The sequence below is a fragment of the Streptomyces pacificus genome, from assembly GCF_011766325.1.
In the GTDB taxonomy this organism is placed as follows: Bacteria; Actinomycetota; Actinomycetes; order Streptomycetales; family Streptomycetaceae; genus Streptomyces; species Streptomyces pacificus.
This window is the reverse complement of record NZ_BLLG01000011.1, coordinates 113777-171079: the sequence shown is the minus strand read 5'-3', so window position 1 is coordinate 171079 and position 57303 is coordinate 113777. Positions and strand designations below refer to the sequence as shown.

Genomic DNA, 57303 nt, shown 5'->3' with positions numbered 1-57303 from the left:
GTCAACTCGTCCTGCAGGGACATGAACTGCCCTCACTTCCGCGGTCGCGGTGGCATGCGGGTGTCTGGGGCTTGTCCCCCAGAGGGCTGTGTGCGCCTGCGAGTCTCGCGCCTCGCGTCCCCGCTTGTGAAGGGCGCGTGCACCGATTCGCGGTATGCGCCACCCGTTAGGGGCTCTCGGCTGGGCCGTGTGGGTGGGGTTTTCGGACCGCTCCGCCGTGTCGGCTCCGCAGCCCGTCCTCCGTCCCCTTCAGTGGAGGCGCAATAGGTGTGATCATCACCAGAATCCACCGGATACCCGGCCAATCGGGCGAAGGGGTCTAAGTCATGTCCGATGTCATGTCCGATGTCATGTCCGATGTCGACGCCCCGCGCGGGAGGACCCGCTCCCGTACCCCCCGCCCGGGAGCCCCAGGTGCCCGGTCCGGCGGCATCCTGCCGGGCCGTACCCGCACCCTGCGCTCGGTGGCACTGCTCACCAGCGGTGTGCTGGCCCTGCCGGTGCTGGCCGGCTGCACGTCGGGGGAGGGCCGCTCCGGCGGCGTGGCGGCCCCCTCGGACATCGGCCCCGCCGGGCGCGACCGGGTGGAGAAGGGCGGCACCCTGCGATGGGCCGTCGACTCCGTACCGGCGACGCTCAACGCGTTCCAGGCCGACGCGGACAGCGCAACCGGCCGGGTCACCGGCGCCGTCCTCCCGTCCCTCTTCACGCTGGACCAGCGGGGCCGTCCGCAGCTCAACCCCGACTACCTGGAATCGGCCGAGCTCGTCGACCGCGAGCCCAAGCAGGTGGTCCTCTACAAGCTGAACCAGGAGGCGGTCTGGACGGACGGGAGGGAGATCGGCGCGCCGGACTTCGTCGCCCAGTGGCGGGCGCTCAACGGCAAGGACACGGCGTACTGGACCGCGCGCAACGCCGGCTACGAGCGGATCGAGAAGATCGAGCGGGGCAGGAGCGACCTGGAGGTCCGGGTCACCTTCGCGAGACCGTACGCCGACTGGCGATCGCTGTTCTCCCCGCTCTACCCCAAGGAGACGATGGGCACCCCGGCGGCCTTCAACGACGGGGCCCGCTCGGAGCTCCCGGTGACCGCGGGGCCCTTCTCCCTGCAGAAGGTCGACGGCGAGGGCGGCACCGTCACCCTCGCCCGCAACCCGCGCTGGTGGGGTGACCCGGCCAAGCTCGACTCGATCGTGCTGCGGGCCGTACCGCGCGACCGGCGCGCGGCGGCACTCGCCGCGGGCGAGGTCGATCTGGCCGAGGTCGACCGTGGCGTCGCGGACCGTATCGCGGCGGCACACGACGCCCCGGACGCCCCGGACGCCCCGGACGGCGGGGACGGCGGCAGCGGTCCGGGCCCGGTACCCACGAGGGCCGGGGAATCCGCCGGGGGCTCACCGCAGGAACGTTCCACCGGAGGGCCTGCGGAGACCACGGCCGGCGGCGGGTCGCTCGCGCGGGGGCGCGGGGGCGCCGGGCTCACGAGGCTCAGCGGCGAGCAGACCGGGTTGCGCGGATTCGTGGTACGCAAGTCGCTGGAGCCCGCCTACACCCAGCTCGCCCTCAACGGGGAGTCAGGGCCGCTCGCGGACGAGCGGGTACGGCGTGCCGTGGCGCGTGCGCTGGACCGCCGGGCGCTCGCCGAGACCGTGCTGAAGCCGCTGGGACTGCCCGCAAAGCCGGTCGGCAGCCATCTGGCGCTCGCCGGGCAGCCCGGCTACGCGGACAGCAGCGGTGCCCTCGGCGGGCAGGACACCGAGGAGGCGCAGGCGCTGCTCGCCGATGCGGGCTGGACTCCGGAGGGCGCCCGGGTGGCGGGTTCCGGCACCGAGGCGGGCCCGGCGCAGAGCCCCGCCGCCGGCAGCCCGGCGGCGCAGGGTCCGGCGGCGCAGGGTCCGGCGGCGCAGGGTCCGGGGGCGCAGAGCCCGGCGGCGGCGCAGAGCCCGGCCGTGCCCGGCCCGGCGGTGGGCAGCCCGGTGGCGGGGAGTCCGGCGGCTGCCGGTCCGCCCTCCGGGGCCTCCGCAGTCCCCGGGAGCCCGGGAACCCCGGCCGTCCCCGCACCCCCCGCGGCCTCCGGCAGCGGCGGTGACGACAAGCCGCCCGCCCGCGGTCCCCTGGCCCTCCCCGCCGGCAGTGACGGGGACAAGGCGATGCCCGAGGCGTACGGGAGGGAGGGCGGCGTCGCGGGCGCCTACGCGCCGGTCGGCACCCGGGCCCCGGGCCGGAACCCGGTCGCGGGACCGCTCGGCAAGGACGGTCAGCCGCTCAGCCTGCGTTTCGTCCTCCCCTCGGGCCCGGGATCCGAACCGCTGCGCACGGTCGCGGACCGCATCCGCGCGATGCTGGACCGGATCGGGGTCAGTACGGAGGTGAAGAAGGTCGCGGACGAGTCCTTCTTCAAGGACCACATCGCATCGGGGCACTACGACCTCGCCCTCTGGTCCTGGCCGGCCACGGCCTACCCGGCGACCGACGCCCGCCCGATCTACGCCAAGCCCCAGCCGGCGACGGACGGGTCGCTGCTGGTGGAGCAGAACTACACCCGGGTCGGTACGGACCGCATCGACCAGCTCTTCGACGAAGCCGCCTCCGAACTGGACGAGAGGAAGGCGCGCGATCTGATGAAGCAGGTCGACTCCCGGATCTGGGCCGCGGCCGCCTCCATTCCCCTCTACCAGCGTCCCGAGCTGGTGGCCGCGAAGCACGACCTGGCCAACGCGGGCGCGTTCGGCTTCTCGGCACCGCGCTACCAGGACATCGGCTTCGTGAGGACGGAGGCGGCACCCGGGGCGGAACGGGACTGAGCGAGCGGCTCCTCGCCGGGCGGCCGGGAGCCGGCCGGCCTGCGGGTGCGGGCGCACACCCACCAGCGGTGCGGGCGCACGCCCACCCGCGACCGCTGCCGTCCGCCAAGCGTCCGCGGCGGGAGCGGACGGCCGCGCTCCGCCGTCCGGTCCGGGCCGTTCGGGGCCGTTCGGGCCCGGCGGTGGTGGGCTGCCCCGGGTTCCCGGTGCCGCAGGGGGCCGCCGGGCCCGAACGGCCCCCTGCGGTGGTGGGCGCGGGTGCCCTGTTCCGCGTGCGGGGAGCCGGGAGCGCCCGTCGCGGGACCCTCCGCTCCGGTGGTCCGGACCTCGGATGCCGCTCAGGTCCGTTGCGTCCCGCAGGCCCCGGCGGACAGGGTCGTACCGGGTCGTGCCGGTTCGGATCGGCCGGGGAAGCCCTGTGCGCGGCGGCCCCGTACCATGGACACAGCCGTGGCGCGTCCGCCCGGCGGGCGTAAGAGGAACCGACGCCGCATCCCACGACCCGAGAGAAGCGCAAGCCACCCATGCCCACGCGCCACGACATCCGCAACGTCGCCATCGTCGCCCACGTCGACCACGGCAAGACGACCATAGTCGACGCCATGCTGAAGCAGGCCGGAGCCTTCGCCGCGCACCAGCTCGACTCCGTCGACGACCGGGTCATGGACTCGAACGACCTGGAGCGTGAGAAGGGCATCACGATCCTCGCCAAGAACACGGCGGTGAAGTACCACCCCAAGGACGGCGGGGCCCCCATCACCATCAACATCATCGACACCCCCGGCCACGCCGACTTCGGCGGCGAGGTCGAGCGGGGACTGTCGATGGTCGACGGCGTGGTGCTGCTGGTGGACGCCTCCGAGGGCCCGCTCCCGCAGACCCGCTTCGTGCTCCGCAAGGCGCTCCAGCGGCGGATGCCGGTCATCCTGTGCATCAACAAGACCGACCGCCCGGACTCCCGGATCGACGAGGTCGTCAACGAGACCTACGACCTCTTCCTCGACCTGGACGCCGACGAGGACCAGATCGAGTTCCCGATCGTCTACGCCTGCGGCCGCGACGGCGTCGCGTCGCTGACCAAGCCGGAGGACGGCACCGTCCCCGCCGACAGCGACAGCCTGGAGCCGTTCTTCTCCACCATCCTGGCGCACATCCCGGCCCCGACGTACGACGACGGTGCTCCCCTCCAGGCCCACGTCACCAACCTCGACGCCGACAACTTCCTGGGCCGTATCGCGCTGCTGCGCGTCGAGCAGGGCGAGCTCCGCAAGGGCCAGACGGTGGCGTGGATCAAGCGCGACGGCTCGGTCGCCGGCGTCCGCATCTCCGAGCTGATGATGACCGAGGCGCTCACCCGCAAGCCGGCCGAGGTCGCGGGCCCCGGTGACATCTGCGCCGTCGCCGGCATCCCCGACATCATGATCGGCGAGACCCTGGCCGACCCGGAGAACCCGGTCGCGCTGCCGCTGATCACGGTCGACGAGCCGGCCATCTCCATGACCATCGGCACCAACACCTCCCCGCTCGTGGGCCGGGGCGCCACCGGCAAGGGCGCTGACAACAAGGGCGGGGTCAAGGACCGCAAGGTCACCGCCCGCCAGGTCAAGGACCGCCTCGACCGCGAGCTCATCGGCAACGTCTCGCTGCGCGTCCTCGACACCGAGCGCCCCGACGCCTGGGAGGTCCAGGGCCGTGGCGAGCTGGCCCTGGCGATCCTGGTCGAGACGATGCGCCGGGAGGGCTTCGAGCTGACGATCGGCAAGCCCCAGGTGGTCACCAAGGAGGTCGACGGCAGGCTGCACGAGCCGGTCGAGCGCATGACCATCGACGTGCCCGAGGAGCATATGGGTGCCGTCACCCAGCTCATGGGCGTGCGCAAGGGCCGTATGGACAACATGTCCAACCACGGCTCCGGCTGGGTCCGCATGGAGTTCGTCGTGCCGTCCCGCGGCCTGATCGGCTTCCGTACCGAGTTCCTGACCAACACCCGCGGCACCGGGATCGCCCACTCGATCCACGAGGGCCACGAGCCGTGGTTCGGCAACCTGCAGACCCGCAACAACGGCTCGCTGGTCGCGGACCGGTCCGGTGCCGTCACCGCCTTCGCCATGACCAACCTCCAGGAGCGCGGCGTGCTCTTCGTCGAGCCGGGCACCGAGGTCTACGAGGGCATGATCGTCGGCGAGAACTCCCGTTCCGACGACATGGACGTGAACATCACCAAGGAGAAGAAGCTCACGAACATGCGCTCCTCCACGGCCGATGTCGCGGAGTCCATCGTCCCGCCGCGCAAGCTGTCGCTCGAGCAGTCGCTGGAGTTCTGCCGCGACGACGAGTGCGTCGAGGTGACCCCGGAGGCCGTGCGCATCCGCAAGGTCAACCTGGACGCCCGCGAGCGCGCCCGCGCCGCCTCGCGGGCCAAGCACGGCTGATCCGCGCCCCGTCTCCTCGGCGGAGGCCCGGCCCCCCCGGCACGGTGGGCGCCGGGTCTCCGGTCAAGCGGGTTTCGGCCACCGGCCCCGGTCATCATGTCCGTTTATCGGACGGCGCGCTCCGGAACTTGTGTCAAGGGTCCGTTTCGCGGGTGTCTGTCTCTGATCGCTTTGTCCGGATTTCGGGCCGACCGGCCTCGCCGATGTTGTCAAAACGAGACCCTTTAAGTGTGGTTTACGGCCCCGGCCTCCTTAATAGTTGGCTCCGTTGAGCTCGGGTCAATGGGTCAAGCGCGGTGGGGAGCGCCGGCTCACGAGCACACTCGCGGTACTCGGCGGGCGCGCTGTCAGGGGTGTCAGCGCGCGTAGACGGAGTGCCCTTCTTGCAGTGACTAGTGGACTCATGAGGAGGAACCCATGCGCGGTGCCAAGAGCGCCAAGTGGGTGGCCGGTGCGATCGTCGTCGCGATGGCGGCCACCGCCTGCGGTGGTGGCAGTGGTGACGAGGGCAAGAAGAGCTCGTCGGGCAAGCCCGAGGGCTATGTCTCGATCGACGTCGGCGAGCCGCAGAAGCCGCTGATCCCGGCCGACACCAACGAGAGCCTCGGCTCCTACGTCATCCAGTCGCTCTTCACTCAGCTGCTGGACTTCGACGCCGAGGGCGAGATCGTCTACACGAACGCCGAGTCCGTCACCACCGCCGACTCCAAGACCTGGACCGTCAAGCTGAAGTCCGGCTGGAAGTTCCACAACGGCGAGGCGGTCACCGCGCAGTCCTACGTCGACGCGTGGAACTGGTACGCCAACGTCGAGAACCAGCAGCAGAACAGCTTCTGGTTCTCGGACATCGCCGGCTACGCCGACGTCCACCCCGAGAGCGGCGCCCCGAAGGCCGACACGATGTCGGGTCTGAAGGTCGTGGACGACACCACCTTCACCATCGAGCTGACCGAGAAGGTCCCGTACTTCAACTACAAGCTGGGCTACTCCACCTTCGCCCCGCTCCCGAAGGTCTTCTACGACGACCCGAAGGCGTTCGGCAAGAAGCCGATCGGCAACGGTCCGTACAAGTTCGAGAGCTGGACGCGCAAGAAGCTGATCCAGGTCGCGGCCAACCCTGACTACCAGGGCCCGAACAAGGCGCAGAACAAGGGCATCCAGTTCAAGCACTACGCGACCGTCGAGGCCGCGTACCAGGACGTCGTCTCCGGCAACCTGGACATCATCCGCCAGGTCGGCCCGACCGACCTGCCGAAGTACAAGCAGGACCTCGGCGAGGGCGCCATCGAGCAGCCGTACGCGGCGATCCAGACCCTCGTCCCGGCGTTCTACACCTCGACCTTCAAGGACATGGACCCGAAGGTGCGCCAGGGCCTGTCGATGGCGATCGACCGTGAGACGATCACCAAGACCGTCCTGAACAGCACCCGCACCCCCGCGACGAGCTTTGTGCCGCCGCAGGTCAAGGGCAACCAGGACCTGGGCACGGACGTGTTCACATACGACCCGGCCAAGGCGAAGCAGCTGGTGACCGAGGGTGGCGGCGTCCCCGGCAACAAGGTCCTCATCCAGTACAACTCCGACGGTGGCCACAAGGAGTGGGTGACCGCCGTCTGCGAGTCGATCCGCAACGCGACCGGTGTCGACTGCGTCGGCGACGCCAAGCCGGACTTCGCCACGGACCTCGAGGCCCGCGACAACGACCAGGTGAAGTCGATGTACCGCGGCGGCTGGGTGGCCGACTACCCGGTCAACGTGAACTTCATCAAGGAGCTCTACCACTCCGGTGCCGAGGCGAACAACGGTCGCTTCAAGAACGCCGCCATCGACAAGATGATGGCGGAGGCCGACAAGGCCAACTCCCTCGAGGAGTCCGTGAAGGGCTACCAGGAGGTCGAGAAGAAGCTGCTCGATGAGATGCCGGCGATCCCGCTCTGGTACTACCGCATCAACGGTGGCCACGGCAAGGGCGTCGACAACGTGGAGGTCGACTTCCACGGTGACCTCGAGCTGACCGGAGTCACCGTCAAGTAACCCTTGACGGGTCCTCACCCCACTCGGCCATCACCCGCCGCCGTCGGTCATCCGGCGGCGGCGGTGGTCCGGGGGCTGTCCGCGATGTGTCGGCGCCCCGGGCCCGGTAATCCCCTCACGGAGGCACCTATGGGGCGCTACGTCGCACGGCGACTGCTCCAGATGATCCCGGTGTTCATCGGGTCAACTTTCCTGATCTTCGCCATGATGTACGCGCTTCCCGGCGACCCCGTCAGAGCGCTCATGGGGGACCAGGCTTTCGATCCCGCCGTCCTCGAGGCGAAGCGGCACGAACTCGGTCTCGACCTGCCGCTGTGGCAGCAGTACGTGAACTACTTCACCGGTCTGCTGCAGGGCGACTTCGGTACGGAGATCGGCAGCGGCCGACCCATCTCCGAGATCATCGCTCATGCGTTCCCCGTCTCCGTGCGGCTGACGCTGTTCGCCTTCACCTTCACGGTGATCGTCGGTATCGGACTCGGCATCGTGGCGGGCCTGAGGCCCGAGTCGGTCCGCGACCGCGGCCTCCTCGGCCTCACCCTGGTGCTGATCTCGATGCCCTCCTTCGTGCTGGGCTACCTGATGCAGTACCTGTTCGCGTTCCAGCTGGGGCTGACCACCCCGACCGTGCAGGACTCCGAGAGCTTCGGCGACCTGTTCCTCCCGGCGATCGTCCTGGGCTCGCTCTCCCTGGCCTATGTGGCCCGTCTGACCCGCACGTCGATCGCGGAGAACCTGCGCGCCGACTACATGCGCACCGCGGTGGCCAAGGGCCTGCCCCGCCGCCGCATCGTCGGCGTCCACCTGATGCGCAACTCGCTCGTCCCGGTGGTCACCTTCCTCGGTACCGACATCGGCAACCTGATGGCCGGGGCGATCGTCACCGAGGGCATCTTCAACGTGCAGGGTGTCGGTGACGCCATCTACGAGGCGCTGTTCCGCCGCGAGGGCGCCACCGTCGTCGGCATCGCCTCACTGATCGTCCTCGTCTATCTGCTCGCCAGCCTGCTCGTCGACCTGCTCTACGCGGTCCTGGACCCGAGGATCCGGTATGCCTGAGAAGACCGCAGCCACCGCGGTGTCCGCCGAGACCGAGGCCGGCGCCACCGCCCCGGACGACGCCCCCGCGGCCGTGACCGCCAAGCCGGAGAAGGCGCGCAGCCTCTGGTCCGACGCCTGGGGCGACCTGCGCCGCAACCCGCTGTTCCTGATCTCCGCCGGGCTCATCCTGGTGCTGCTGGCCATCTCGGCCTTCCCGGGCCTGTTCACCTCGGCCTCGCCGCGTGACGCCGACCTGGCCAACCACTACCTGCAGCACCCCAACTGGGGCCACTTCTTCGCCCCGGACTGGTTCGGCTACGACGGCCAGGGGCGTTCCATCTACGCGCGGGTCATCTACGGCGCCCGTGCCTCGATCATGGTGGGTGTCGGCGTCACCGCGCTGGTCACGATCATCGGGACCATCATCGGCATGGCGGCCGGCTACTTCGGCGGCCTCACCGACTCGCTGCTGTCGCGCGTCACCGACATCTTCATGGGCATCCCGTTCCTGCTGGGCGCGCTCGTCGTGCTGACCGGCTTCGAGAACCGCTCCATCTGGGTGGTCATCCTCGCCCTGGTGTTCCTCGGCTGGACCGTGATCGCCCGTGTCGCCCGCGGCGCGGTCATCAACATCAAGCAGGCCGACTACGTGGTGGCCGCCAAGGCGCTCGGCGCCTCCACCAGCCGCATCCTGCTCCGGCACGTCCTGCCCAACGCCCTCGCCCCGATCATCGTCGTCGCCACCATCGCCCTGGGCGGCTACATCGCGGCCGAGGCGACGCTGTCGTTCCTCGGCGTCGGTCTGGCCGAGCCCACCGTGTCCTGGGGCGTCGACGTCTCCAGCGGACGCGAGCAGCTCCGAAACGCGCCCCACGTCCTGATCATCCCCTCGGTGATGGTCTCGATCACGGTGCTCGCGTTCCTCATGTTCGGCGATGCGGTACGCAACGCCCTCGACCCCAAGCTGCGCTGAGGGAGGCGTACATGACCATCATCGAAACAACGGCGGACGTCCCCGCCCCCCGCGGCGATCGGCAGCACGAAGGCCCGCTGCTCGAAGTCCGCGACCTGCATGTGGAGTTCCACACCCGGGACGGCGTCACCAAGGCCGTCAACGGGGTGAACTACTCCGTCAGCGCCGGTGAGACGCTCGCCGTGCTCGGCGAGTCCGGCTCGGGCAAGTCCGTGACGGCCCAGGCCGTCATGGGCATCCTGGACATGCCTCCGGGGCGTATCCCCAAGGGCGAGATCCTCTTCCGCGGCCAGGACATGCTCAGGATGTCCGCCGAGGAGCGCCGTGCGCTCCGCGGCCGCAAGATCGCGATGATCTTCCAGGACGCGCTGTCGTCCCTGAACCCGGTGCTCTCGGTGGGCTACCAGCTCGGCGAGATGTTCCGGGTGCACGAGGGCCTGTCGAAGAAGGAAGCCAAGGCCAAGGCCATCGAGCTGATGGACAAGGTCAAGATTCCCGCCGCCGCCGCCCGGGTCGGCGACTACCCGCACCAGTTCTCCGGCGGAATGCGCCAGCGCATCATGATCGCCATGGCGCTCGCGCTGGAGCCGGACCTGATCATCGCCGACGAGCCGACCACCGCGCTCGATGTGACCGTCCAGGCGCAGGTCATGGATCTGCTGGCGGAACTGCAGGCCGAGTACAACATGGGCCTGATCCTGATCACCCACGACCTCGGTGTGGTCGCGGACGTCGCGGACAGGATCGCCGTGATGTACGCGGGCCGGATTGTCGAGACCGCGCCCGTCCACGAGCTGTACCAGCGCCCGGCCCATCCGTACACCCGGGGTCTGCTCGACTCGATCCCCCGCCTGGACCAGAAGGGCGAGGAGCTGTACGCGATCAAGGGTCTGCCGCCCAACCTGACGCGGATCCCCACCGGTTGCGCGTTCAACCCGCGCTGCCCGAAGGCCGGAGACGTCTGCCGCACGGACGTCCCGGCACTGCACCAGGTGACCGAGCAGGACGGCACCGAGCTGCCCGGCCGCGGCAGCGCGTGCCACTTCTGGAAGGAGACGATCCATGGCTGAGCTCAGCAAGAACGACGAGGCCCTGGTCGACTCCCCGGACCGCACCGGCGTCCAGCCGCCGGCCGCGGAGGCGAAGCCCGCCGGCACCGCCGGCGCGCCGGTCGACCGCGGCGAGCCGATCCTCCGGGTGCGCAATCTGGTCAAGCACTTCCCGATGACCCAGGGCATCCTCTTCAAGAAGAAGATCGGCGCGGTCAAGGCGGTGGACGGCGTCTCGTTCGACCTCCACCAGGGCGAGACCCTCGGCATCGTCGGCGAGTCCGGCTGCGGCAAGTCGACCGTCGCCAAGCTGCTGATGTCGCTGGAGACCGCCACGTCCGGTGAGGTCTTCTACAAGGGGCAGGACATCACCCGGCTGTCCGGGCGCGCGCTGAAGGCCGTCCGCCGCAACATCCAGATGGTCTTCCAGGACCCGTACACCTCGCTCAATCCGCGGATGACGGTCGGCGACATCATCGGGGAGCCCTTCGACATCCACCCCGAGGTGGCACCCAAGGGCGACCGGAGCCGCAGGGTCCAGGAACTGCTGGACGTGGTGGGCCTGAACCCCGAGTACATCAACCGGTACCCGCACCAGTTCTCCGGCGGTCAGCGGCAGCGCATCGGGATCGCCCGGGGCCTCGCACTGAACCCGGAGATCATCGTCTGCGACGAGCCGGTGTCGGCGCTCGACGTCTCCGTGCAGGCACAGGTCATCAACCTGATGGGCAAACTCCAGGACGAGTTCGACCTCTCCTACGTCTTCATCGCCCACGACCTGTCCATCGTCCGGCACATCTCCGACCGGGTCGGCGTGATGTACCTGGGCCGGATGGCGGAGATCGGCACGGACACGCAGATCTACGACCACCCGACGCATCCGTACACCCAGGCCCTGCTGTCGGCGGTGCCGGTGCCCGACCCCGAGTCCCGCGAGGTCCGGGAGCGGATCATCCTCTCGGGCGACGTCCCGTCGCCGGCGAACCCGCCGTCGGGCTGCAGCTTCCGTACCCGGTGCTGGAAGGCCGAGGACAAGTGCGCCACCGAGGTGCCGCTGCTGGCCGTCCCCGAGCGCTTCGCCGGCCGGGACACTCCTGCGGCACACGAGTCGGCCTGCCACTTCGCCGAGGAGAAGGACGTCGTGCACGCGGCCTAGTGTCCCGTCAGCAGGGTGCGCCCGTCGGGGCGCGGCGTCCGGCGCGGGGCGTCGCAGGGCGCCGGAGGGACCCCGTCGGGCGCCTGCCCGGTTGATTCGTCGACGCCGCAGTCCGCCGTGCCGGGCGGGTGGGGCGGGTGGGAACGCCGGGCGTCGCGACGGGGCGAGCACCGCCTGCCGCGGCACCAGCCGCGTCCGGGCGTCCGGGCACCGTGCTGACGGCCGGACGACGGGGCTCCCCCGAGGGGGAGCCCCGCTGCGTGCTGTGCCCGGCACGGGCGACCGCCCAGGCGGAAGGCCCGTGCGAAGCCGTGCGAAGGCCCGGCGGGGCAGAGCGCCGGGCCCGGCCGGATCAGGGGATCCGCGCGACCGCGCCCGGCTCGGACGCTCCCCACCCGGGGCGTCCTCCCCCGCACCGCCCCGGCCGAGAGGTCCGCGCCGGACGCTCCGCTTACCCGGGGGCGTCCGCTGCTCGCCCGGAGTCTTCCCCCGCCCGGTGCGGGAAGGGCCGCCCGGCCGACTGCGCCCGCTGCCGCGCACGGGCCGGGGCGGGGGCGGCCGTCCGGCGTCCCGGCCATCGCCCGTACGGCCCCGCGGTCGCCCACCCGTTGAGCCCAACCCGATGTGTGCTTTTCCCCTCGCCGTCAACACATGGAGTGCCCAGGCCGGATCGGCGACCAACTGGAGGCACCCCATGCGCGGAGCCGCTCACCTCACCCGGGCCGCCTGCGCGGCCGCCGTCGTCCTCGCGGCCGGCGCGTGCGGCGGCGGGGCACCGGCCGGCGGGCCCGACGGCATCGTGACGTCCTCCTGGGGCGACCCCCAGAACCCGCTGGAACCGGCGAACACCAACGAGGTCCAGGGCGGCAAGGTCCTCGACATGATCTTCCGGGGCCTGAAGCGCTACGACCCGAGAACCGGCGAGGCCGAGGACATGCTCGCCGAGCGGATCGAGACGGACGACTCCGTCGAGTTCACCGTCACCGTGCGGAGCGGCTGGACCTTCTCCGACGGCGAGCCCGTCACCGCGAAGTCCTTCGTCGACGCCTGGAACTACGGTGCGCACCTGGACAACAACCAGCGCAACGCCTATTTCTTCGGCTACATCGAAGGATACGACCAGGTCCATCCCGCCTCCGGCCGGCCCACCGCGCAGACCATGTCGGGCCTGAAGGTGACGGGCGAGCGGACCTTCACCGTCACCCTCACCCAGAAGTTCTCCACCTGGCCCGAGACCCTCGGCTACGCCGCGTTCGCGCCGCTGCCCAGCAGCTTCTTCAGCGACCACGACGGCTGGCTGGCCCGCCCCGTCGGCAACGGCCCCTACACCGTCGACAGCTACACCAGGGGCGCCCGGATGTCCCTGCGCCGCTGGGACGGCTATCCGGGTGAGGACAAGGCGCGCAACGGCGGGGTCGACCTGAAGGTCTACACCGACAGCAGCACCGCCTACACCGATCTGACGGCAGGTCATCTCGATCTCGTCGACGACGTGCCGGCGGCCCAGCTCCGCAACGTCAGGGCCGATCTCGGCGACCGGTACATCAACACCCCGGCCGGCATCGTCCAGACCCTGGCCTTCCCCTACTACGACCCGGACTGGAACAGGCCCGGACAGGAGAAGGTCCGCCGGGGCCTGTCCATGGCGATCAACCGGCAGCAGATCACCGACACGATCTTCCAGCGGACCCGTACCCCCGCCAAGGACTGGACCTCACCCGTCCTCGGTCCCGACGGCGGCTACGACGAGGGGCTGTGCGGCGTCCACTGCACCTACGACCCCGCCCGCGCGAGGAAGCTGATCGCCGAGGGCGGCGGCATCCCGGGCGGCCAGGTCAGGATCACCTACAACACCGACACCGGCTCCCACCGGCAGTGGGTCGACGCCGTGTGCAACTCGATCAACAACGCGCTCGGCGACGACCGGGCCTGCGTCGGCAACCCCGTCGGCACCTTCGCCGACTACCGCAACCAGATCACGCAGTCGAAGATGAGCGGCCCCTTCCGGGCCGGCTGGCAGATGGACTACCCGCTCATCCAGAACTTCCTCCAGCCGCTCTACTACACCGACGCCTCCTCCAACGACGGCAAGTGGAGCAACGAGACCTTCGACCGCCTGGTCGACCAGGCCAACGCGGAGACCGACCCCGCCCGGGCGATCGAGACCTTCAAGAAGGCGGAGGGCGTCGTCAGGGACCAGATGGCGGCCATCCCGCTCTGGTACCAGAACGGCAGCGCCGGCTACTCCGAGCGGATCTCCGACGTCTCCCTGAACCAGTTCAGCGTCCCCGTCTACGAAGAGATCACCGTCGACTGACGCCCAGCCCCAGCCGCCCAGCCGCCCACGCAACCACCTGCCTGCCCGCCCGGACCCGTGGAGCACATCATGGGACGTTATGTGATCCGGCGCCTGCTCCAGATGATCCCGGTGTTCGCCGGAGCCACCCTGCTGATCTTCCTGATGGTCAACGTCATGGGCGACCCCGTCGCCGGGCTCTGCGGAGAGCGGCGTTGCGACCCGGCCACCGCGGCCCGGCTGCGCGCGGAGTTCGGCCTCGACAGGCCCCTCTGGCAGCAGTACCTGACCTCCATGGGCAACGTCGTCACCGGGGACTTCGGCACCGCCTTCAACGGGCAGCCGGTCGTCGAGCTGATGGCCGACGCCTTCCCGGTCACCATCCGGCTCACCCTGGTGGCGATCTTCTTCGAGATCGTCATCGGCGTGGGCCTGGGCATGCTCACCGGGCTCCGCCGGGGCCGTCCCGTCGACACCGGCGTCCTGCTGGCCACCCTGGTCGTGATCGCCGTCCCGACCTTCGTCACCGGCCTGCTGCTGCAACTGCTGCTCGGCGTGAAGTGGGGCTGGATCCGGCCGTCCGTGTCCGCCGAGGCCCCGCTCGACGAGCTGATCGTGCCCGGGCTCGTCCTCGCCGCCGTCTCGCTCGCCTATGTCACCCGGCTGACCAGGACCTCCATCGCCGAGAACCGGCGCGCCGACTATGTGCGCACGGCCATCGCCAAGGGCCTGCCCCGCCGCCGCGTCATGACCCGCCATCTGCTGCGCAACTCGCTGATCCCGGTGGTCACCTTCATCGGCGCCGACATCGGCGCCCTGATGGGAGGGGCCATCGTGACCGAGCGGATCTTCAACATCCACGGCGTCGGCTACCAGCTGTACCAGGGCATCCTCCGCCAGAGCACCCAGACCGTCGTCGGCTTCGTGACGGTGCTGGTGCTGGTGTTCCTGCTGGTGAACCTGCTCGTGGACCTGCTGTACGCCGTACTCGACCCGAGGATCCGCTATGCCTGAGGCCCCCTACGGCGACGGACCGGCCATCGCGCCGGCCGGTGGCGGCGGCGCCATGGACCTCGCCACCGCCGAGGGCGGGACCCTGGAGCAGGCCCCTGCGCCCGCCGGCCCGTCCGGGCCGGGCCCCGCCGGCCGGCCGCGCAGTCTGTGGTCCGATGCCTGGCACGATCTGCGCCGCAACCCCGTCTTCGTCGTCGCGGCCCTCGTCATCCTCTTCCTGTTCGCCATCTCCGTCTGGCCGCAGCTGATCGCCCCCGGCAACCCCCTCGACTGCGACCTGGCCAGGGCGCAGCAGGGTTCCCGGGCCGGCCATCCCTTCGGCTTCGACGGCCAGGGCTGCGACGTCTACACCAGGACCGTCCACGGCGCCCGGACCTCGGTGACCGTCGGCGTCTGCGCCACACTCGGGGTGGCGCTTCTCGGCTCCGCCCTCGGCGGGTTCGCGGGCTTCCTCGGCGGGGTCCCGGACGCCCTGCTGTCCCGGCTCACCGACGTCTTCTTCGCCATCCCGGTCGTCCTCGGCGGACTGGTGCTGCTGTCCGTCGTCACGAGCGACACCGTCTGGCCGGTGATCGGGTTCATGCTGCTGCTGGGCTGGCCGCAGGTCTCCCGCATCGCCCGCGGTTCGGTGATCGCCGCCAAGCAGAACGACTATGTGCAGGCCGCCCGGGCCCTGGGAGCCTCACCGGCGCGGCTGCTCCTGAAGCACGTCATGCCCAACGCCGTCGCGCCGGTGATCGTGGTGGCCACCATCGCGCTCGGGACATACGTCTCACTGGAGGCGACCCTGTCGTACCTCGGCGTCGGGCTGCGGCCGCCGACGGTGTCCTGGGGAATCGACATCTCCGCCGCGTCGCCGTACATCCGCAACGCCCCGCACATGCTGCTCTGGCCGGCCGGCGCCCTCGCGGTGACCGTGCTGGCGTTCATCATGCTCGGCGACGCGGTGCGCGACGCCCTCGACCCCAAGCTGCGCTGAGGAGCACCGGCATGAGCACCGGCCCGAGCACCGGAATCGGCACCGGCCCGAACAACGGCCCGAAAACCGGCACTCCGCCCGGCGGGGCCGGCGTTCCCGGCGGGGAGCCCGGGGCGCCGGCGCCCTCGGGCGGCGCTCTGCGCTCGGGCGGCCCGCTGCTGGAAGTCCGGGACCTGCGGGTGGAGTTCCGTACCCGCGACGGGGTCGCCAGAGCCGTCGACGGCGTCTCCTGGTCCGTCGCCCCGGGCGAGACCCTCGCCGTACTCGGCGAGTCCGGGTCGGGGAAGTCCGTCACCGCCCAGGCCGCCATGGGCATCCTCGACACCCCGCCCGGCCGGATCACCGGCGGGGAGATCCTCTTCCGGGGGCGGGACCTGCTGAAACTGAGGGAGGACGAACGCCGCAGGATCCGCGGTGCCCGGATGGCCATGATCTTCCAGGACGCGCTGTCGTCGCTGAACCCGGTGCTGACCGTCGGCGACCAGCTCGGCGAGATGTTCACCGTCCACCGGGGCATGTCGCGCAGGGGCGCCCGGGCGAAGGCCGTCGAGCTGATGGAACGGGTCCGCATCCCGGCCGCGCGGGAGCGGGTCGGCCAGTACCCGCACCAGTTCAGCGGGGGGATGCGCCAGCGCATCATGATCGCCATGGCGCTGTCGCTCGAGCCGGATCTGATCATCGCCGACGAACCCACGACCGCCCTGGACGTGACGGTCCAGGCCCAGGTGATGGACCTCCTCGCCGAACTGCGCCGCGAACTCGGCATGGGACTGGTGCTGATCACCCACGACCTCGGTGTCGTCGCGGACGTCGCCGACCGGATCGCCGTGATGTACGCGGGCCGGATCGTCGAGACCGCACCGGTCCACGACCTGTACAAGGCCCCGGCCCATCCGTACACCCGGGGACTGCTCGACTCGATCCCCCGCCCGGACCGCAAGGACGCGGATCTGTACGCCATCAGCGGCCTGCCGCCCAACCCCGTGGCCGTCCCACCGGGCTGCGCCTTCCATCCGCGCTGCCCGATGGCCCGGGACGTGTGCCGGACCGGCGAACCGGAGCTGTCCCGGGTGAGCGCCGAGCGCGAGAGCGCCTGCTTCTTCTGGAGGGAGTGCCTCCGTGGCTGAGCCGACCCGGCCCGCCGAGCCGATCATCGAGGTGCGAGATCTGCACAAGCACTATCCGCTCACCCGGGGCATCGTGTTCAGGAAGCAGGTGGGGGCGGTCAGGGCGGTCGACGGCGTCGACCTCGACCTGTGCGCCGGCGAGACGCTGGGCGTGGTCGGCGAGTCCGGCTGCGGCAAGTCCACCCTCGCGAAGCTCCTGGTCAACCTGGAGCGGCCGACGAGCGGGGCCATCCGCTACAAGGGGGAGGACATCACCCGGCTTTCGGCGCGGGCCCTGAGGGCCGTCCGGCGCAACATCCAGATCGTCTTCCAGGATCCGTACACCTCGCTGAACCCCCGGATGACCGTCGGTGACATCGTCGGCGAGCCGTTCGAGATCCATCCCGAGGCCGCGCCGAAGGGCGACCGGCGGCGGCGCGTCCGGGAACTGCTGGACGTCGTCGGGCTCGATCCCGCGTATGTCAACCGCTATCCGCATCAGTTCTCCGGCGGGCAGCGCCAGCGCATCGGCATCGCACGGGGACTGGCACTGCGGCCCGAGGTCATCGTGGCGGACGAGCCCGTCTCCGCCCTCGACGTGTCCGTCCAGGCGCAGGTGGTCAACCTGCTGGAGCGGCTGCAGCAGGACTTCGGCCTCGGCTATGTGTTCATCGCCCACGACCTGTCGATCGTCCGGCACATCTCGGACCGGATCGCGGTGATGTACCTGGGGCGGATCGTCGAGACCGGGAGGGAAGCCGAGATCTGCGACCATCCCACGCACCCGTACACGCAGGCCCTGCTGTCCGCGGTGCCGGTACCCGATCCGTCGGCACGGGGGCGGGGGCCGGCCTGGGACGGGGGCGGGGACGAGGGGCACGGCGGCGGGGCCGGGAACGGCGGGGGCGGCGGGCGGATCATCCTTTCCGGTGATGTTCCCTCGCCCGCGGACATCCCCTCCGGTTGCCGGTTCCGCACCCGCTGCTGGAAGGCGCGGGAGCGGTGCGCGGGGGAGGAGCCGCATTTGGCGGTGCCGGAGCCGTTCAGGGATGTCCGGGGCCCGGCCCGGCACGACTCGGCGTGCCATTTCGCCGAGGTGAGGCGGGTGGTGCCGGGCGGTGGCCGGCGGGCTGCGGAGTGACGGCACTCGCCCCCTGCCTCGGGCGGCCGGTCGGGGTTGAGGCTCCGCCACGGGGCCGCGGGTGCGGGGGCTGACGGCCCCGGCCCCGATGCGGGTGCGGGGCCGGGGTGCCGACGCTCCCTCCCGGAGGCCGGAGCCCGCCCGGGGAGTGCCGGCACCCGCACAGCGCGTCCCGGCCGGCACCCGCCCGGGACGCCCCGGGCGGGACAGGGGTGGTCGGGGCTGGTCGGGGCGGGGCTACCGCGGCGCCAGCGCCTCGGCCGCCTCCCGGTGCAGGACCGCCAGCCGGGCCCGCTTCTCGGGGAGGAACACCTCGGGCAGGTCGATCTCCGGCAGGACGATCTCCGGACCGATCGTGAAACCGGTGCGCTGCAGCCGCTCGATCGCCCGGGTGTTGCGCACGTCCGGCTCGGCGATGATCCGTCGGACATCCCCGTCGGAGAGGACATGGCCGACGAGCGCTCCGAGCAGGGCCGCCGTGAAGCCCGGCCGCGGAGACCCCGTGGCCGGGCCGGTCATCAGATGGATCCCGATGTCGCCGGGCTCGACCTCGTAGCACTCGCTGACCCGGTCGGCCTCCGGCGCATAGGTCTGGAAGAGCATCACGGGTACGTCGTCGAGGAGGATCAGGAAGGCGTGGTGCGTGGTCAGCGAGTCCAGGTGCTCGTAGATCTCCCGTACCTGCTCGCGGCTCGTCTCGCCCATACCCCAGAAACGGGCCCGCTCCTCACCGACCCAGGAGTGGACGACGTCCGTGTCCCGTGCCGGGTCCAGGCGCCGTATGCGCACGGTGCCCAGCCCGTCGACGGTCTGCCGGTGCAGTGTCCCGGCCGTGCCCGATCCGGCGGCGGCTTCAGTGGTCATGTGTCTCCTCGGTGCGGTGTTCGGGGGTGAGCAGGTCGAAGTCGGTGACGACGGGAACGAATGCACCGCGCAGCCACAGCGGCAGCTGGTCGCGGCGGTGCGTGTCGCCGGGGATGCCCCGGGCACCCAGCGGGACCACCCAGAGGCTGTCCTCGCGCCGGGCGAGATCCCACACATAGCGGGCGGCGGGGCCGCGCACGCTCAGGTCGGTGACGCCGGGGACGCTGGAGGTGGAGAGCACGCAGTCGTGGTCGCCGGGCAGGCCCGGCCACTCCTCGCCGTCGGGGGCGGGCAGCGCCTGCCAGGGCGCGAGGCGGTGGCGCTCGCCCCAGGTGGCCTCCGGCCCGCCGGCCGCGGTGACGCCGGCCGCGGCGGCATCGTTCACGGCGGCATCGTTCACGGCGGCATCGTTCACGGCGTCGCGGACGAGTTCGGCCCGGTCGACGCCCGGCAGCCGGTCGGTCGTGAGCAGGTTCTCCAGGGCGTACCCGATCTTCGTCGGCAGATGGAGCCAGGGGAGGAACACCTCGGGGTACCCGAACGGACCGCGCAGCGGCTCCAGCGCCGGGTGGGCCGCGAGCCGCCGCACGACGGCCGAGCGGACGGCCGCGAACAGCGCGGCCCCGGTGCTGTCGGCGTCCATCCGGCGGTCCCACCCCAGCAGCCGGGTCCGCAAGCCCGAGGCGCCGGGGGTGAGGCCGCCCTCGTCCAGCGCGGCCAGAAGACCCAGCAGGGGTGCGGCAGATGCCAGCCAGGTGTCGGTGTGGACGGCCGCCATACCGGGCGCCGTCCAGTCGCCGGACTCCCGCAGCAGCGCGGCGATGCGGTCGGCCCGGTGCGGGGGTGCGAACTCCACGCCCAGAGGAGTGGCGATGCCCCGGGCGTTCGCCATCACGGCGTAGTCCCCGACCTCGGCACGGGGCGCCTCGTGCCATCCACGCCAGTCGTGCTCCGGTTCCCATGCGGGCACCACCCGCAGCCGGTTGGCCTCGTGCCGTACCGGGACGCGCCCGGCGACCCGGTGCAGCAGTCCGCCCTCGGTGTCCGCCGCCTGCACGACATTGACGGGCTCGACCCAGGTGTCGAAGGCCCGGTCGACGTCGCCGGTGGTGCGGGCCCGCAGGAGCGCCGGGATCGCCTCGAAGCCGAGGGCCGCGGTGACCCGTGGCGGGTAGCGGAGGCTGACGGCCTCCGACACCGTGCCGCTTCCTCCCGATGCGGCTGCGCCTTCGCCCGATGCGGCTGAGCTTTCGCCCGGTGCGGTGCCGCCTTCGCCCGGTATCGCGCTGCCCTCGCCGGGTATCGCGCTGCCTTCGCCGGGCACCGCGCTGCCCGCGCCCGGCGCCGGGGCGTCCCCGGCGATCACCGGGCCGCGTCCCGTCTCGATCACGTCGACGGTGACCGGGGCGCCACCCGCCACCTCGATCGTCTCGCGGTGGTGGGCGACCGGGCGCCAGCCGTCGGGGCCCTCCGCCTCGACCCCGTCCGCGGTGCGCCGCAGTCGCTCGCGGTACAGGTCCTGGTAGTCGGCCATGGCGTTGGTGATCGCCCAGGCGACGGAGCCGGTGTGGCCGAAGTGGGCGAGTCCGGGGACGCCCGGCACCGCGAGGCCGACGACGTCGATGCCCGGGCACACCAGGTGGATCTGCTGGTAGACGCCCGGGTCCTCGATGAAGCGGTGCGGGTCCCCGGCGATCAGTGGCGCTCCCGTCCCCGTCCGGGTGCCGGCGACCAGCCAGCCGTTGCTGCCCGAGGTGCCGGGGCCGTCGGTGGCGAACAGGGTGGTCAGGTCGTCGCCGAGCCGTCGTGCCACCTCCTCCCGCCACAGCTTGGTCGGGAACCCGGCGAACAGGATGTGGGTGGAGATCCAGATGCCGAGCGGCACCCAGGGCTCCCAGCGGCCGGGTTCGAGACCGGTGGTGGCGAACTCCGGTGCGTTCCGCGCGCCTTCGGCGAGCCCTTCGCCGACTCCTTCGGTGTAGGCCGCCACCCAGGCGGCCGTGTCCGCGTCCAGGGCCGCGAAGCAGCGCCGTGCGGTGTCCGCGAGCCGGGCCTGCCGGGCGAACCGGTCCCAGGCCACGGCGTCCGCGCCCAGGAACGCGGCTGTCGTGCCCTGCACCCGGTGCCGCTCGACCTCGATCTGCCAGGCCCGGTCGGCGGCGGCGTTCCGGCCTTGGGCCCGGGCCAGTTCCAGGGCGCTCGAGGCGCGCAGATGCGGGATGCCCCAGGCATCCCGATAGACCTCGATCGTCATACTGTCCCCAATTCTCCTACTGGCCGAGCCCCTAGGTTAGGCTGACCTAACCTTAGTCCGCGCATGGGGAGGAGACGGCAGTGGGGCATGGCTGGGAGGGCGTGGTCCTCAAACTGTTCCGGGGCAGGGACTTCGCGTTCACCGTGACGGGCGCGGAGCAGGTGACCGACCACTACCGCCGGATCCACCTCGCCGACGGCGGCATGCTCGCCGCCACGGGAGTGCATCCCACCATGTGGGTGCGCCTCTGGTTCGACGACGCCGGCAAGCCGCACCAGCGGGCCTTCACCCTCGTCGACCCCGATCCCGCCCAGGGCACCTTCAGCATGGAGTTCGCGCTGCACGACGGCCGTGCCAGCGACTGGGCGCGCAACGCCGAGCCGGGCGACAGGATCGACGCCACCCTCCAGGGGACCGGGTTCACCGTGCCCGACCCGCTGCCCTCGCGGATCTTCGCCGTCGGGGACCCGGCCTCGCTGCCCGCCGTCAACTCCCTGCTCGACGCCATGCCGGAGGTGCCCGCCACCCTGTGGTTCGAGACCCAGCACCCGTCGGACGCCGATCTGCCCCTGCGGGCCGGCGCCGCCCACCGCGAGGTGCGGCGGGTTCCCCGGCAGGACGGCGGCGCCGCCCTGGTGGCGGAGGTGAGGGCCGCGCTGCCGGGGCTGCTCGGCGACGACCGGTCGGACGCGTTCGTCTGGATCGCCTGCGACACGGCGACGACCCGGACCCTCACCGCGTACGTCCGCAAGGAGCTCGGCCTGCCGAAGGACCGGGTGAACGCGCTCGGGTACTGGCGGCCGGAGAAGCCCTCAGCGCGGTGAATGGCCGTCAGTTCCGCTGACCGGGCGGCAATGCGGCCGAAGCGGCCCGGGGCCCTGATACACGGACGCGGCAGCCTGGACCCCTCGCGGGCGTGCGGGTGGCGTGGACCGGGCGGGGCGCAAACCGCGCACTCCGGGGCGCGGGTCGCCCGACCCGTCCGCCGGATGCGTCCGGCGGTGCTTCGGCGGGGGCGGAGCCATGCCGGGCCCGGAGGCCGGCGGCCCGCTGCCGGGAACGCGGAGAACAGCCCGCGGTCCGGCGGTGGCGGCGCGTGCCGGAGCGGGCTGCGGCCGTGCGCCACCGTCCGCTAACCTGAGGCGTGGCCGGAGGATCCACCGCCGGGACGCGCATCCGGTGCCGGTGCCCTGGCCCGGGAAGTCGGTCTCCTCTCCTCCATGGCCCCGCGGCGGCGTCCGCCGCAGAAAGCGCTCGCCGTGCTCCGTGCCTATCTGCTGCCCGTCGAGGTCGCGGTCACCGTGTTCCCGCTGATCGCCGCACTGATCGTGGTCCCGGTCGCGATCCGCGGCTACCGCCGCCGCGGGCGAGCCGGTGGCTGGCCCGTGCTGGTCTTCTACAGCTTCGTCTTCTACCTTCTGGCCACGCTGCTGCAGACCGTCGTGCCGCTGCCCGCCGACACCGACGGCCACTGCGCGGTCACCCGCTATGCGGAGCGGCCCCAGCTGGAGCCGCTCGCCTTCCGCGGGACGGTCTCCACGGCCGCGGCGGGGGACTGGGCTCCCGCCCACCTGGTGACCCTGGCTCCGGCGTGGACCACCCTGCTCAACGCCGTGCTCCTGCTGCCCCTGGGCGTCTATCTGCGCTACTACCTGCGCCGGGGGTTCCTCTCCAGCGCGGTGCTGGCGTTCGCCACCTCGCTGTTCTTCGAGACCACCCAGTACACGGGACTGTGGTTCGTCTACGCCTGCCCCTACCGCCAGTTCAACGTGGACGACCTCATCCTCAACACCGCGGGAGCCATGGCCGGATGGATCGTCGCAGGGCCGCTCGGCCGCCTGCTCCCGGTCAACAACCCCGCATCCGAACGCAGCCGCTACGGAGCTCGCGTCACCCTGCCCCGCAGAGCCCTGGCCTTTCTGACCGACACGGCCGGCTGGCTCGTCGTCTGGACGCTGTTCGCGGGCCTGCTCGGTGTCGCCGCTGACTGGCCGACGGGCCGGCGCCACGCGCTGCCGGCCGGGGCCGTCCTCGGTCTGCTGTGGTTCTGGCTGCTGCCCGCCGCGATGGCCACCACCGTCGGCAAACGTGCCCTGCTGCTCCGCGTCACCCGCCCCGACGGGAGCCCGCCGGGAGCGCTGAGGATGACGGTGCGCACCGGAGTGCTCTACTTCCCGCTCGCCCTGCTCTGGCTGACCCTGGTCCACGAGACCGGGACCCTGGCCATGCCCGGTCCGCTCGGTGCGGTGCTGCCCTATGCGACCGTGTTCGGGGCCGTGGTGCTGTGGGGGGCGCCGCCGCTCGCGGCCCTGCTCCGACGAGACGGCCGCGCTCCGCACGAACGCTGGTCCGGGACCGTGAACCGTGCCGTCATGCCGCCAAAGGACGACGTTCCCGGGCCGCCGGTTCCCGAGCCGGCCGGAGACCGGCGGGGGTGAGGCGGGCCGGTTCCCCTCAGCCCGTGCCCAGGGCGCGCCGCAGGAAGTCCGCCTGGAGCAGCAGCAGGTTCTCCGCGACCTGCTCCTGGGGCGTCATATGCGTGACGCCCGTGAGCGGGATCAGTTCATGGGGACGGCCTGCGGCGAGCAGCGCCGATGACAGCCGGAGGCTGTGTGCCACCACCACGTTGTCGTCCACCATCCCATGGATGATCATCAATGGCCGGGCGGGCTCGGCCTCCTCGGCCAGTGCGCCGTTCGCCACGAGGGAGTTCGCCGTGTACCGCTCCGGGCGCTCCTGCGGGTGGCCGAGATAGCGCTCGGTGTAGTGGGTGTCGTACATCCGCCAGTCGGCGACCGGCGCGCCCGCGACCGCCGCGTGGAACACATCGGGCCGGCGCAGCACCGCGAGGGCCGCGAGGTAGCCGCCGTAGGACCAGCCGCGGATCGCCACCCGGCCGAGATCCAGCGGGAACCGTCCGGCCAGGGCGTGCAGTGCCTCGATCTGGTCCTCAAGGGCGACCGTCAGATCGCCCTTGATCGCCTTCTCCCAGGCCGGTGAACGGCCCGGTGCACCGCGCCCGTCCGCGACCACCACGGCGAATCCCCGGTCGGCGAACCACTGGGAGGTGAGATGCGGATGGTGCGCGGCGAGCACCCGCCGGCCGTGCGGTCCCGCGTAGGGATCCAGCAGCACCGGAAGGGGACCGTCCGATTCCTGGTGATCGTGTGGAAGGAGCACGGCGCATGGAATCCGCCGTGCGCCCCCTTCGAGCAAATGTGCGCGGGAGGAGAGGACCGGCTTCTGTGCGTACGAGGCGATCACGGCAAGCGGTTCGCCGTCCCTCAGCACCCGGACCGTCGTGCCGGCCGCGTCATCGGGGCGCGCCGACGCGAGCACCGTCACCGCCCCCGAGCGCACCGCCCCGTGCACCCCCGCGCCCTCCGAGACCCGCTCCACCCCGCGCCCGCCGACCCGGTACACATGGATCTCGCCGATCTCCGGCTCCACCGCCTCCTCGCCCGCCGACGCCGAGACCAGCACATCGGTGGCGCCGACATCCAGGACCGCCCCGATGTGCAGCCGCGGTCCCGTCAGCGGCCGGCCGCCCACCGCCAGCACCCGGGCCCCGCCCTCGTCCGCGATCCGCACCAGCCGGCCGCCCGGCGCCCATCCGGGCACCCCGTCCGGCAGTTCGACCCACGCCGGGTCCTCGTCGACGTGCACCGTGCTCGTGGCGCCGCTCTCCGGGTCTACGGCCAGGTACAGCGCAGTGCGCTGGTCGCGGGTCTGGACGAGCAGCAGCGGCGGGCCGGACGGCGACCAGTGCACCCGCGCCAGGTACGGATACCGCTCGCGGTCCCAGACCACCTCGGTGCGCCTGCCGTCGAGCCCCATCAGCAGCAGCCCCACCGCGGCGTTCGCCGTCCCGGCGGCGGGGTACGCGGTGCTCGCCGGCTCCCGCTCCGGATGCGCGGGGTCCGTGATCCACCAGCGGCGCACGGCGGTGTCGTCCACCCTCGCCACCAGCAGCCGGTCCGACTCGGGCGACCACCAGAAGCCGCGTGAGCGGCCCATCTCCTCGGCCGCGACGAACTCCGCCACCCCGTACGATGTGTGCGCGCCGTCCGGTTCGGCGAGCGCCCGGTCTCCGTCGCCCTCCGCGCCCACGACGCGCAGCGCGCCACCGGCCGCGTAGCCGACCAGACGCCCGTCCGGCGACGGCCGCGGGTCGATCACCGGTCCGGCTGCGGGCAGTTCGCGAGCCGTACCGGCCCGCAGCTCGGCCGTGAACAGGCGGCCGGACAGCGCGAACGCCGCCAACTCCACCTCGCGGTCCACCGCGTAGCCGACGATGCCCCCGCAAACCTCGCGGCTGCGTTCCCGCCGTGCGCGCTCCTGCGCGGGCAACTCCTCGACCGCGCCGCCCAGTAGCACCCCGGGGTCCGCGGCCACCCGCTCGCCCACCTCGTCCCCGAGGTCCAGCACCCAGAGCAGGTGGGAGCGGTCCGTCCCCGAGGGGGACCTGAGGAACACCACCCGGGAACCGTCCGGTGCCACCGTGAACGCGCGGGGCGAGCCGAGGGTGAAGCGCTGAGTCCTGGCGTACTGGCGAGGGAAGGAGAGTTGCTGCTTCGAGGTCATGGAGGCGAACCTAGTGCCGGGCCAGGCGGCGTTCGCCCGCCGCGGCGCCCCCGCCGCGGCGCCAGGCTCGGCGCAGGCCCGGCGCGTTCCCGCGCTGCCGGATCAACCGGGTGGGCCGACGGCGAGCCCGCGCCGGCGCCTTGCGACGCACCGCACCGGAAGCCGCGCCGTTCCGTGCCGTTCACTGCCACGGCGGGCTGTCCGGTGCTGTCTGGTGCTGTCTGGTGCTGTCCGGTGCTGTCCGGTGCTGTTCAGCGCCGAACAGTGCCGCTGGGCGCCGTGCTGTTCCTTGACGGGAACCCCCTGTCCGACGCGGTACCGCCCGTGCCGGTCCGCCGTCCTCCCCGACGTACCGGGAGGTCCGAGGCCGTGCGCCCCCGTGTGCTGCCGTGCACCGATCGATGCGGCCGAACGGATAGTTATGATCCCTAGCGCCGAGTGGGTAGGAACCTTCCGGCACATGCACGCTGCCCGTTCCCGACCGAATATCTGTGGAGGTGAGCCGCCGTGGCACTCTCGATTTCGGCGGTGGTGCTGCTGGCGATCGTCGTCTTCCTGCTGGTCCGGAAATCCGGACTGAAAGCCGGACATGCGGCGGTTTGCATGCTTCTCGGGTTCTATCTCGCCAGTTCCTCGATCGCGCCCACCATCACCGAACTGACGACCAACGTTGCGGGCATGATCGGCGGGCTCAAGTTCTAGTGCCGGGTCGGGCCGTGTCGGGCCGGGTCGGCCCGTCGAGGGGTGGTGCGGCGTGCGGTGCTGCGCGATGCGGGCGCGGTGTGCGGTGCGGTGCGGGGTGCTGCGCGGTGCGCCCCAAGGCGCCGGGTCGGCTTCGCAGTCGGCCCCCCGGTTGATCCTGTAACACCGCGATGCGCTGTGCCGGCCGTGCGGGGCGCCGCGACGGGGCGAACGCCGCCTGGTGCGGCACTCGACCGCGGCCTCGTACGCTGGGAGCCATGACGGATCTCCCAGCCCGTCGTCTGCTCCTGGTGCATGCGCACCCCGACGACGAGTCGATCAACAACGGCGCCACGATGGCCCGGTACGCCGCAGAAGGCGCCCTGGTCACCCTGGTGACCTGCACTCTCGGCGAGGAGGGCGAGGTGATCCCTCCCGCGCTCAGACATCTCGCCGCGGACGAGGACGACGCCCTCGGCCCGCACCGGGCCGGCGAGCTGGCGGCTGCCATGCAGGAGCTCGGCGTCCTCGACCACCGACTGCTGGGCGGCGCCGGACGCTTCCGCGACTCGGGGATGATGGGGGTCCCGCAGAACCACCGCCCGGGCGCGTTCTGGACCACGCCCGTGGACGAGGCCGCACCGCATCTCGTCGAGGTGATCCGCGGGGTGCGGCCGCACGTTCTGATCACATACGACCCGCACGGGGGTTACGGTCACCCCGACCACATCCAGGCGCATCGGGTCGCCATGCGCGCGGCGGAACTCGCCGCGGACCCGGCCTTCAGGGGCGACCTCGGCGCTCCCCACCGCATTGCCAAGATCTACTGGAACCGGGTGCCGCGCTCGGTGGCCGAGGAGGGCTTCGCCCGCCTGCGCGCCGCGGACGTGGAGTTCGCGGGCGTCGCCGCGGTCGACGACGTCCCGGGCGTGGTCGACGACTCGGAGGTGACCGCCGAGATCGACGGCACCCGTCACGCCGTGGCCAAGGCCGCCGCGATGCGTGCCCACGCCACGCAGATCGCCGTCGACGGGACCTTCTTCGCGCTCTCCAACGACCTCGGGCAGCCGCTGTTCACCACGGAGTACTACCAGTTGGTGCGGGGAGTCCCGGGCGCACCCGCGGGCGAGCGCGAACGCGACCTCTTCGCCGGGGCGGACACCGGCGACGCGGCGGGCGGCCCGGCGGCGGCGGCAGGGGAGACCGGGCGATGAGCGGGTCCGGAGCCCGGCAGGCCAGGCCCCCTAAGGCGGCGCGTGTCGCCGCCTACCTCGGTCTCGTTGTCCTCGGCGCGGCGGTCGGATCCGCGGGTTCGCTGGTCCAAGCCGCCTGGTTCCCGCTCGGGTTGCTCCTCGCGCTGCTCGGGACGGCCGGGCTCTTCTACGGCGGGCTGCGTGCCACCGGTACCCAGCTCGGCGTCGTCGCGCCCGCTGCGGGCTGGGTCGCCTCGGTGCTGCTGCTGAGTGCCGGACGGCCGGAAGGCGACGGCCTCTTCGCGGGCGGCCTCGGTGAGATCGTCTTCCTGTTCGGGGGGGCCGTGCTGGCTGTGATGTGTGCCACCATGACGCGGTTGCCGCAACCGGGTGGATCCTCCGGCCGACTTGGCGAGTGACGTGTCCCATCTGAGGCCGAATTGCCCGCGCTCGTCGGGCCGCCCGAGGGCCGCCGCTTCCAGCGGTCGCCGGATAGGGCCCGGCGGCGGCCAGTATGGTGGTGCGCGCCGCCGAGCCGCCCGCAGCAACGAGAACCAGACATAACGGGCGGCGGAGCCAACCGGGAGAACCTGCTTTGAGCCGTGAAACTGACAGTTCGTCCTCCGGTCCCCAGGGGCGCGGCGGGGCCGCTTACCCTTCGGGGACGCCACCGTACGGATCCCGCCGGTATCCGTCGCTGCACCCGACGCAGGACGCTCCGGAGGAGGCAGCCGAACCCGCGCCCGCGCGGAAGCCGGACGAGCCCAGGACCGAGACGACGCTGACGACCCGCATCCGCATCAACATCCCGGGGTCGCGTCCGATCCCGCCGGTGGTCATGCGCACACCTATGAGCGACCTCGACGGGAAGGGCGCCCCCGGATCCCGCGACGGGGCCGGTGAGCCCGCGGAGGGCGCACCCCGCCCGCCCGCGCCCGCCCGGTCCACCGCGGCCGCCGCCGGGGACCGGGCCGCGAGGAGTGCCGAGGCCCCGGCGAAGCCGGCCGAGGAGAAGACGAGCGACTGGTTCGCCCCGCGCAGGACGCCCGGCCCCACGCCGTCGGGGGCCGCCGTCCCCTCCCCGGCGAACGCCCCCGGCTCCGGGGCGAACGCGGTACCGGGACCACGCACCGAGGACACCGGAGCGCACCGGGCGCCGGGCGCACCCGCCCCGCGGAACGAGCCGGTGCCCGCCGCCCCCGGGCTCACCGGCCCGCAGGGCGGCGGGGGCCGGCCCCACAGCGGTCCGGACGCGCCGTCGCCGGACCCGGAGGCCCCCGGCCGGGGGGCACCCGGGCCGCGGCCCCCGGGCGCCGGCCCCGCGGGCCCCACCGCAGGACCCGTCCCGGGCGCCTCGCCGTTCGGCCCCGGAGCCCACGCCGGCGGTGCACCGGGCGCCGGCGGGGCCGGCCAGGCAGGTCCTCCGCGGATGAGCGACGACACCGCCGTCCTCACTCCCCGGCAACCCGCGCCGGAATCGCCTCTGGGCGGTCCCGGCCTGCCCGCTGGCCCTGGCGGTCCCGGTGGCCCCGGTGGCCCTGGCGGCCCCGGTGGCAATGTGCCGGGCGACACGCTCACCAGCGGCCTCCCCGTGGTGCCGGCGGAGCACCGCTCCCCGTTCCAGCCCTCCGGCCCCGACGGCGCGGCTTCCCCCTGGCCTTCCGGGCCCGGCGGCGGCGACTTCCCCGTGCCCGACTTCCCGGACCCCGCGACCTCCCCGCCGTCCGCGTCCGGTTCCTCGGCGGTGCCGTCGCCGTCCCCGCGCTCCGCGGCGGCATCGGCGTCGTCCGGCCCGGCGGGGAAGGGCCGGTCCAAGCTGGTTCTCGCCGGTGCCGGGGTGTTCGGCCTGCTTGCCGTCGCCTACGGCGCGGGGCTGCTGCTGAACCACTCCGAGGTGCCCAAGGGCACCACCGTCCTCGGCGTGGACATCGGCGGCGGCACCAGGGAGGAGGCACAGGCGAGGCTGGACGCGGCGCTCGGCCAGCGTGCCACGTCCCCGCTGCGGCTCAGCGTCGCCGGCCAGAAGGTCCAGCTCGCGCCGGACAAGGCCGGCCTGACCCTGGACAGCCAGGCGACGGTCCGCGGGGCCGCGGGCAGCGACTACAACCCCGTGTCCGTCATCGGTTCCCTCTTCGGCGGCGAACGGGTCGCACAGCCGGTCATCCCGGTCGACGAGGAGAAGCTCGGCGTCGCCCTGACCGATCTGGCGGGCACGTCCGGATCGGCCTCCGAGGGCACGATCAGGTTCGAGCCGGGCAGGGCCGTCGCCGTTCCCGGGAAGGAGGGCAGGACGCTGGACGTCCGGCAGTCGATGATCTCGGTACGGGATGCGTTCCGCGCCCAGGTCGAGACGGGGATCGTGAACGACATCGAGCTGCCCGTGGCCGCCCGGGAACCGACGATCACCGAGACCGAGCTGAACCGGGCCATGGAGGAGTTCGCGGAGCCGGCCATGTCCGGCCTGGTCACGATCAGGGCGGGCGGCAAGGAGATCCAGTTCGGGCCGGCGAGGTCCCTGCCGAGGATCCTGTCGATGAAGGCGGTCGACGGACGACTCGTGGAGGTCTACGACAAGCAGGCCATCACGGAACTGCTGGACGGGGTCTTCGACGGGATCACGGTCACCAAGGGCGACGGGAAGGAGTACCCGGTGTCCGCCGACGACGTCGCCTCCGCGATGCAGAAGGCACTGCTCGGCACGACGCCCGAGGAGCGCACCCGGACGATCGAGCTCGACGGACGGGGCTGAGCCGGCCCGCCGCGACGGCTCGGCCCGCCCGCCGCTCAGTCCCGCCGCGACGGCTCGGCCCGCCCGCCGCTCAGTTCAGCATCGACCTGGCCGCGTGGGCCTTTCGCCGGATCGCCGTCGCCGTCGCGGGTTCGACCGCCGAGACGACGTCCGCGTACGCGTCCATCTCCGCCGCTCCCGTGAGGAAGTCGCCCCGCTGGACCAGGAGTTCGGCCCGGTCGTAGCGCAGGCGCGCCGGGTGTGAGGGGAGGAGGAGGGCGAGTTCGACGGCCCAGAGGGCGACGGCCGTGTGCTCGGGGCGGCCGGCGGCCCAGGCGCGGATGTTGTTGAGGACGCGGAGGACGATCTCCAGCGGGCCCGCCGGGGTCATCATCGAGGGTTCGAGCGGCGCGCCCGTGGTCCCCGCGACCAGGAGTTCCGCGTCCGGTCCCGTCAGCAGGCGGCCGCCCGCGAAGGGGTCGGCCATCACGGGGTTCCCGGGGTCGCCGAAGCCGACCACGAAGTGGCCCGGGAGGGCCAGCCCGTACACGGGAGCGCCGGCGCGGCGGGCGACCTCCATCCAGACGACCGACAGCAGGATCGGCAGGCCGCGGCGGCGGCGCAGTACCTCGTGCAGGAGCGAGGACTCCAGCCGCTGGTAGCAGTCCGGGGTGCCGTGGAAGCCGCAGCGCTCGCCGAGCAGCGACGACAGCGCGGCCACCCAGTTGTGCGGGCCGGTGACGCCGTACGGAAGCAGTCCCGCGAGCCGGTCGATCTCGATCTCGGCCGCGCCGAGCCCCGCCTCGTCCAGCCGCGGATCCGCTTCCGCGCCCACCAGCAGGCACAGCGTCGCGAGGTCGGGCCGCTCGGAGCGGGCCTCCTCGGCGAACCGGTGGCGCCGGCCCATGGCGTCGGGGTGTGGCGGTCGCATACGCGTCTCGTACCCGCTCAGGAAGATCGGGAGTAGCGGAAGTGGTGGTAGAGGTGGTGGACCGTGAATCCCATCCCCTCGTACAGGGCGCGGGCCCCTTCGTTGCCCGACTCGACCTGCAGCCAGGCCGCCGACGCTCCCTCGTCCAGTGCCCGCCGTGCGAGTGCCGCCATCACCGCTTTCGCCAGTCCCTGCCTACGCCGCTCGGGGTCCACCTCCACGGCCATGACGCCGGCCCAGCGTCCGTCGACCACGCATCGGCCGATCGCCGCCGGGATATCGGACTCGCCCGGGATGGTGGCGAACCACACCGACGGTCCGCTCCCCAGCACTTTCCGCACATGCGGGCCTGGCACAGTGAACCGCTGGTAGCGCTTGAGCCAGGGTTCGTCCAGCGAACGGGTCAGCCGCACCCGGGCCGCGTCCGCGTCCAGATCGCCCACCTGCGCCAGCCCGCCGATGCGCAGCTCGGCGCTCACCACCCGCTCCCAGCCCCGTTCCGCCAGTTCCGCGCAGAGCCGCTCCTGGGTGCCCTCCGCACCGGTCGCGGCCTGGACGTACGCGGGAAGACGGCGCAGGGCGTACCAGTCGCGTACGCGCCCGAGGGCGTCGTCCAGGGGTATGCCCGGGTCGCCGAGGGGCAGTGCCGAGTTCGCCCGGCGGGTGAAGCCGGCCGCCGCGCGCAGCACCCACTCGCCCAGCGCTTCGCTCTCGACCGGCTGCCAGGCCCGGGACGAGACATGCGCCAGCTCCGCGAAGGACGCCGCCGGCACACCCCGCCGACGTGCCGGCGCGGTCGGCACGACCTTGCCCGCCACCAGCGAGGGTTCCGGTACTCGGACGGCCTCCCCGGTCCTCCGTGTGATCATCAGCACACCCCCCGTCCATGAGGTGAGAACGCCGACCACGTCGGTGAATCCCGCCGATGTGTCCGGCGACCTGTCCGCCGACTGGACCACCGGCTCGTCCGCGGACCTGCCCGCCGGTTCGGCGTGCCGCCGTACCGATACGCGTTTTCCCACGTCAGCAGGGGTGATACGGACCTCCGGCCGTTCGCGCACAGAGAATTCCACAGCTCAAGTCTCCCCTCCTGTTCGGATCATCCCCAGGAACGGAGATACTAGGTGCGGGCATCGACGACGCCGCGCTCCCGCGCAGCCCCGCGGCGAGCCGCAGACCGGACGCCGCGCCCTACCGAGGAGGAACGACAGCGTGACCTACGTCATCGCGCAGCCTTGTGTCGACGTCAAGGACAAGGCCTGCATCGAGGAGTGCCCCGTCGACTGCATCTACGAGGGCCAGCGGTCCTTGTACATCCACCCGGACGAATGCGTCGACTGCGGTGCCTGTGAGCCGGTCTGCCCGGTCGAGGCGATCTTCTACGAGGACGACACTCCCGAGGAGTGGAAGGACTACTACAAGGCGAACGTCGAGTTCTTCGACGAGCTCGGCTCGCCCGGTGGCGCCTCCAAGCTGGGTCTGATCGAGCGCGACCACCCCTTCATCGCCGCGCTGCCCCCGCAGAACGGCTGATCGCGAGTCCCCGGTCCCGCACGGTGCGTCCGCCGTGCGGGACCGGGGCGTCCGGGCCGGCCGCCGCGGCGCGGCGCAGTGCGCGGCCCCGGGCCGCCCGCTCCGGCCGGGGCCCGGGCCGGCCGGCCGCCGCAGCGCCCGCGGCGCCGTACCGAGGTGGCGCCGTAGCCGCGTACGAGAAGTGGCGCGGTACCGGCGTACCAAACGAGGAAGTGAGCACCGTGTCCGCCGTATCGTCCCGACTCCCCGTCTTCCCCTGGGACAAGCTGGAGCCGTACAAGGCGACCGCAGCAGCCCACCCGGACGGCATCGTCGACCTCTCCGTCGGCACCCCCGTCGACCCGGTCCCCGAGCCGGTCCGGCGGGCCCTCGCCGATGCCGCGGACTCGCCCGGCTATCCGACGGTCTGGGGAACACCCGCGCTGCGGGACGCACTGGTGTCGTGGTGCGAGCGGCGGCTCGGCGCGGTGTCCTTCGCCCACGCCAACGTGCTGCCGGTCATGGGGTCGAAGGAACTGGTGGCCTGGCTGCCGACCCAGCTCGGCCTGGGTGCCGGCGACAGGGTGGCCTACCCGCGCCTGGCCTACCCGACCTACGAGGCCGGCGCGCGACTGTGCGGGGCGGAGCCGGTCGTCTACGACGATCCGGTCACCGATCTCGACCCCTCCGGTCTGAAGCTCCTGTGGCTGAATTCGCCGTCCAACCCGACCGGCCGCGTTCTCGCCCGGGAGGAACTGGCCCGGGTCGTCGCCTGGGCGCGCGGGCACGGCGTGCCGGTGTTCAGCGACGAGTGCTATCTGGAGCTGGGCTGGGAGGCGGAGCCCGTCTCCGTACTGCACCCCGACGTCTGCGGCGGTACGTACGAGGGGGTCGTCTCCGTCCACTCGCTGTCCAAGCGGTCCAACCTCGCGGGCTACCGCGCGGCCTTCGTCGCGGGCGACGCGGCCGTGCTCGGGGAACTGCTGACGATCCGCAAGCACGCCGGGATGATGACGCCGGCGCCGGTGCAGGCGGCCACGGTCGCGGCCCTCGGCGACGACACGCACGTCGCCGAGCAGCGCGCCCGGTACCGGGCCCGGCGCCGAGCGCTGCGCGAGGCCCTGCTGAAGCACGGCTTCCGGATCGAGCACAGCGAGGCGAGCCTCTATCTGTGGGCGACACGGGACGAGCCGTGCTGGGACTCGGTGGCGCACCTGGCTGAGCTGGGCGTCCTGGTTGCCCCCGGCGACTTCTACGGCGGGGCGGGGGAGCACTTCGTGCGCGTCGCCTTCACCGCGACGGACGAGCGGGTCGAGGCGGCCGTCCAACGCCTCGGCTGACGGGTGCGGGCGTCCGCTCCGATGGGTGCGGGTGGGTGCGGGTGGGTGCCGGTGGGACCGATGGGACCGATGGGACCGATGGGACCGATGGGACCGATGGGCGCCGTGCGGGTGGTCCGCGGCGGTGCCCGCACGGGCGTCCTGACGGTGCCGTGCGGTGGTCCACGGCGCCGCCGACGCGCCAGGGGTATGCGGAAAGGGCCCTCGGGAGCGGTGCGCACGCTCTCGAGGGCCCTTCCATGTGCCGGTCGGCCTCCGGGTGGGTCAGAGGGGCAGCCCCTGCACCGGCAACTCGCCCACGGGCAGCGCGGCACCCGCGTCCGGGAGACCACCGCCGGCCAGGTCCTGGGCGGCGGGCAGACCCTGGGAGGTCGTGGAGGAGGCGGTCTCGCCGAGGACGCCGGCGGTGCTGCCCGCGGCCTGCCCTGCGGTCTCCTGGGCGGCCGGGAGGCCGCTCCTGGCCGCGCCGCCCAGGGTGCCGGCGGCGGCCGGGAGCGTGGTGCCCACCACCTTGCCGCCGGCCTCGTTCGCGGTGCCGGCGGCCTCGCGGGCGGTGCTGTCGACGGCGGAGCCCGCCGTGTCGCCGTCGAGCTGGGTCAGGCCGCCGTTGCCCAGGTCGCGGGTGGGCAGGTCCACGGCGCTCGCGGAGCCGGCCGCACCGACCACGGGAGCTGCCCCGGCTGCGACGAGCAGCGCGGCACGGGCGATCCGGCGGGTCAGGGGGAGGGACATGATGCTCCTTCGACGAGAGAACGATCGGTGGTGACCGAGGTCGGTGTCCGGCGATCGGACGCACTGATCAACCCCTCGGGGGGCGGGGAAGGTTGCGGTGACACGAGGTAAAGAGTTGGCAATGCATCGCATAATCGGCGTGGACAAAAACGGGCGAACGCGATGTCTGCGGGTTGTCTGCCGAACCGTCACTCCCCCTGTCCGGCAAGGGTGATCGCGGGTCCGGGGCGCAGCGGACCGCATACCGCGGGAAATCCTCCCGGCGGCGTCCGCCGCATTACCCGCAGGAGTGCCCGGTAGGACGGGTGAGCTACCAGGAGGGCGCGTGCCTGAGCGGCCTGCCCGTGGTACTGCCTCCGGGGCCTCCTGGGAGAAGTCCGGTGACCGGCCTCGCCGCCGCCGGCGCGGCGCCCCGCCCGGGGCGGCTCCCCAGCGTCCCCGCTCCCGGCCTGTCCCCGCTCCTGGGGAGTCGCTCCCGGGAGCCGTTCCGTTCCGTGCCGTGCCGGGCGCGGCAGCGGGCCCGCGGATCAGCGCGCGAGCCGGATCCGTACCGCCTTGCCGTCGCGGTCGGCCGTGCGCCAGCCCTCCCCGGCCTCCTCGGCGCTCCAGACCCTTCCCGCGAACGAGACCTCGGCGACTCCCAGTTCCGACGCCTTCGCCACGGCCCAGTGGGCCAGCTCCCAGCCGCGGCGGTCGAAGTCGTCGGCGTCGCCTGCGTCACCTGCGTCACCTGGGTCGCCTGGGTCACCGGCGGCCGAGGCGACCGGAATCGTCAGTTCCGAGGACTGCGGAGCCCCCGCCCGGCCCTCTCCGTCGCTGGCGGGAAGGACCCCGGGGCCGAAGGAACGCGTCAGCTCGGAGCGGAGCTTCGCCGGGTCGCCCGGCTCGGTCGGGGGCGGGGCCGTGCAGGTCAGGGAGGCCGAGGCGCGGCCGGTGAGCGCCGCGGAGAGCAGTGCGGCGTCCGGCTCGTGCTTGGCGTATGCCTGCGGGAAACCGCTGCGCTGGACGCGCTGGGCTGCCACGGTCAGCGGCAGCCTCGAGTAGCCGGGCACCTCGGCGAGGTGATCGTAGAACGCCCCGGCGGAGAAGACCGGGTCGAGAATCTGCTGCGGGGTTCCCCAGCCCTGCGACGGGCGCTGCTGGAAGAGCCCGAGGGAGTCGCGGTCGCCGTACCGGATGTTGCGCAGCGCGGACTCCTGGAGGGCCGTCGCCAGGGCGATGGTCACCGCCCGCTCCGGCATCCCCTTGGTGGTGCCCACCGCGGAGATCGTGGCGGCGTTGGCGGCCATCTCCGGGCTGAGTTCGTAGGAGGTGCCCCCGCCGTCCTGGCCGCTGCCGTCCGCCCCGCCCGTGCCGGGCCGGTCCGCGCCCTCTCCGCCGTCGGAGCGGACCACGCAGCGCGGCGCGCCGCCGCCGCTCATGTAGTGCACGAGCACATAGGCGACCAGGCCCAGCAGCACGGCGAACGCGGCCGCGAGGCGAAAGGGGCGGCCGCGCCGGGCGGAGGAGGCGGTCTTGGTCACGGCGCCCACCGTACTGGAGCACCGTGGACGTCCGGGCGGAGCACCGCGTACGGCCCGGCCCCCGCTGCGTCTCACCCGCCCCGCGCCCCCGCGCCCCGCCCCGCGCCCCCGCGCCCCGGCGGGGCACCGCCGTGCGCCGGGGGCGCGGGGCGGGACGCTAGGGTCGAGGCCATGCCCGAAAGCGCGCTCGACCTCACCCTGGACGGCCCGGCCCTCACCGCGTGGCTCGTCGACTTCCCGTCGGTCAGCGGCGACGAGAAGCCCCTCGCCGACGCGATCGAGCAGGCGCTGCGTGCCCTGCCGCATCTCACCGTCGACCGGTACGGCAACAACGTGGTCGCCAGGACGGACCTGGGCCGGACGGAACGCGTCGTCCTGGCCGGGCACATCGACACCGTCCCGATCGCGGACAACGTCCCCTCCCAGCTCGACGACGACGGCGTCCTGTGGGGCTGCGGCACCTCGGACATGAAGTCGGGAGTCGCCGTCCAGCTCCGGATCGCCGCGACCGTTCCCGCCCCCAACCGCGACCTGACGTTCGTCTTCTACGACAACGAGGAGGTCGCGGCGCACCTCAACGGCCTCGGGCATGTGGCGGACGCGTACCCCGACTGGCTGGAGGGCGATTTCGCCGTGCTGCTGGAGCCCTCCGACGGACAGGTGGAGGGCGGCTGCCAGGGGACTCTGCGTGTCCACCTCCGTACGACGGGAGAGCGCGCACACTCCGCGCGCAGCTGGATGGGGTCCAACGCCGTTCACGCCGCAGCGCCGATCCTGGCCCGGCTCGCCTCCTACGAGCCCCGCCGCCCCGTGATCGACGGACTGCGGTACCACGAGGGGCTCAACGCGGTCGGGATCGAGGGCGGTGTGGCCACCAATGTCATCCCCGACGAGTGCACCGTGGTGATCAACTACCGTTATGCGCCCGACCGGACCATGGCCGAGGCCGAGGCCCACGTCCGCGAGGTGTTCGCCGACTGCGCCGTGGCCGAGTTCATCGTCGACGACCACACGGGCGGGGCCCTCCCGGGGCTCTCGCACCCGGCCGCCGCGGCGTTCATGGAGGCCGTCGGCGGCACCCCGCAGCCCAAGTTCGGCTGGACCGACGTGTCGCGCTTCAGCGCGCTGGGCGTCCCGGCGGTCAACTACGGACCGGGCGACGCGCTCTGCGCCCACAAGCGGGACGAGCGTGTGGCCGTCGACCGGATCACCCACTGCGAGGAGCGCCTGCGGCAGTGGCTCACCACGTGACGGCGGGCGCACGCGGCACCGTGCGGTTCGGGGGCGGGCCACCCGTGAGGAACACCGGACGAGCCGCCGCGGCCTGACTTCCCCGTATCCGACCACCGGAATTCTGCTCGTGTCCATCCCGGGCGACCTACCCTGACCTGGAACGTGCACCACAGCGGAGGGAGCAGGTCATGGACAGGCCCGGGGAAGCACAGCCGGAGGAGCAGCGACTCGGTCCGGTGGTGCGGCGCAGGGACCAGATCCAGCCGGGGACCACGGACCAGCGCCTGCTGGACACCGAGGGGGACTCGCAGTGGGTGCACACCGATCCGTGGCGGGTCATGCGCATCCAGTCGGAGTTCGTGGAGGGCTTCGGCGCCCTCGCGGAACTGCCGAGTGCCGTCAGCGTCTTCGGATCCGCCAGGACCGCTCCCGGTACTCCCGAGTACGACGCCGCCGTACGGATCGGCAGGGCGCTGGTGGACGCCGGCTTCGCCGTGATCACCGGTGGCGGGCCGGGAGCGATGGAGGCCGCCAACCGCGGCGCGCGGGAAGCCGGTGGCATCTCGGTCGGGCTGGGCATCGAGCTGCCCTTCGAGCAGGGCCTCAACGCGCATGTCGACATCGGCGTGAACTTCCGCTACTTCTTCGTCCGCAAGACGATGTTCGTGAAGTACGCCCAGGGTTTCGTGGTCATGCCGGGCGGCTTCGGCACACTCGACGAGCTGTTCGAGGCGCTCACCCTCGTCCAGACCGGGAAGGTGACCGGTTTCCCCGTGGTGCTCTTCGGGTCCCGCTACTGGTCGGGCCTGGTCGACTGGCTGCGCGGGACGGTCGTCGCCGAGGGCAAGGCGTCCGCGCGGGATCTGCTGCTCTTCCATGTCACGGACGACGTGGACGAGGCCGTCGCCCTGGTCACCAAGGAGACCGGACCGCCGCCGCCGGTCCCGTATGAGGGCTACGAGGCCTGAGCGGGACTGCTTCCGCTCAGGCCCGATCGGCGGGGACTGCGTCCGGGTGCCCCGGGCGACTGGGTCCGGGCCGTCCCGAGCCGTCCCGGGCCGTCCCGGGCCTGGACGGCCTGCCCGGCAGGGTCCGTTGGTCCAGGGCCCTGTCCATCTGGCACCAGGTGCCGTACCGGGCGACGTTCACCGCGCCGCGCAGAACCGCGCCGCGCAGACCGCGCCGCACCGTGCCGCGCTGCCGACCGGACGGGCAAACCCGGCCCGGGAGGTCGCCGCCCCGGGCGGCGCGGCGCTCAGGCGAGTCCCCGGCGGGCGACCGCCGGGGGCCGGTGCCCGGCGATCGACGAGACCATCTCCAGCACCTGCCGGGTCTCCGCCACCTCGTGCACCCGGTACACCCGCGCACCGAGCCACGCCGACACCGCGGTCGTGGCCAGCGTGCCGGTCAGCCGCTCCTTGACCGGTCGGTCGAGGGTCTCGCCGACGAAGTCCTTGTTGGACAGGGACACCAGCACCGGCCAGCCCGTCTCCGCCATCTCGCCGAGCCGGCGGGTCGCCTCCAGCGAGTGGCGGGTGTTCTTCCCGAAGTCGTGTCCCGGGTCGATGAGGATCCCGTCCCGGCGCACACCGAGTTCCAGCGCGCGCTCAGCCAGCCCGGTCGTCACCCGCAGGATGTCCGCCATCACGTCGTCGTACGCGACCCGGTGCGGCCGCGTGCGCGGCTCCGCCCCGCCCGCGTGCGTGCAGACCAGGCCCGCCCCGTACCGGGCGGCCACCTCGGCCAGGGCCGGGTCGACGCCGCCCCAGGCGTCGTTCAGCAGGTCGGCGCCCGCTTCGCAGACGGCGGCGCCCACGTCGTGGCGCCAGGTGTCGACGCTGATCACCACGTCCGGGAAACGCCGGCGCACCTCGGCCACGAAACCGACCGTGCGGCGCGCCTCCTCCTCGGCGGTCACCTCCTCGCCGGGACCGGCCTTCACCCCGCCGACATCGATGACGGCGGCGCCCTCGGACACCGCCTGCTCCACCCGGGCGAGAGCGGGCTCGTCGCGGAACGTGGCGCCCTGGTCGTAGAAGGAGTCCGGCGTCCGGTTCACGATCGCCATGATCACTGGCTGGTGCGCGCCGAACTCGCGCCTGCCCAGCCGCAGAGTCCCGTCGTGCATCCCCTGCATCCGCTGTTTCCTCCTTGCGATCGGCCGCCTGCGACCTTAGCCGTCAGTGGCGCATGGCACGATCGGCAGCGGACGGTTTCCTGCTCCGGGGAGAGGCGCGCTGTGTTCTGGTTCTTGCTGATCGCGATGGTCGTGGTCGTCGCCGCGGTCACCCTGGCGGTGGTCGGCGGCGGCGACAGGCCGGTGCTCCCCGAGGCGGCGCCGGAGCGCCTGGTGGACCCGCTGCCGGCGACGCGCCCCCTGGGCCGCGCCGATGTCGAGGGGCTGCGCCTGCCCGTGACGGCGCGCGGCTACCGGATGCTCGACGTCGACGAGGTCCTCGGACGCCTGGGCGCGGAACTCGCGGAGCGGGACGCCCGGATCGCCGAGCTGGAGTTCGCCCTGGCGGGCCGGCGGGTGACGGAGACCGGCCCGGACGGGCTCCTCGGCGACCGGCCTGCGGACGTGCCCGCGGACGAACCGGGCGGCGTGCCCGCGGACGAGCCGGGGGAGGGGCCGGGCCCCTCCCCCGGGACCGGTGGGGACCGCCCGTCCGCGGAGGGCGGCCAGGGCGCACAGGGCCCGCCGGACGCCCCGCCGGGGCATCCGGACCTTCCCGGAGAGCAGAGCGGACGGGACGACGAGGGGCGGCGGCGATGAGCGGCGGGGCCGTGGCGGGACCCGACGGAATGCTGCGCTGCCCCTGGGGCCTGTCGAGCGAGGACTACGTCAGGTACCACGACGAGGAGTGGGGCCGGCCCGTCCGCGGTGACGACGCGCTCTTCGAGCGGCTGGCACTGGAGGCGTTCCAGTCCGGGCTCTCCTGGATCACCGTCCTGCGCCGCCGTGAGGGCTTCCGGGAGGCGTTCGCGGGATTCCGGATCGCCTCGGTCGCGGCCTTCACAGACGACGACAGGGAGCGCCTGCTCACCGACGCGGGCATCATCCGCAACCGTGCCAAGATCGAGGCGACCATCGCCAACGCCCGGGTGCTGACGGGCTGGGCGGAGGGTGAACTCGACGCCGTGATCTGGTCGTACGCGCCGGATCCTGCCGTCCGCCGGGCACCGCGCACCCTCGCGGACGTCCCGGCGGTCACGGACGAGTCCACCGCTCTCGCCAGGGACCTCAAGAAGCGCGGTCTGCGCTTCGTCGGCCCGACGACGGCCTATGCGCTCATGCAGGCCTGCGGTCTGGTCGACGACCATCTGGCGGACTGCGTGGCCCGCGGAAGCCGGTGATCCGGCCGGCCGCGCCCGCTGCCCGCCGGCTGCCCCCGCGGGCGAGGGGCCCCGGCACGCGCCCGCCCGCGGGCGGGCCGCCGCCGTCCAGGCCCACCGGGACGGTGAGCGCGGGTATCGTCCGCCCGCCCGAGGGCGGACCGCCGCCGGCCGCTCGGTGCCGGTCCCTCAGCGCCCCAGGTACGCCGGTTTCTCCTTGGCGACGAAGGCCTGCACTGCGATGGCGTGGTCCTCCGATGCGCCTGCCCTCGTCTGGAGTTCGTCCTCCTTCTCCAGGGTTTCGGCCAGTGTGTGGCCCGCCGCGTAGGCGAGGGACTCCTTGATCGCGGCGTAGGCGAGCGTCGGGCCGCAGGCCAGGGCGCGGGCGACCGCCGCCGCCTCCGCCGCCAGATCGCCGGCCGGTACGAGCTTGTTCGCGATCCCCAGGTCGAACGCCTCCTGCGCTGTGATGGACCGCGGGAAGAGCAGCAGGTCGGCGGCCCTGCCGGGGCCGACGATCCGGGGGAGCGTCCAGGAGACCCCGGAGTCCGCCGTCAGCGCGACCCCGGCGAAGGACGTGGTGAACTTGGCGGTGTCGGCCACCACCCGGTAGTCGGCGGCCAGGGCGAGACCCATACCGGCACCCGCGGCGACGCCGTTCACGCCCGCCACCACGGGCTTCGGCATCTCGGTGAACGCGCGCACGATCGGGTTGTAGTGGTCGCGCACGGTGTGCATGGTGTGGCCGGTGCCCGACTCGCGGTCGGAGGCCAGCAGGGTGATGTGCTCCTTCAGGTCCTGGCCCACACAGAAGGCGCGGCCCGTCGCCGTCAGCAGGACCGCCCGTACGCCGGTGTCCGCCCCGGCCGCAAGGACGGCGTCCCGGAGGGCGACCTTCGCCTCCACGTTCATCGCGTTCATGGCCTCGGGCCGGTTGATCGTGATCGTCGCGAGTCCGTCGCTCACCTCGTACAGCACGGAGTCGGCCATGGAGTGTCCCCTTAGCACCTCGGTCAGTGTTGTCGTGCCCAGCATGGCGGAGGCCGACGGGACCGACCTACCCCCCGGTATGTGACCTGCGTCAAAGAAATCCCGGAGTCCGGTTTCCGGCCCCGGTGTCGGTCGGGGGCGAAGTATCGCAGGTGGATCCCCGAATTAGGCGGTTTTGCGAAAGCGCGTTGCGCAAGCGATGCCGAGCGATGTTGGTCATCGGGTCCTGGGATGCGGGATAATGGCCGGGAAGCAATGTGTTCGATGCCGGTGACGTGTGCCCATCCGGGGGCCGTCGGCTGAGGATGAGCTGGTTTCAGGAAGGGGAACGAGCATGGCGGCCATGAAGCCGCGGACGGGCGACGGCCCGCTCGAGGTGACCAAGGAGGGGCGGGGCATCGTCATGCGCGTTCCGCTCGAAGGCGGCGGTCGGCTTGTCGTCGAGCTGACTCCGGACGAGGCCGACGCCCTCGGCGATGCCCTCAAGAAGGTCGTCGGCTGACGCGGGAACGCCCACACCTTTCTGCACCGCCCCGGCACGGCATCCGCTGCGCCGGGGCGGTGCCGTTGGCAGGGGCCCGTCCGCGCCGTCAGGCCGCCCGGGATCCCGGGTTCGCCTGCGGCCCTGCGGCCCTGCGGCCTGCGGGCTCTCGGGCCTGCCCGGTCTTGTGCACCCCCCCCTCGCCCGCCCCCGCGCCCGCGCGTGTCACCGGGGCCCGGTTGGGGCCCGGTCCCTCCGGGAGGCCGCGCCGGCCCGGATCCGCAGGACGTCTCCCGCGCCGGCGCCCGGCGGGCCTCAGCCGCGCCGGACCGCGCAGAGCAGACCGTCGCCCACCGGGAGCAGCGAGGGCAGCAGCTCCTGGCTCTCCCGCACCGTGCGCAGCAGCTCCCGCACCCGCAGCACCTCACCGGGCTGGGCCGCCGAGTCGACCGTGCGTCCGTCCGCGAAGACGCCCTCGAAGCACACGAGTCCGCCGGGGCGCAGCAGGCGCAACGATTCGGCGAGGTAGTCCAGCGACTCCAGCCGGTCGCCGTCGCAGAAGACGAGGTCGTACCCGCCGTCCGCGAGACGCGGCAGTACGTCGAGCGCGCGGCCGGGGATGAAGCGGGCCCGGTTCGCGGCGAACCCGGCGGCGCGGAACGCCTCGCGTGCGAACTGCTGGCGCTCCGGCTCCTGGTCGACCGTGGTCAGCACGCCGTCCGCGCGCATGCCCTGGAGCAGGTAGACACCGGACACGCCGGTGCCGGTGCCGATCTCCGCCACCGCCTTCGCCCCCGCCGCAGCGGCCAGCAGACGCAGGGCCGCACCCGTGCCGGGCGACACCGAGGGCAGCCCCGCCTCCCGGGCCCGGTCGCGGGCCCAGCGCAGTGCGTCTTCCTCGGCGACAAAGGCGTCGGCGAACGCCCAGCTCGTCTGCCGGTTGGCGGTAATGACCCTCTCCTGTCCCGTAGTCGGCGCAACCGTGACTGTATCCGTTGCGCACGGGAACCCGCAGATGGGACCGGGCGTTGGGAGAGAGTGGGGGAAAGCGCCGGTCACGCGGCACCGTCCCTAAATTCGCGTAAAGATTCTTATCCGGAGCTAACGGGCGAGGTGGCTATGGTAGGGGCTCCACTGGACACCACCAGAGCCGACAGGGGAGGTGCGGCTGCGCCTGTGGATCGGAGAGGGGTGCTGAGGCGCCTCCTCGGGTCGGCGGGTGAGCCGAAATCCGTGACCGACACCGCTGACGCCCGTTCCCGGCAGGCCGACTCCGTACCGACCGCGAGGTTCGCACCGGATGCGGAATCGCAGGCGTGGACACCTCCCTCGTGGGAGGACATCGTCAGCACGCACAGCGGCAGGGTCTACCGTCTGGCCTACCGCCTGACCGGCAACCAGCACGATGCCGAGGACCTCACCCAGGAGGTGTTCGTCCGGGTCTTCCGGTCCCTGTCGACCTACACGCCGGGCACCTTCGAGGGCTGGCTGCACCGGATCACCACGAACCTGTTCCTCGACATGGTCCGCCGCAAGCAGCGGATCCGCTTCGACGCACTGGGCGACGACGCGGCCGAGCGGCTGCCCAGCCGGGAGCCGTCCCCCCAGCAGGTCTTCCACGACACCCACTTCGACGCGGACGTCCAGCAGGCGCTGGACACCCTCGCGCCCGAGTTCCGGGCGGCAGTGGTGCTCTGCGACATCGAGGGCCTGTCGTACGAGGAGATCGCGGCCACGCTCGGTGTCAAGCTCGGCACCGTGCGGAGCCGGATCCACCGCGGCCGCTCCCACCTGCGCAGGGCCCTGCAGCACCGCTCTCCCGAGGCGCGGGCCGAGCAGCGTGCCCTCGCGGGCGTGGCCGGGGAGGGCGGGGCGCCGTGAGCGGCACGATTCCCACCCCGGCGGAGCAGCATCTGGGAGACCGGCTCGCCGCCCTGGTCGACGGCGAGCTGGAGCACGATGCGCGCGAGCGCGTTCTGGCCCATCTCGCGACCTGCCCCAGGTGCAAGGCCGAGGCCGACGCACAGCGCAGGCTGAAGAGCGTCTTCGCCGCGGCTGCGCCGCCGCCGCCGTCCGAGGGCCTGCTCGCACGGCTGCAGGGGCTGCCCGCGGGGCCGCCGGGCGGTGATGACGACGGGCGGGGAGGTCCTTTCGGCCGGGGGCGGCCGGGCGACGGCGTCCTCGGCGTGAACGCGAGCGGCTTCGGTGTGCTCTCCGGTGGCCACGGCCCGGCCGAAGGCGGCCGGCGGCCGGGCTTCCGCATCCACGACGTGGCGGCACGGCAGGAGGCGGAGCGCTCCTCGTGGCGCGGCCGGAGGTTCGCCTTCGCCGCTGCCAGCGCGGTGTCCTTCGCCGCGATCGCCCTGGGCGGGGCGCTGCCGCTCGCCGCCACCGGCGACGGCTCGGCCCGGGTGGACAACCGCGGCAACAACGTGACCCCCCAGCGCACGGCGACCGGCGCCGCCGAGGGCAACCGCAGGCGGACCGCGGGCAGCGGCGCCACCGGGGTCAGCAGTACCCCCGTCGTGGCGGTGGCCCCGCACACACTGGCCCAGACGCCGCCGACGGCCCATCCTTTCGCGGCGTCGTCCCTGCTCAGCGGCGGTCTCACCGGGCAGGCGAGGCCGACCGCCTCCGCGTTCCAGCTGGTCAAGGCCCCCGGGCCCGGCCCTTCCGCGTCGCCGCTGCCGAGCAGGCTCGGCTTCCCGCCCCAGCGCTGACGTGGTGCGATCGGCCCCGGGGCCGATCGCACGGTAGGACGCCATCCGCAAACCTGGTTGAATCCGGGGGACGGTGCCGGCGGGGCACACGAAGCGGCGGTTGCGGGGAGAGCATGGAGAACGGGAAGCCGACGGGGCCCAAGCAGAAGTGGTGGAGCCGTCCGGCCCGCCCCGAGCCGTCGTCGCCCCCCGGCCTCGACGGCACGGCGCCCGTGCCCGGAGCGGCGGTGAGCGACGGCGGGACAGCCGGCGCGCCCGTCGACGACCGGCCCGAGTACCCGCTTCCGCCGCCAGCCCCGACGGCACGGCACGAGCCGGTGGACGGCGGGTCCCCGAGCGTGCCGGCCGCACCCTCCACCGAAGCGGCCCGGACCGCCCCGCAGCCGCCCGGTGGATCGCCCGCGGAGGGGGAGCGTTCCCCGTGGCCCACGCCGGACGACCCCCGGTCGGAAGGTCCGGCGGCCGGGGCGTCCTCCCCCGCCGGCCTCCGGGGGGAGGGCACCGCGCCCGCCGCCCGCCCGCACCCGGGTCAGGACGGCGAGCCCGCCGCCGCGGCCGGGCCCGCGAGTGGGGGCGCGCCGCCCCTGTACGAGCCGCCGCCCCTGTACGAGCCGCCGCCCCTGTACGAGCCGGACGAGCACCCCGCACCGCCGTACGCCGACCCCGGCCCGTGGGCACCCGCGCCTTCGGTGCAGCACTCCGCCGGGGCAGGTGGCGCACCGCCCCACCACCCGGCCGGGGGCGGCCTCCCGGGCCCCGCACCCGCGCCCCTCCCAGGCCCTCCACCGCAAGCCGCTCCACCAGCGGAGCAGTGGCGGCAGTACGACCCCTGGGGCGCGTCCGGCGCGCCCCTGATCCGTACCGGGGAGCCGCCCAGGAGGAAGTCCCGGCGGGGCACGGCCTTCGCCGGCGGACTGCTCTTCGCCCTGCTCGCCGGAGTCCTCGGCGGTGGTGTCGGCGCGTACCTGGAACGCAACGGGGGGATCACCACGGTCGAGCTGCCGCAGGCGGGGCCGGAGAACACCGACCGGGCGCCCGGCAGTGTCGCGGGGATCGCGGCCAGCTCCCTCCCCGGTGTGGTGACGCTGCACGTCAGCGGAGGCGGTGAGCAGGGCACCGGTACCGGCTTCGTCCTGGACGCGCAGGGGCACATCCTCACGAACAACCATGTGGTCTCCCCGGCCGGCAGCTCCGGCGACATCTCCGTCACCTTCAGCGGCGGGGAGACGGCGCGGGCCACCCTCGTCGGCAAGGACAGCGGTTACGACCTCGCCGTGGTCAAGGTCAGAGGGGTCTCCGGGCTCAGGCCGCTGCCCCTGGGCAACTCCGACAACGTCCGGGTCGGCGACCCGGTCGTGGCCATCGGCGCGCCCTTCGACCTCCAGAACACGGTGACCGCGGGAATCATCAGCGCCAAGGAGCGCCCGATCACCGCCGGCGGGGAGAAGGGCGACGGCAGCGACATCAGCTATGTCGACGCCCTGCAGACCGACGCACCGATAAACCCCGGAAACTCGGGCGGACCGCTCGTCGACTCCAAGGCGCGTGTCATCGGCATCAACAGCGCCATCCGTGCCGCGGACGGCGGTTCCGGCCCCGACTCGGGTTCCGGCCAGGCCGGCTCCATCGGTCTGGGCTTCGCCATTCCCATCAACCAGGGCAAGCGGGTGGCCGAGGAACTGATCAACACCGGGCAGGCCACCCATCCGGTGATCGGGGTCAGCCTCGACATGCAGTACTCGGGAGACGGCGCCCGTGTCGGCGAGAAGGGCAAGGACGGAGCCCCGTCCGTCACCGCCGGCGGTCCCGCCGCCGAGGCGGGCATCCGTCCGGGCGACGTCATCACCGAGGTCGACGGCCAGCGGGTGCACAACGGAGAGGAACTCATCGTCAAGATCCGTGCGCACCGGCCCGGCGACCGGCTGGAACTCACGGTGCTCCGCGGCGGCGGGGAGCAGACCAGGGTGGTGACGCTGGGTTCGCAGACGGGCTCGTGACGGGCGGGTGACGGGCGCGGTGAAGGCAGTGCCGTCACCCGCGGACGGCATCGCAGGCAGGCCTGCGAACGGCTCACCGACGGGCTCGCAACGGGTGGGTGACGGGTGGGTGACGGGCGTGGTGAACGGACCGTCCGGGCTCGAGGACGGGCAGGAGACGGACCTCCCGAAGGTACCGTCGGGACAGATTCGCCGGGTACCGTGGAGCGTCCCGCTCGGCCCGCGCTGCGGGCACGGAGGACGACAACACGAGAACACGGGAACACAGGGAGCGGCAAGGTGTTCAACGACATAGGCGCACTCGAGCTCGTGACGCTCGTGGTCCTCGCCGTGCTGGTCTTCGGCCCGGACAAGCTGCCCAAGGTCATCCAGGACGTCTCGCGCTTCATCCGCAAGGTCCGTGAGTTCTCGGACAACGCGAAGCACGACATCCGCAGCGAACTGGGACCGGAGTTCAAGGACTTCGAGTTCGAGGATCTGAACCCCAAGGCGTTCATCCGCAAGCAGCTCACCGAGAACGAGGACATCAAGGAGATCCGCGGCAGCTTCGATCTGAAGAAGGAGATCAACGAGGTCGCGGACGCCGTGAACGGCAAGGAGCCCGGAGACTCGGTGCCGGCCCGCGTCGGCGATGCGCCGGGCGGCGCGGCACCGGACCTCCTGAAGAAGCGCGATACGCCCGATCGGAGCGAGCGGCCGCCTTTCGACGCGGACGCCACCTGAGGCCCACGACCGCCGTCAATCCCAACGAGCCGGTGGCGGATGGCTATCCTCCATCTGTCCGGGATCGAGGACGCCCGCGGGGGGCGGGCCGTCCCGGACCTCGCTGACCAAGGAGGCGGCCGGGTAGATGGAGACGACGAGTCGGCTAGGGGCGCAGGATCCGCCCGGCAGTTCCACCGCTGGAGGGGCGTCCGTGGCCCCGCGTACCGTCGACGGGTATCTGCACGCGCCCTTCCCCTGGTACGGCCTGGACGGGGCGTTCACCGGGCCGCGCTGGCTGATGCAGGTCGGCACGGCCGCGGACGGTTCCGTACAGCACGGCTCCATGGGGCACGGTGATGAGCCGTCGATAAAGTCCGAGGCCACGGGCGGGGAGAGGGAGCGCTTCGCCGTGGTCGTCACCGTCGCGTCGAGTCCGGTGCGCCGTACCGGCGACGGTACGGGCGTCCTGGACGCCACGACCGCCTCCTCTGCCGCCTGGCTTGCGGGCTCGGGTCTGCTGGCCGGTACCTGGCCGCCGCAGCTCGACCACTCCCTGCGGGACGACTGGCTCGACCAGCAGACCGAGACCGCCTTCGAGCTTGCGCACGACCTCGCGGGAGCCCCCTGGTCGGAGCTCTCCCTGCCGGTGGACGGGGTGCCGATGCCGTTCCACTACCGGGAGTCCGAGTTCGGCTGGGTGCTCGCCGGCTCCACCGGGAACGGGGTCCACATCGGGGCCTACGGGCGCGGGATGAGCGCGTACGGGCTCGGCTTCTCCGTGGTGCAGGACCTGGGGGCCTACGCGCAGACGACCGGGTAGCGGGTGTCCCGCCCGCCTGATGACGGCCACTGCCCGCAGGTCCCCGGACGGGGGACTGCGGGCAGTGGCGTGCGCACGGTCGCCCCCCGGGGAGGGAGGGCACGGCCGTCCCGCGTCGCCGAGGGGAAAGGTGGTGGAGGGCCGTGGAGAAGGGCGCCGGCGGCGGGGGCGGCACTCCACGGCGGTGGCGGCGTGCGGGCGGAGCCGGCGTGCGGGCGGTGCGGGCTCAGAACTTGTTGCGCGGGGTGATGCCGAGCGACATGCCCGAGAGGCCGCGCTGCCGGCCACCGAGTTTGCCCGCGATGGCCCGCAGGGCGGCACCGGCGGGGGAACCGGGGTCGGTGAGGACGACGGGCCTGCCGTCGTCGCCGCCCTCGCGGAGCCGCACGTCGATGGGGATCTGGCCGAGCACCGGCACCGGGGCGCCCGTGGTCTTCGTCAGCCCGTCGGCCACCAGCTGGCCGCCGCCCGTGCCGAAGACGTCGACCATCTCGTCGCAGTGCGGGCACGGCAGACCCGACATGTTCTCGACGACCCCGACGATCTTCTGGTGGGTCTGGACCGCGATGGAGCCGGCCCGCTCCGCGACCTCCGCCGCCGCCTGCTGCGGGGTGGTGACGACGAGGATCTCGGCGTTCGGCACCAGTTGGGCCACGGAGATGGCGATGTCACCCGTGCCCGGCGGCAGGTCGAGCAGCAGTACGTCCAGGTCGCCCCAGTAGACATCCGCGAGGAACTGCTGCAGCGCCCGGTGCAGCATCGGCCCGCGCCAGACGACCGGCGCGTTGCCGGGGGTGAACATGCCGATCGAGATGACCTTCACGCCGTTCGCCGACGGCGGCATGATCATGTTCTCGACCTGGGTGGGGCGGCCGTCCGCGCCGAGCATGCGCGGCACGCTGTGGCCGTAGATGTCGGCGTCGACGACCCCGACCTTCAGCCCGTCGGCGGCCATGGCCGCCGCCAGGTTCACGGTCACGGATGACTTGCCCACGCCTCCCTTGCCCGAGGCGACGGCGTAGACGCGGGTCAGCGAGCCCGGCTTGGCGAACGGCACCTCGCGCTCGGCGGTCGTGCCCCGCAGCGAGGCCGCGAGTTCGCGCCGCTGCTCGTCGCTCATCACGTCCAGGGTGACCTCGACGCCGGTGACGCCGCCGACGCCCGTGACGGCGTCCGTGACACGCTGGGTGATCGTCTCGCGCATCGGGCAGCCGGAGACCGTGAGATAGACCGTGACGGCGACCGCGCCGCCGGACCCGATCTCCACCGACTTGACCATCCCGAGATCGGTGATCGGCTTGTTGATCTCGGGATCGTTCACCGTCGCCAGTGCGTCGCGGACCGCGTCTTCCGTAACCATATCCACGATGGTACGGCGCCCGATCCCGCCCCGGAGGGCCGCGTCAGCGGTCGCCTTCGTCACGCCCGGCCGGGGGGCCGGCGGGGAAGGGCCCGGCCGCCCCGGTGCGCCCGGGATCACCCGGGGAGCGAACCGGATTACTCGGAAATGGCATCGTTCAACGGCTTCGAGCAGGCCCGTACCGATTGGCGGCGCCGGCGCCGGCGGTCCGGACGGCTGCCTTCCGGACCGCCCTTCGGCCCCCGGTACGCTGCGGACTGCCACCCCCACGCTACGAGAGGCAGTGCGCTTGTGACCGCTCTCCCCCCGGGTCCGGCAGCCCCCGCGCGCCGAGCCGTGCTCCCCTTCGCACTGTGCGCGGCGCTGGCCGCCGCCCTCGCAGGGTGCGGCGAGGACCCGGATGCGGGGACGAACGGTGTCGGCAAGCTGGAGGCGACCGCCATCGAGAAGAGGGCCAAGACGGCGGCCGGCGAGGCGGCTGCGGTGCGGGTGGCCGGCACGCTGGTGTCCAAGGGCGGCACCTACAAGCTGAACATGCGGCTGAAGAAGACCGGTGGGGTCGGCTCGGTCACCTCCAAGAACTCCACCTTCGAGTTGCTGAGGGTCGAGGACGCGCTCTACCTCAAGGCCGACGCGGGCTTCTGGGTGCACGCCGGATCCGACGACGGCGAGGGCGAGGGCGGGGACGTGGAGCCCGGCGAGGACGACCAGGCCGCAGCCGAGAAGCTGGACGACAAGTATGTGAAGGTGCCGGAGGACGACCCCGCGTACAAGCAGCTGCGCGGTTTCACCGATATGAACGTGCTGCTCGACGGGCTGCTGGGGCTGCACGGCAAGCTCAGCAAGGGCGACCGCAGCACGATCGGCGGCATCCGCACGATCAAGATCATGGGCGACGGGGGCAACGGAGGCACGCTCGCCGTCTCCTTGCAGGGCACGCCGTATCCGCTGCAGCTGGACCGGGCGGGCGACGCGGGTGTTCTCACCTTGGGGGAGTGGGGCCGGGACTTCCCGCTGGAGGCCCCCGCCAAGGAGGAGACGGTCGACTACGGTCGCCAGCTCCCCCGCGACAGCCCGTAGGCCTTCTGCGCCCCTTCGTGCCTTCCGCGCTGGTCGTGCGCCGGTGGTGCCCTGGCTGTCCCGGTGTGCGCCGGTGGTCTTCTGGTCGCCACCCGTCGTGTGCCGGTCGTGTGCCCGTCGTGCGCCGAGTGGTGGACGCTCGGGGCGTTCTCGGATGCGCCCTGATGGTTCGCCGGGCCGCCGGCGGCCTCAGCGGAGCCCTGCGGTCTCCACCGCCTCAGCAGGGGGGCAGGGGCCTCAGCGGCGGCGCCGGCGGCCGAGCCCCAGGAGCCGTGGCAGTGCCGCAGGGACGGGCCGCCTGGTCGTGGCCGGTGTGGACAGTGGCGCGGCGGCCAGGGAGTCCTCGGGGTGGTCGATGGTCGACTCGCGGGGCTCCAGCCGCAGCACCCGGCACTCGCGGCCCCAGCGTTCGGTCATCCGCTCGCCGTCGGGGGCGTTCAGCCGCTTGCCCTTCAGCTCGCCGACGGCTGCCTCCCAGTCCTCCGAACCGGGCGCCAGCTCGGTCACCGCGGCGGTCCACGACACCAGCCGGCCGCCCTTGTCCTTGCTGCGCACGGTGACCACGGCGGTGGAGCCGCCGCTCAGTCCGGGCAGCGGCTGCTCGCCAGGCCCGTCCCCGACGACATACGCGGCACCGCCGTGCCACACATGCCACAGCGCCCGGTCCGGGCCGGTGCCGCGGACCCAGATGAGGCCGGACTTCCTGGTGGCCTCCTCCACGAGGGCAGGCCCGAGCGGGGCGTCCCCGGTGGGGTGTGCGGAAGCGTCGTTCATACCACGCAGCCTATTAGAGCCAGCCGTTGCGCTTCAGGGTGCGGTGGATGGTGAGGCAGATCCCGACGATGCCGGCCAGCACCATGGGGTACCCGTAACGCCACTGGAGCTCGGGCATGTGGTCGAAGTTCATGCCGTAGATCCCGCAGACCGCCGTCGGGACGGCGACGATCGCGGCCCATGACGTGATCTTGCGCATGTCCTCGTTCTGGGCGACGGTGGCCTGCGCCAGATTGGCCTGGAGGATCGAGTTCAGCAACTCGTCGAAGCCGATGACCTGCTCCTGCACCCGGGCCACGTGGTCGGCGACATCGCGGAAGTACTTCTGGATGTCCGGGTCGACCAGCCGCATCGGACGCTCGCTCAGCAGCTGCATCGGCCGCAGCAGCGGGGTCACGGCCCGCTTGAACTCCAGCACCTCGCGCTTGAGCTGGTAGATCCGCCCGGTGTCGGTGCCCCGGGTGCTGCCCTTCGACGGCGCGGAGAACACGTCGATCTCGATCTCGTCGATGTCGACCTGCACGGCGTCGGCGACCGCGATGTAGCCGTCCACCGCGTGGTCGGCGATGGCGTGGAGGACGGCGGAGGGGCCCTTGGCGAGCAGCGCAGGGTCGTCCTGGAGCCGATGGCGGAGGTTGCGCAGGGAGCCCTGCCCGCCGTGCCGGACGGTGATCACGAAGTCGGCCCCGGTGAAGCACATCACCTCCCCGGTCTCCACGACCTGGCTGGTCGGAGTCAACTCGGTGTGGTCGACGTAGTGGACCGTCTTGAAGACGGTGAACAGGGTGTCGTCGTACCGCTCCAGCTTGGGCCGCTGATGGGCGTGCACGGCGTCCTCGACGGCCAGCGGGTGAAGCCCGAACTCGGCGGCGATGCCGGAGAACTCCTCCTCCGTCGGCTCGTGCAGGCCGATCCAGGCGAAGCCGCCGGCCTCGCGCACCCGCAGCATCGCCTCGCGCGGGGTGAGGCAGCCGGTGCCCTGCAGGCGCTTGCCGTCGCGGTAGACGGCGCAGTCCACGACGGCGGTGGAGGCCGACGGGTCACGGGCGGCGTCGTACGCGCCGTACGGGCCGCTGCTCTTGCGCAGGGTGGGGCGGACGACGTGGCGCAGGTCACGGATCATCGACATGGCAGGCTCCTTCACGACGGAGGCCGCCGCTGCGGGGCGTGGCGCAGCCCGGAACGAGGACGTGTCTCGATACGTCCGCAAAGCGGGCGGCACCGCGGGGCGCGGTGGCGGCGTTCGCTACAGACAGTCAGGCAGGTGAGTCGTGCTCTTCCGTCATGCGCGGTGCCGTGGAGCCACCGGTGCGGGGGCCCTCAGCGGAAGGAGGGAAGGGGGCGCGCGGAAGAGCGGTTGGTACTGCACGGTCGACTTCGATCCATCGCAGCCCCACCTCCTCCGGCCGGTCCCCCGTGGGGGAAGACGTGTCGTCGGGATCCGGGAACCATGTTTCGCATGGCTTCGCATGTTGTCCCGGACAGGCGGCCAAGCCTATCAGCCGACTGAGGGCCAATCTTTTCCTTTGCCCGTTCCCGACGCGATCTATGCTCGTCGGATGGGAGAAGTTCTTGCTCTGGTCGAGGCGCGGCTGCGTAGCGCGCTGGGCGGACCCGACGCGCGCGCCGCGGTCACCTTCCTCGGCGCGGAGCGGATCGAGGTGCTCCGGTTCGTCGACGGGGGCATCGTCAGATACGCCACGCTGGGGATGTCGGCGCATCCGATGACCGACCCCGGGGACGCCTTCGCCGACCCGGTGCGGGGGCCGCGGGCCGAACTGGTCCTTTCGGTGCGCGCGGGTTCGGCCGACACCGACAAGGTGCTGCGGCCGCTCGCCGTCCTGGCCTCGTCCCCGCAGGTGGAAGGACTGGTCGTGGCTCCCGGGAACTCCATGGACGTGGGCGGGCCGCTCTGGCCGGGCGCCCCGTTCACCTCGGTGCTGGTCGCCGAGTCCGGCGGCCTGGTCGAGGACCTCCGGCTCGCCGGTCCCATGGACCCGGTCCGCTTTCTGCCGCTGCTGCCGATGACGCCGAACGAGGCCGCGTGGAAGCGGGTGCACGGTGCGGAGAAGCTCCAGGAGCGGTGGCTGATGCACGGTACGGACCTCCGCGATCCACTGAGGTCCTCCGTCACCCTGACGTGATGTCAGCCACTGTGGGGTGCGTCGCGTGAAGTGACGTATCTCATGGCCGGGTTGACGGGCGGGGCCGTCCGGGTTTCGGATCGCTTCGACTGCGTGCCGGTGCCGGTGCCGGTGCCGGTGCCGGTGGGCGGTGGCGTAGCGGCTCCGTGCGGTTCCGTGCTGCGTCGTTCCTCGCCTCGTCCGGCCCTTTCCTATCCCGTCTTGCCCCGTCTTGTTCTTTCTTGTTCTTTCTTGTTCTTTCTTGTTCTGTCTTGTCCTGTTGCCCGGTCTGGCTGCCGGTCTGCCCCTGCCCTGTCGCCGCCTGCGAGCAGGCCGCCCCGGGGCGTGGGCGCGGGGCCCCCGTCGTGGTCGACAGCGACAACCGCACCGCCGCCCCCGGGCGTGGGCGTGGGGAGCCGCGGTCAGGGGCCGGGCGGCGCCGTTCCCGGCGCCGCCCGTGGGCCGTCTTCGCGCAGGCCGCCCCGCCTGCTGTCGCCGCCGTGCGGACGGTGGAGCGTGATCGCGGGCGGGCGCGGGCCGCACGCGGCCCTTCCTGCTGAGGGCGGGTGAAACCGCCGTGCGGGACGAGTGATCGTCCTTGACGCGGCGGCGGACGGGTAGGACCGTTGAGCGCTATGAGGGGCGAACCCAGTTGCCCGAAGTGCGGTGGCCGGGTCCGGGCGCCCGGTCTCTTCGCCGACACATGGCAGTGCGATGTGCACGGCTCCGTCTATCCGCTGCAGCCCGTGATCCCGCCGAGCGTCGAGGCTCTCAGCGTGGTGGTGGCCCGCGCCGAGGTCCCCGTGTGGATGCCCTGGCCGCTCCCGGTCGGCTGGCTCTTCACCGGCGTCGCCTACGCCGGCGACGACCGCAGCGGCGGTCGGGCCACGGCCGTGGCCTGCTCGGGGCCCGGACCACTGGGAGGTGTGGGGGAGTTGCTGCTCGTCGCCGAGGAGCTCGGAGTCGGCCTCGGCGCCCGCTTCGCGGGGATCGACGGGCCCGACCCCGGGCCGCATATGACCGTCGACACCTCACCCCAGGCCAAGGTCCTCGCCGCGGGCAGGCCGACGCCGCTGTGGCACGTCAACGACGCCCCGGAGGACCGCGCGGTGTTCGCGGGCGAGGCGCGGGGGCTGTGGCTGTGGGCGATCGTCTGGCCCGAGTCGACCGGGCTGCTGATGTACGACGAGCTGATACTGACTGATCTGCGCGACGCCGGTCAGGAACTCGAGCTGCTGCCCTGCGGGGCGCTGTCGCCGCGCCTGCTGATGTGACCGGTGCGCGGTCTTGGCGCGGGCCGCGGAGCGGTCGGAGCGGTTCTGCCGTGGTTCCGCCGCAGGGCTGCGGAACGGAAGCCGGATCCGCTGCGCACCGGTGACGACCGGTCGGTCGGTCGGCGGGTGCCCCCAGAACGGAGCGGGTGCGCGGGGCCGTGCGGCGCGTTCGTCCCGTGACGGTTTTCACGTGACGGGCCGGCCGGGGCGGTGTCCGTGCCCCGGCTACGATGGAGCGTCGCCCCGTCCGCCCCCGAGCCCTGGAGTCCCGCGTCGTGCGCATCGACCTGCACACCCACTCCACGGCCTCCGACGGTACGGACACCCCGGCGGAACTCGTCCGCCGCGCGGCCGTCGCGGGACTCGACGTCGTGGCGCTCACCGACCACGACACCGTGGGCGGTCACGCCGAGGCGATCGCCGCGCTGCCCGAGGGCCTGACCCTCGTCACCGGCGCGGAACTCTCCTGCCGCACCGGAGGCGTGGGCCTCCACATGCTGGCGTACCTCTTCGATCCCGAGGAGCCCGAGCTGGCGCGCGAGCGCGAGCTGGTGCGCGACGACCGGGTGCCGCGCGCCCGTGCCATGGTCGGCAAACTCCGGGCACTGGGTGTGCCGATGACCTGGGAGCAGGTCTCCCGGAAGGCCGGCGACGGCTCGGTGGGCAGGCCGCATGTCGCAGCCGCCATGGTCGAGCTCGGCGTCGTCCCGGACGTGTCCGCGGCCTTCACCCCCGACTGGCTCGCCGACGGCGGCCGGGCCTATGTCGGGAAGCACGAACTCGACCCGTTCGAGGCCGTCCGCCTGGTGAAGGCGGCCGGCGGGGTCACGGTCTTCGCCCACCCGCTCGCCGTGCGGCGCGGCGAGGTCGTCTCGGAGGACGTCGTCGCCCGGCTGGCCGCGGCGGGCCTGGACGGCATCGAGGTGGACCACATGGACCACGACGAGCCGGCGCGGGCCAGGCTGCGCGGACTGGCCGCGGAACTCGGCCTGCTCGCCACCGGCTCCAGTGACTACCACGGCAGCCACAAGACCTGCCGGCTCGGCGATTTCACCACCGACCCCGAGGTCTACGGCGAGATCATCCGCCGTGCCACCGGTGCGTTCCCGGTCCCGGGCACGGGTGGAGCACCCGGCCGCCGGGTCTGACCGCCCCTCCCCGTCCGCCGCCGGCCCGGAAGCACGGGGCCGCCCGCCGGTCCCAGCCCCGGCCCCGGTCCCGGCCGCTGTGCCTCCCGTACGTGTGCCCCTCGTCCGCGGCGGCTTGTCCGCGGCGGCCCGTGTGCCCGTGTGCAGACGGACCCCGCGGCGCCGCCCCCTCGCTCGTCCCCGGCTCTCCGGCATCCCTGTCTGCCCCACACCCGCAAGGCCTCAACGTGTTCGACTCCACCGTCTTCGGCTCCCTGTTCCTCACCCTGTTCGTGATCATGGATCCCCCCGGGATCACCCCGATCTTCCTGGCCCTCACGTCCGGTCGGCCCGCCAAGGTCCAGCGCCGGATGGCGTGGCAGGCGGTGGCCGTGGCCTTCGGCGTGATCACCGTCTTCGGGATCCTCGGCCGGCAGATCCTCGACTACCTCCATGTCTCGGTGCCCGCACTGATGATCGCGGGCGGGCTGCTCCTGCTGCTCATCGCACTCGATCTGCTCACCGGGAAGACCGATGAACCCAAGCAGACCAAGGACGTCAACGTGGCGCTCGTACCGCTGGGCATGCCGCTGCTCGCAGGGCCGGGAGCGATCGTCTCGGTCATTCTCGCGGTGCAGGAGGCCGGCGGTGCCGCCGAGCAGGTCTCGGTCTGGGCCGCGATCGCCGCGATGCATGCCGTCCTCTGGCTGACCATGCGCCACTCACTGCTGATCATCCGCTTGATCAAGGAGGGCGGTGTGGTGCTGGTCACCAGGCTGGCTGGCATGATGCTCTCGGCAATCGCCGTGCAGCAGATCGTCAACGGGGTGACCCAGGTGATCCAGGGCTCCTGACGCCGTGGCGTCCGGTGCCGGAACGCGTTACGAAGCCGGGCTCCCCGCCGGCCGGATGTAGA

Annotated in this window: 50 protein-coding genes (2 of these 50 only partly in view); 35 read left to right on the top strand and 15 right to left on the bottom strand. The window is 72.6% G+C overall.

The features are described 5' to 3' along the window. Window positions 1-23: the 5' portion of an Rv0250c family protein gene (locus SCWH03_RS19095; RefSeq protein WP_173265474.1), read on the bottom strand. 208 nt of this gene lie to the left of the window's left edge; the window shows 23 of its 231 coding nt (coding positions 1-23); it begins with the start codon at window positions 21-23; the stop codon falls past the left edge of the window. Window positions 24-326: 303 nt separating this feature from the next. On the opposite strand from SCWH03_RS19095, the gene SCWH03_RS19090 reads away from it, so the two are divergent. The 12 genes from SCWH03_RS19090 (at window position 327) to SCWH03_RS19035 (ending at window position 18025) form a co-directional block, all read left to right on the top strand. Continuing rightward, a complete protein-coding gene (locus tag SCWH03_RS19090) occupies window positions 327-2804 on the top strand; it encodes an ABC transporter family substrate-binding protein (RefSeq protein ID WP_254076854.1) in 2478 nt (825 codons plus the stop codon). A gap of 524 nt (window positions 2805-3328) precedes the next feature. Then, window positions 3329-5236 (top strand): translational GTPase TypA, encoded by a 1908-nt coding sequence (gene typA / locus SCWH03_RS19085; protein ID WP_173265473.1) that lies wholly within the window; start codon window positions 3329-3331, stop codon window positions 5234-5236. A 417-nt stretch (window positions 5237-5653) separates the two neighbouring features. After that, window positions 5654-7270: a peptide ABC transporter substrate-binding protein gene (locus SCWH03_RS19080; protein WP_173265472.1), complete on the top strand. Its 1617-nt coding sequence runs from the start codon at window positions 5654-5656 to the stop codon at window positions 7268-7270. Between the two features lie 129 nt (window positions 7271-7399). After that, window positions 7400-8329 (top strand): ABC transporter permease, encoded by a 930-nt coding sequence (locus SCWH03_RS19075; RefSeq protein ID WP_173265471.1) that lies wholly within the window; start codon window positions 7400-7402, stop codon window positions 8327-8329. Beyond that, window positions 8322-9284, top strand: coding sequence for an ABC transporter permease (locus SCWH03_RS19070; RefSeq protein WP_173265470.1), 963 nt, complete (start codon window positions 8322-8324; stop codon window positions 9282-9284). The genes SCWH03_RS19075 and SCWH03_RS19070 overlap by 8 nt, the downstream gene beginning before the upstream one ends. 11 nt (window positions 9285-9295) lie before the next feature. Continuing rightward, entirely contained in the window at window positions 9296-10354 is a 1059-nt protein-coding gene (locus SCWH03_RS19065) for an ABC transporter ATP-binding protein (protein ID WP_173265469.1), read from the top strand. Then, window positions 10347-11489, top strand: coding sequence for an ABC transporter ATP-binding protein (locus SCWH03_RS19060; protein WP_173265468.1), 1143 nt, complete (start codon window positions 10347-10349; stop codon window positions 11487-11489). The genes SCWH03_RS19065 and SCWH03_RS19060 overlap by 8 nt, the downstream gene beginning before the upstream one ends. 694 nt (window positions 11490-12183) lie before the next feature. Beyond that, window positions 12184-13806, top strand: coding sequence for a peptide ABC transporter substrate-binding protein (locus tag SCWH03_RS19055; protein ID WP_173265467.1), 1623 nt, complete (start codon window positions 12184-12186; stop codon window positions 13804-13806). A gap of 69 nt (window positions 13807-13875) precedes the next feature. Next, entirely contained in the window at window positions 13876-14799 is a 924-nt protein-coding gene (locus tag SCWH03_RS19050) for an ABC transporter permease (protein WP_173265466.1), read from the top strand. Beyond that, on the top strand, window positions 14792-15778 hold the full coding sequence (locus SCWH03_RS19045) for an ABC transporter permease (protein ID WP_173265465.1): 987 nt from the start codon (window positions 14792-14794) through the stop codon (window positions 15776-15778). The genes SCWH03_RS19050 and SCWH03_RS19045 overlap by 8 nt, the downstream gene beginning before the upstream one ends. 11 nt (window positions 15779-15789) lie before the next feature. Beyond that, entirely contained in the window at window positions 15790-16905 is a 1116-nt protein-coding gene (locus SCWH03_RS19040; protein ID WP_254076853.1) for an ABC transporter ATP-binding protein, read from the top strand. Continuing rightward, on the top strand, window positions 16898-18025 hold the full coding sequence (locus SCWH03_RS19035; protein WP_173265464.1) for an ABC transporter ATP-binding protein: 1128 nt from the start codon (window positions 16898-16900) through the stop codon (window positions 18023-18025). Before SCWH03_RS19040 ends, SCWH03_RS19035 begins: the two co-directional genes overlap by 8 nt. Before the next feature lie 237 nt (window positions 18026-18262). Here the strand turns inward: SCWH03_RS19035 and SCWH03_RS19030 are convergent, their stop codons facing one another. Both SCWH03_RS19030 and SCWH03_RS19025 read right to left on the bottom strand, forming a co-directional pair. Beyond that, window positions 18263-18889 (bottom strand): GNAT family N-acetyltransferase, encoded by a 627-nt coding sequence (locus tag SCWH03_RS19030; protein ID WP_173265463.1) that lies wholly within the window; start codon window positions 18887-18889, stop codon window positions 18263-18265. Then, on the bottom strand, window positions 18879-21143 hold the full coding sequence (locus SCWH03_RS19025; RefSeq protein ID WP_173265462.1) for a penicillin acylase family protein: 2265 nt from the start codon (window positions 21141-21143) through the stop codon (window positions 18879-18881). Before SCWH03_RS19025 ends, SCWH03_RS19030 begins: the two co-directional genes overlap by 11 nt. An 80-nt stretch (window positions 21144-21223) precedes the next feature. Here SCWH03_RS19025 and SCWH03_RS19020 point away from each other — a divergent pair, with 80 nt between their 5' ends. Further along, the gene (locus tag SCWH03_RS19020; RefSeq protein WP_173265461.1) at window positions 21224-21967 is read left to right on the top strand and encodes a siderophore-interacting protein; all 744 of its coding nucleotides are present in this window, start codon (window positions 21224-21226) and stop codon (window positions 21965-21967) included. A gap of 396 nt (window positions 21968-22363) precedes the next feature. Further along, window positions 22364-23581, top strand: coding sequence for a VanZ family protein (locus SCWH03_RS19015; protein WP_254076852.1), 1218 nt, complete (start codon window positions 22364-22366; stop codon window positions 23579-23581). Between the two features lie 16 nt (window positions 23582-23597). Here the strand turns inward: SCWH03_RS19015 and SCWH03_RS19010 are convergent, their stop codons facing one another. After that, window positions 23598-25727 carry a S9 family peptidase gene (locus tag SCWH03_RS19010; RefSeq protein ID WP_173265460.1) on the bottom strand — a complete coding sequence of 710 codons (2130 nt, stop codon included), beginning with the start codon at window positions 25725-25727 and terminating at the stop codon, window positions 23598-23600. A gap of 507 nt (window positions 25728-26234) precedes the next feature. Between SCWH03_RS19010 and SCWH03_RS19005 the strand changes: the two genes are divergently transcribed. The 4 genes from SCWH03_RS19005 to SCWH03_RS18990 all read left to right on the top strand — a co-directional run bounded on the left by SCWH03_RS19005 (window position 26235) and on the right by SCWH03_RS18990 (window position 30350). Further along, the gene (locus tag SCWH03_RS19005; protein ID WP_093652482.1) at window positions 26235-26429 is read left to right on the top strand and encodes a DUF2304 family protein; all 195 of its coding nucleotides are present in this window, start codon (window positions 26235-26237) and stop codon (window positions 26427-26429) included. A gap of 257 nt (window positions 26430-26686) precedes the next feature. Continuing rightward, window positions 26687-27622 (top strand): N-acetyl-1-D-myo-inositol-2-amino-2-deoxy-alpha-D-glucopyranoside deacetylase, encoded by a 936-nt coding sequence (gene mshB, locus SCWH03_RS19000; protein WP_173265459.1) that lies wholly within the window; start codon window positions 26687-26689, stop codon window positions 27620-27622. Further along, window positions 27619-28020, top strand: a complete 402-nt coding sequence (locus SCWH03_RS18995) for a DUF6113 family protein (RefSeq protein ID WP_173265458.1) — start codon at window positions 27619-27621, stop codon at window positions 28018-28020. Before mshB ends, SCWH03_RS18995 begins: the two co-directional genes overlap by 4 nt. Before the next feature lie 176 nt (window positions 28021-28196). Beyond that, window positions 28197-30350, top strand: a complete 2154-nt coding sequence (locus SCWH03_RS18990; RefSeq protein WP_173265457.1) for a hypothetical protein — start codon at window positions 28197-28199, stop codon at window positions 30348-30350. Between the two features lie 70 nt (window positions 30351-30420). Here SCWH03_RS18990 and SCWH03_RS18985 read toward each other — a convergent pair whose 3' ends face one another. Both SCWH03_RS18985 and SCWH03_RS18980 read right to left on the bottom strand, forming a co-directional pair. Further along, the gene (locus tag SCWH03_RS18985; RefSeq protein ID WP_173265456.1) at window positions 30421-31260 is read right to left on the bottom strand and encodes a transglutaminase family protein; all 840 of its coding nucleotides are present in this window, start codon (window positions 31258-31260) and stop codon (window positions 30421-30423) included. Window positions 31261-31277: 17 nt separating this feature from the next. Then, window positions 31278-32333 (bottom strand): GNAT family N-acetyltransferase, encoded by a 1056-nt coding sequence (locus tag SCWH03_RS18980; RefSeq protein ID WP_173265455.1) that lies wholly within the window; start codon window positions 32331-32333, stop codon window positions 31278-31280. 139 nt (window positions 32334-32472) lie between these two features. On the opposite strand from SCWH03_RS18980, the gene fdxA reads away from it, so the two are divergent. Together fdxA and dapC are read left to right on the top strand one after the other, a co-directional pair. Next, a complete protein-coding gene (gene fdxA / locus SCWH03_RS18975) occupies window positions 32473-32793 on the top strand; it encodes a ferredoxin (RefSeq protein WP_010474859.1) in 321 nt (106 codons plus the stop codon). Between the two features lie 221 nt (window positions 32794-33014). Further along, the gene (gene dapC, locus SCWH03_RS18970; protein WP_173265454.1) at window positions 33015-34112 is read left to right on the top strand and encodes a succinyldiaminopimelate transaminase; all 1098 of its coding nucleotides are present in this window, start codon (window positions 33015-33017) and stop codon (window positions 34110-34112) included. A 264-nt stretch (window positions 34113-34376) separates the two neighbouring features. On the opposite strand, the gene SCWH03_RS18965 is transcribed toward dapC, so the two are convergent. Continuing rightward, complete coding sequence (locus SCWH03_RS18965; RefSeq protein WP_173265453.1) at window positions 34377-34844, bottom strand: ATP-binding protein; 468 nt, start codon at window positions 34842-34844, stop codon at window positions 34377-34379. Between the two features lie 527 nt (window positions 34845-35371). Beyond that, window positions 35372-36367 (bottom strand): VldE C-terminal domain-containing protein, encoded by a 996-nt coding sequence (locus SCWH03_RS18960; protein ID WP_443098664.1) that lies wholly within the window; start codon window positions 36365-36367, stop codon window positions 35372-35374. Window positions 36368-36538: 171 nt separating this feature from the next. Between SCWH03_RS18960 and dapE the strand changes: the two genes are divergently transcribed. Continuing rightward, window positions 36539-37618 (top strand): succinyl-diaminopimelate desuccinylase, encoded by a 1080-nt coding sequence (gene dapE, locus SCWH03_RS18955; RefSeq protein ID WP_173265451.1) that lies wholly within the window; start codon window positions 36539-36541, stop codon window positions 37616-37618. Between the two features lie 170 nt (window positions 37619-37788). Beyond that, entirely contained in the window at window positions 37789-38568 is a 780-nt protein-coding gene (locus tag SCWH03_RS18950) for an LOG family protein (protein ID WP_173265450.1), read from the top strand. A gap of 287 nt (window positions 38569-38855) precedes the next feature. Here the strand turns inward: SCWH03_RS18950 and folP are convergent, their stop codons facing one another. Beyond that, window positions 38856-39728 (bottom strand): dihydropteroate synthase, encoded by an 873-nt coding sequence (folP, locus tag SCWH03_RS18945; RefSeq protein ID WP_173265511.1) that lies wholly within the window; start codon window positions 39726-39728, stop codon window positions 38856-38858. 111 nt (window positions 39729-39839) lie between these two features. On the opposite strand from folP, the gene SCWH03_RS18940 reads away from it, so the two are divergent. Further along, window positions 39840-40376 carry a hypothetical protein gene (locus tag SCWH03_RS18940; RefSeq protein WP_173265449.1) on the top strand — a complete coding sequence of 179 codons (537 nt, stop codon included), beginning with the start codon at window positions 39840-39842 and terminating at the stop codon, window positions 40374-40376. Further along, on the top strand, window positions 40373-40957 hold the full coding sequence (locus tag SCWH03_RS18935) for a DNA-3-methyladenine glycosylase I (protein WP_173265448.1): 585 nt from the start codon (window positions 40373-40375) through the stop codon (window positions 40955-40957). The genes SCWH03_RS18940 and SCWH03_RS18935 overlap by 4 nt, the downstream gene beginning before the upstream one ends. Before the next feature lie 168 nt (window positions 40958-41125). Here the strand turns inward: SCWH03_RS18935 and chcB are convergent, their stop codons facing one another. Then, window positions 41126-41926: a 2-cyclohexenylcarbonyl CoA isomerase gene (gene chcB, locus SCWH03_RS18930; protein ID WP_173265447.1), complete on the bottom strand. Its 801-nt coding sequence runs from the start codon at window positions 41924-41926 to the stop codon at window positions 41126-41128. A 334-nt stretch (window positions 41927-42260) separates the two neighbouring features. Between chcB and SCWH03_RS18925 the strand changes: the two genes are divergently transcribed. Next, a complete protein-coding gene (locus tag SCWH03_RS18925; RefSeq protein ID WP_003966491.1) occupies window positions 42261-42428 on the top strand; it encodes a DUF3117 domain-containing protein in 168 nt (55 codons plus the stop codon). A gap of 294 nt (window positions 42429-42722) precedes the next feature. Here SCWH03_RS18925 and SCWH03_RS18920 read toward each other — a convergent pair whose 3' ends face one another. Next, window positions 42723-43424 (bottom strand): O-methyltransferase, encoded by a 702-nt coding sequence (locus tag SCWH03_RS18920; protein ID WP_272491089.1) that lies wholly within the window; start codon window positions 43422-43424, stop codon window positions 42723-42725. Window positions 43425-43526: 102 nt separating this feature from the next. On the opposite strand from SCWH03_RS18920, the gene sigE reads away from it, so the two are divergent. The 5 genes from sigE to SCWH03_RS18895 all read left to right on the top strand — a co-directional run bounded on the left by sigE (window position 43527) and on the right by SCWH03_RS18895 (window position 48649). Then, complete coding sequence (gene sigE, locus SCWH03_RS18915; RefSeq protein ID WP_173265446.1) at window positions 43527-44288, top strand: RNA polymerase sigma factor SigE; 762 nt, start codon at window positions 43527-43529, stop codon at window positions 44286-44288. Next, window positions 44285-45127: an anti-sigma factor family protein gene (locus SCWH03_RS18910; RefSeq protein ID WP_173265445.1), complete on the top strand. Its 843-nt coding sequence runs from the start codon at window positions 44285-44287 to the stop codon at window positions 45125-45127. The genes sigE and SCWH03_RS18910 overlap by 4 nt, the downstream gene beginning before the upstream one ends. Before the next feature lie 113 nt (window positions 45128-45240). Beyond that, a complete protein-coding gene (locus SCWH03_RS18905) occupies window positions 45241-47124 on the top strand; it encodes a trypsin-like peptidase domain-containing protein (protein WP_173265444.1) in 1884 nt (627 codons plus the stop codon). A 279-nt stretch (window positions 47125-47403) separates the two neighbouring features. Then, a complete protein-coding gene (locus SCWH03_RS18900) occupies window positions 47404-47847 on the top strand; it encodes a sec-independent translocase (protein ID WP_173265443.1) in 444 nt (147 codons plus the stop codon). 127 nt (window positions 47848-47974) lie between these two features. Next, window positions 47975-48649, top strand: a complete 675-nt coding sequence (locus tag SCWH03_RS18895) for a hypothetical protein (protein ID WP_173265442.1) — start codon at window positions 47975-47977, stop codon at window positions 48647-48649. Window positions 48650-48875: 226 nt separating this feature from the next. On the opposite strand, the gene SCWH03_RS18890 is transcribed toward SCWH03_RS18895, so the two are convergent. Then, entirely contained in the window at window positions 48876-50009 is a 1134-nt protein-coding gene (locus tag SCWH03_RS18890) for an Mrp/NBP35 family ATP-binding protein (protein ID WP_173265441.1), read from the bottom strand. 291 nt (window positions 50010-50300) lie between these two features. Between SCWH03_RS18890 and SCWH03_RS18885 the strand changes: the two genes are divergently transcribed. After that, window positions 50301-51089, top strand: coding sequence for a hypothetical protein (locus SCWH03_RS18885; RefSeq protein ID WP_173265440.1), 789 nt, complete (start codon window positions 50301-50303; stop codon window positions 51087-51089). A 237-nt stretch (window positions 51090-51326) separates the two neighbouring features. Here the strand turns inward: SCWH03_RS18885 and SCWH03_RS18880 are convergent, their stop codons facing one another. Continuing rightward, window positions 51327-51863 (bottom strand): hypothetical protein, encoded by a 537-nt coding sequence (locus SCWH03_RS18880; protein ID WP_173265439.1) that lies wholly within the window; start codon window positions 51861-51863, stop codon window positions 51327-51329. A gap of 13 nt (window positions 51864-51876) precedes the next feature. Beyond that, window positions 51877-52992 (bottom strand): magnesium and cobalt transport protein CorA, encoded by a 1116-nt coding sequence (locus tag SCWH03_RS18875; RefSeq protein ID WP_173265438.1) that lies wholly within the window; start codon window positions 52990-52992, stop codon window positions 51877-51879. Window positions 52993-53422: 430 nt separating this feature from the next. Here SCWH03_RS18875 and SCWH03_RS18870 point away from each other — a divergent pair, with 430 nt between their 5' ends. The 4 genes from SCWH03_RS18870 (at window position 53423) to SCWH03_RS18855 (ending at window position 57241) form a co-directional block, all read left to right on the top strand. Continuing rightward, on the top strand, window positions 53423-54007 hold the full coding sequence (locus SCWH03_RS18870) for a suppressor of fused domain protein (RefSeq protein WP_173265437.1): 585 nt from the start codon (window positions 53423-53425) through the stop codon (window positions 54005-54007). A 614-nt stretch (window positions 54008-54621) separates the two neighbouring features. Further along, window positions 54622-55260, top strand: a complete 639-nt coding sequence (locus tag SCWH03_RS18865) for a DUF6758 family protein (RefSeq protein WP_026165182.1) — start codon at window positions 54622-54624, stop codon at window positions 55258-55260. A 275-nt stretch (window positions 55261-55535) separates the two neighbouring features. Next, window positions 55536-56408: a PHP domain-containing protein gene (locus SCWH03_RS18860; RefSeq protein ID WP_173265509.1), complete on the top strand. Its 873-nt coding sequence runs from the start codon at window positions 55536-55538 to the stop codon at window positions 56406-56408. Between the two features lie 227 nt (window positions 56409-56635). Then, window positions 56636-57241, top strand: coding sequence for a MarC family protein (locus tag SCWH03_RS18855; RefSeq protein WP_173265436.1), 606 nt, complete (start codon window positions 56636-56638; stop codon window positions 57239-57241). A gap of 27 nt (window positions 57242-57268) precedes the next feature. On the opposite strand, the gene SCWH03_RS18850 is transcribed toward SCWH03_RS18855, so the two are convergent. Beyond that, window positions 57269-57303: the end of a DUF8834 family protein gene (locus tag SCWH03_RS18850; protein WP_173265435.1), read on the bottom strand. Its footprint extends 118 nt past the window's final position; only the last 35 of its 153 coding nucleotides appear in the window; the start codon falls outside the window, past its right edge; its stop codon occupies window positions 57269-57271.

Coding starts and splice junctions, on each gene's coding strand:
- SCWH03_RS18995 (WP_173265458.1), top strand. CDS start 27,619: ATGAGCGGGTCCGGAGCCCGGCAGGCCAGGCCCCCTAAGGCGGCGCGT.
- SCWH03_RS19025 (WP_173265462.1), bottom strand. CDS start 21,143: ATGACGATCGAGGTCTATCGGGATGCCTGGGGCATCCCGCATCTGCGC.
- SCWH03_RS18950 (WP_173265450.1), top strand. CDS start 37,789: ATGGACAGGCCCGGGGAAGCACAGCCGGAGGAGCAGCGACTCGGTCCG.
- SCWH03_RS19080 (WP_173265472.1), top strand. CDS start 5,654: ATGCGCGGTGCCAAGAGCGCCAAGTGGGTGGCCGGTGCGATCGTCGTC.
- SCWH03_RS19050 (WP_173265466.1), top strand. CDS start 13,876: ATGGGACGTTATGTGATCCGGCGCCTGCTCCAGATGATCCCGGTGTTC.
- folP (WP_173265511.1), bottom strand. CDS start 39,728: ATGCACGACGGGACTCTGCGGCTGGGCAGGCGCGAGTTCGGCGCGCAC.
- SCWH03_RS18965 (WP_173265453.1), bottom strand. CDS start 34,844: ATGTCCCTCCCCCTGACCCGCCGGATCGCCCGTGCCGCGCTGCTCGTC.
- SCWH03_RS18890 (WP_173265441.1), bottom strand. CDS start 50,009: ATGGTTACGGAAGACGCGGTCCGCGACGCACTGGCGACGGTGAACGAT.
- SCWH03_RS18870 (WP_173265437.1), top strand. CDS start 53,423: ATGGGAGAAGTTCTTGCTCTGGTCGAGGCGCGGCTGCGTAGCGCGCTG.
- SCWH03_RS19010 (WP_173265460.1), bottom strand. CDS start 25,727: ATGACCTCGAAGCAGCAACTCTCCTTCCCTCGCCAGTACGCCAGGACT.
- SCWH03_RS18895 (WP_173265442.1), top strand. CDS start 47,975: ATGGAGACGACGAGTCGGCTAGGGGCGCAGGATCCGCCCGGCAGTTCC.
- SCWH03_RS18865 (WP_026165182.1), top strand. CDS start 54,622: ATGAGGGGCGAACCCAGTTGCCCGAAGTGCGGTGGCCGGGTCCGGGCG.
- SCWH03_RS18925 (WP_003966491.1), top strand. CDS start 42,261: ATGGCGGCCATGAAGCCGCGGACGGGCGACGGCCCGCTCGAGGTGACC.
- SCWH03_RS19075 (WP_173265471.1), top strand. CDS start 7,400: ATGGGGCGCTACGTCGCACGGCGACTGCTCCAGATGATCCCGGTGTTC.
- typA (WP_173265473.1), top strand. CDS start 3,329: ATGCCCACGCGCCACGACATCCGCAACGTCGCCATCGTCGCCCACGTC.
- sigE (WP_173265446.1), top strand. CDS start 43,527: ATGGTAGGGGCTCCACTGGACACCACCAGAGCCGACAGGGGAGGTGCG.
- SCWH03_RS18905 (WP_173265444.1), top strand. CDS start 45,241: ATGGAGAACGGGAAGCCGACGGGGCCCAAGCAGAAGTGGTGGAGCCGT.
- SCWH03_RS19090 (WP_254076854.1), top strand. CDS start 327: ATGTCCGATGTCATGTCCGATGTCATGTCCGATGTCGACGCCCCGCGC.
- SCWH03_RS19060 (WP_173265468.1), top strand. CDS start 10,347: ATGGCTGAGCTCAGCAAGAACGACGAGGCCCTGGTCGACTCCCCGGAC.
- SCWH03_RS18875 (WP_173265438.1), bottom strand. CDS start 52,992: ATGTCGATGATCCGTGACCTGCGCCACGTCGTCCGCCCCACCCTGCGC.
- SCWH03_RS18985 (WP_173265456.1), bottom strand. CDS start 31,260: ATGCGACCGCCACACCCCGACGCCATGGGCCGGCGCCACCGGTTCGCC.
- chcB (WP_173265447.1), bottom strand. CDS start 41,926: ATGGCCGACTCCGTGCTGTACGAGGTGAGCGACGGACTCGCGACGATC.
- SCWH03_RS19070 (WP_173265470.1), top strand. CDS start 8,322: ATGCCTGAGAAGACCGCAGCCACCGCGGTGTCCGCCGAGACCGAGGCC.
- SCWH03_RS19030 (WP_173265463.1), bottom strand. CDS start 18,889: ATGACCACTGAAGCCGCCGCCGGATCGGGCACGGCCGGGACACTGCAC.
- SCWH03_RS18935 (WP_173265448.1), top strand. CDS start 40,373: ATGAGCGGCGGGGCCGTGGCGGGACCCGACGGAATGCTGCGCTGCCCC.
- SCWH03_RS19065 (WP_173265469.1), top strand. CDS start 9,296: ATGACCATCATCGAAACAACGGCGGACGTCCCCGCCCCCCGCGGCGAT.
- SCWH03_RS19040 (WP_254076853.1), top strand. CDS start 15,790: ATGAGCACCGGCCCGAGCACCGGAATCGGCACCGGCCCGAACAACGGC.
- SCWH03_RS19015 (WP_254076852.1), top strand. CDS start 22,364: ATGGCCCCGCGGCGGCGTCCGCCGCAGAAAGCGCTCGCCGTGCTCCGT.
- SCWH03_RS19055 (WP_173265467.1), top strand. CDS start 12,184: ATGCGCGGAGCCGCTCACCTCACCCGGGCCGCCTGCGCGGCCGCCGTC.
- dapE (WP_173265451.1), top strand. CDS start 36,539: ATGCCCGAAAGCGCGCTCGACCTCACCCTGGACGGCCCGGCCCTCACC.
- SCWH03_RS19045 (WP_173265465.1), top strand. CDS start 14,792: ATGCCTGAGGCCCCCTACGGCGACGGACCGGCCATCGCGCCGGCCGGT.
- SCWH03_RS18880 (WP_173265439.1), bottom strand. CDS start 51,863: ATGAACGACGCTTCCGCACACCCCACCGGGGACGCCCCGCTCGGGCCT.
- mshB (WP_173265459.1), top strand. CDS start 26,687: ATGACGGATCTCCCAGCCCGTCGTCTGCTCCTGGTGCATGCGCACCCC.